This window comes from Algoriphagus aquimarinus (assembly GCF_900112005.1).
In the GTDB taxonomy this organism is placed as follows: Bacteria; Bacteroidota; Bacteroidia; order Cytophagales; family Cyclobacteriaceae; genus Algoriphagus; species Algoriphagus aquimarinus.
In genome coordinates, this window is sequence record NZ_FOKK01000013.1 from 57,672 (window position 1) to 115,342 (window position 57,671).

Below are 57,671 nucleotides of genomic sequence, written 5' to 3' on the forward strand. Positions count from 1 at the left end.
TCTCCGCTTGGGCCAAATCCATCGATCTGCTTATTTCCGCCATATCGGCTTCCCATTCCTGCTGCAAGTACTAGTAAGGTAGGTTTCTGGTTCATAGTAGGTTTATAAAACGATGGCAAAATTAAGTTTTTATGTCAGCAGGACAAGACAATACCTATGTTTCTAAAAAAGTCATTAGTTTATTTTTAAACCATTTTTCAAATTACAAACACAAAAAATATCTACTAATGGTTTTATAAATATCTATTTTACGATTTCAAATGTGTTATTTTATCATAAAGGATAAATTTTTAACCAGAATAGGAATTAATTTAATTTTCTGTTTAGTTTTATGCCATAATCTCAAAAAACCATTAGACCCATTGAAAAAATGAAAAAAATAGAAGCAATAATCAGGACTTCTCGCTTTGACCAGATTCACAAATGTGTATCTGGACTTGGGGTAAAGTTTCTCACATTCTACGAAGTGAAAGGAATGGGTTTGGAGCATGCCAGGCTTGAAATGTACCGCGGTGTCCCTTACGAACCAGCTTACATTCCAAGAACTAAGATTGAGATCGTTACAGTTGATGAATTGGTAGAATCGGTGGTTAACTGCATTCTAACTGAAGGGAATACTGGCCAAGTAGGTGACGGAAAAATTTTCATCTATGAAGTGCTGGACGCCTACCGTATCAGAAATAGCGATACCGGAGAGCAGGCACTTTAATCTTAAACACTTATTCACCGAACCTATTTTACCAAATGCAAGACTTATTTACTGTCAATAATTTATGGATGATGATCGCCACCTCCATGGTTTTCCTCATGCACTTGGGCTTTGCCAGCTTGGAAGCTGGACTTACTCGCTCAAAAAACACGATTAACATCTTGTTCAAAAACACAATCATCCCTGCGATTGGGCTTTTGACTTATGCCTTTGTTGGCTTCAACTTAATGTACCCTGGTGCAGAATATGCAGGTTCCATCTTCGGATTTGCTGGCTTTGGACTTACTCTACCAGAAGGTTGGGATACCAGCAATTACAATGAAGGGTATACCTTTTTTACAGATTTCATCTTCCAAGCAATGTTTGCTGCGACAGCAGCTACAATTGTATCTGGAGCAGTAGCTGAACGAGTGAAACTTGGACCATTTATCTTTTTCTCTATTCTATATGTAGGCATATGCTATCCTATCGTAGGAATGTGGAAATGGGGCGGAGGATTCTTACATACACTTGAAACACCGTTTTACGACTTCGCAGGATCCACGATTGTACACTCTGTTGGCGGTTGGGGCGCTTTGATTGGCGCTGCACTTTTAGGCCCTAGAATTGGGAAATACACCTCCCGAGGTATGACCGCAATTCCTGGTCACAGCATCCCCTTGGCTACCCTTGGTGTGTTCTTATTGTGGTTCGGTTGGTTTGGTTTCAATGGCGGATCAGTACTGAGCGCAGATCCCGGATTGGTTTCAAAAGTATTCGTAACGACATCTATGGCAGCTGCAGCTGGGGCTATCGGTGCTTTGATCGTGTCTTATGCGATGTTTAAGACTTATGATATCACCATGGTATTAAATGGTATTTTGGCAGGTTTAGTCGGTATCACTGCCGGAGCCGATCAGATGGGGGTCAATTCTTCGATCATTATTGGCCTGATAGGCGGTGGCTTAATCGTCCTTGCAGTCGTATTCTTTGACAAAATCAAAGTGGATGATCCCGTAGGAGCGATTTCAGTTCACCTTGTTGGTGGTATCTGGGGCACCTTGGCTGTTGGGATCTTTGGGGATCTGGCTAGTGTGAGTCAGTTTTTCTCTCAGTTGATTGGAGTGGCAGCAGTAGGTGTATTCTGTGTTATTTTTGCAGGAATGCTCTTCTTTGTCATGAAAAAGACGGTTGGAATACGAGTCGATGAAGCTGAAGAAACGGAAGGTCTGGATATCAATGAGCATAGAATGCGTGCATATCCTGATTTTGCGACAAAAGATTAATTACAGAAAACCAACTACCATATTTGAAAAAGCCCCGCTCCAAAAAACTGGTCGGGGCTTCTTTTTTGCTAAAAAGCTGGTTCAAAATATCTATTGAGAATTACATGATGGACCTTACCAAACATTTGATAGCACCAGTCTTTAAAGTCTTGAATCTCTGTGGGTGAAATTAACCTTAGTCCTTTTCTCAGCTCACGTTCAAACAAATACTTGGAAAAGCTGACCTTTTGTAAGATTGTCTTCACATAATCGATCATAGTCTAAAGAGTTTAAGGTTTTAACTGATTTTAAGTTTCAATACGGAGGCATTTCTATAGATGTTGCGTTATTTTAGAAATCAAAGAGTAGAATATTTCCTATTTTCGCAACCATGATTAAAACGCTTGCCCAATTCATTTTCGTATGTGGCCTCTTCCTAATTTCAGGATGGGCTATAGCTCAGGATGTCCAAATTGAGCTTGGACCTGCTGAGATCGGCCTGAATGAAACTTTCACTATCAAAGTAACGCTCAGCAACGAGAAAATCAAATCCTACGATCAGTTTCCAGAGATCCCCAGTTTTCAAAAACAAGGAATATCTCAATCCTCGTCGATGAACCTCATTAATGGGCAGATGAGTAGTTCCAATAGTATTATTCAATACTACAAGCCTAGCCGAAAAGGGGAATTTACTTTGCCTTCTTTTGAGCTTAATATTAATGGACAAGCTTATTCCTCCGTTGGAAAAAAAATCACTGTAGGAGATGCTGCAAGTGCAAACAGTGGAAACAATAATCTATCAGATCCCTTTGCAGATTTCTTTGGACGTTCCGCTGTCGAAGATCCAGAATATGTAGAAATGGATGATGATGCTTTTTTCTCTATTTCAGTGGATAAAGAAGAGGTTTATCAGGGAGAGGGGATTAATATCAGCTTGGCATTTTACATGTCTGAGTCCAATCAAGCTCAATTCAACTTTTACGAGCCTGGCAGACAGTTAGATGATATTCTGAAGAAAATAAAGCCTACAAATGCTTGGGAAGAAAATTTCAACATTAGCAATATTGATCCTGAACAAGTCACGATAAACGGCAAAAGGTGGACAAAATTCAAAGTATATGAAGCTACATTTTTCCCTTTTTCTGAGGGAGAATTAGTAATCCCTAGGATTCCTTGGGAGATGATCAAGTATAAAATCGCTAAAAACCCAACTTTCTTCGGGGCAAATAGACAAGAGGATTTTAAAACCTTCTACTCTAATTCAAAAACGATAAAAGTTAAACCACTACCTCCACATCCATTGAAAAATGAAGTCAGTGTAGGACAGTTTCAAATAAGAGAAAATATTAAAAACATTGAAGTAGAAACAGGTCAAGGTTTTGATTATAACTTCGGCATCAGTGGAGTGGGAAATATCAACGCGGTTTCGGCTCCCAAAAGACTTCCTATCGCCAATTTGAACACCTATGATCCAAATGTGCGTCAGCAGATTAACAGAGGCTATGGTAGAGTCTCCGGAATTAAGGAATTCAATTATTACATTACGATCAACGAGGCAGGAGAAGTAGATCTTGGGAAGAATTTTGAATGGGTTTATTTTGACCCAGAGCGCGCAGTCTATGATACGCTGCGACCTCAGGCCAAAATTACTGTGGTAGGAGAAAGTAAAGTCAATCAGGCGATTTCCAGCCAGCGATTAGGCGGGCTTTATGATCGAATTTCCACCGAAGACAACAGGTTTTTAAACGAGAAATATAAATACTATTTTACAGTCTCAATCAACGTGTTGTTGCTCCTAGCAGTGGCATTACTGGCTGTATTGATAATAAGAAAGAGATAATGGGCAATTCATTTGGGAAGCTATTCAAGATCACCACTTTTGGTGAATCACATGGGCTAGCTTTAGGGGTAATCATCGAAGGATGCCCAGCAGGACTGAAAATAGACGAGGCTAAACTAATCGCAGAGATGCAGCGAAGGAAGCCAGGTCAGTCCAAAATTACCACGCAGCGTAAGGAGGAAGATGAATTTGAGATCAAATCCGGAGTTTTTGAAGGAGTGACCACAGGTACTCCTATCGGAATTGTGATCAATAATTCTGATCAAAAGAGTAAAGATTACTCTCACATTTCAGACAAATTTCGCCCTTCCCATGCAGATTTCACCTACTTCGAAAAGTATGGGTTAAGAGATTATCGTGGAGGAGGAAGAAGCTCTGCAAGAGAAACAGCCGCTCGTGTTGTAGCTGGAGCTATTGCCAAACAGCTTTTGGAAACAAAAGGAATTAGCATCCAGGCATACGTTTCCCAGGTTGGTGATTTGAAATTGGAGAAATATCATGCTGACTTAGATCTGAGCCAGGCTGAAGAGAACATTGTGAGATGTCCTGACCCAGCAATGGCTGAGGAGATGATCGAATTAATCGATTCGGTTCGTAAAGATCGGGATACAATCGGCGGCGTAGTTAGTTGCGTGATCAAAAACACACCAGTAGGTATCGGTGAACCAGTATTCGATAGATTGCATGCGGAGCTTGGTAAAGCCATGCTTAGCATCAACGCTGTCAAAGGATTTGAATATGGAAGTGGCTTCGAAGGAGTAAAAATGCGTGGATCTTCCCATAATGACACCTTTGTTCAGGACGGAGATAAAGTGCGTACGTTGACCAATCATTCTGGCGGGATCCAAGGTGGCATATCCAACGGAGAAGATATTTATTTCAATGTGGCTTTTAAACCTGTCGCGACCATCATGACCGATCAAGAGTCAGTGAATGAAGCTGGTGAAGCTGTGGTAGTTTCAGGAAAAGGACGTCATGATCCTTGCGTAGTACCAAGAGCTGTACCGATTGTGGAAGCAATGGCCGCTTTGGTCATAGCTGATTATATTTTGTTGTCAAAAAGCAATAAACTGCAAGACTTCTAACCCAAATATGATGTTTAAAAAGATACCCTTACATACCCAAATTATCATCGGACTTGTTCTGGGGTTGATTTTTGGCTTAGTGGTCATCAAAACGGCCATACCGAATTCCTTTACGATTGATTACATCAAGCCGATTGGGACGATATTTATAAATTCTCTGAAAATGATCGCTGTGCCTTTAGTCTTGGCATCGTTGATTGTTGGGGTATCTAATCTTGGAGATGTCTCCAAATTGAGTCGCATCGGAGGAAAAACAATAGGAACCTATTTGATTACAACTGTAATAGCTGTGACAATAGGATTGATCCTTGTCAATGTCTTCCAACCAGGCAAAAGCTTGCCTCCAGAAACAAGGGAGAGTTTGATGAGTTTATACGAAGGTGACGCAGGATCGCGAGTAGGACAGGCAGCTGAATTGCAGAAGCAAAGCCCTTTGCAGCCTTTGGTCGATATTGTTCCAGATAACGTTTTCCAAGCGACTACTAATAATGCGGCGATGCTGCAGGTAGTATTCTTCGCTATTTTAGTAGGAATTGCTCTACTACAAGTACAAAAAAGTAAGGCTGACCCTGTGATTGCGTTTTTCGACGGGATGAATGAAGTCATTATTCAAATAGTGAATTACATCATGATGATCGCTCCTTATGGAGTATTCGCATTGATGGCTTCCTTGATTGTGGAGATTGCTGGAGACAATCCCGATTCCGCTGTTCAGCTATTGATGGCCTTATTGAAATATAGTTTGGTCGTTTTAGGCGGTCTATTCACTATGATATTGGTCGTTTATCCATTGATTTTGATGGCTTTCACCAAGGTGAAATACAAAGACTTTTTCAAAGCAATCAGACCAGCTCAATTACTGGCTTTCTCTACGAGCTCAAGCTCTGCAACTCTTCCAGTGACGATGAAGCAGGTAGAAGAAGAATTGGGTGTTTCTGAAGAGATATCTAGCTTCGTGCTACCATTAGGAGCAACTGTCAATATGGATGGGACTAGCCTCTACCAAGGTGTTGCAGCAGTATTCATCGCGCAAGCATTGGGAATGGAATTGAGTTTAACCCAGCAGTTGATGATTGTGCTAACGGCAACATTAGCTTCCATCGGTTCAGCCGGAGTTCCAGGCGCTGGGCTGATTATGTTGATTATCGTATTGGAGTCAATCGGTGTTCCTGCTGCAGGTATCGCATTGATTATTGCTCCAGATAGAATCTTGGATATGTTCCGAACAGTGGTGAACGTCACTGGTGACGCTACGGTCTGTACGATTGTAGCGAGTACAGAAGGGGAATTGCCCGATGGATTGATACGAAAGTCAAATCCTCTGACGCCAAATGACTAAGAATCGAATTTTGGTGCTTCATAAAAAATGGTTCCGTCATCTCTGACGGAACCATTTTTTATTTTAAATCGAAGTTAACTATTACTTCAAGCCTCCAGTCATTTCTTCAGGTTTTACCCACTCAGTGAATTGCTCAGAAGTAAGCAAGCCAAGTGCGATTGCCGCTTCTCTTAGGCTAGTACCTTCTTTATGTGCTTTCTTGGCAATTGCAGCAGCATTTTCATAACCGATATGTGGATTCAAAGCTGTCACCAGCATCAATGAATTCTCCAAATGTCTCTGGATCATCGCCGTGTTTGGCTCAATTCCTACTGCACAATGGTCATTGAATGACACACATGCATCACCGATCAAGCGAGCTGAAGTAAGAAAGTTAGCAGCTATCAAAGGCTTGAATACGTTCAATTCAAAATGACCATTTGATCCACCGATTGAAATAGCTACGTCATTTCCCATCACCTGAGCAGCGACCATAGTCAGTGCTTCCACTTGAGTTGGATTGACTTTACCTGGCATGATGGAAGATCCTGGCTCATTTTCAGGAATCAAAATCTCACCGATTCCAGACCTTGGGCCTGAGGAAAGCATTCTCACATCATTGGCGATTTTCATCAAGGAAACAGCCAATTGCTTCAACGCTCCGTGAGTTTCTACCATCGCATCGTGAGCAGCTAGTGCTTCAAATTTATTCTCAGCAGTGATAAATGGCTGTCCAGAAAGCTCAGCAATCTTCTTTGCAACAAGCTCAGAATATCCTTTTGGAGTATTCAGACCAGTTCCTACAGCAGTACCACCTAGCGCTAATTCTGAAAGATGCGACAAGGTGTTTTTCAAAGCCTTTAAGCCATGATTAAGCTGAGCTACATATCCACTAAACTCTTGACCCAGAGTAAGCGGAGTCGCATCCATAAAGTGAGTACGGCCGATTTTCACCACGTCCTTAAAAGCTTCCACTTTCTCAGCCAAAGTATCTCTGAGTTTTTCCACACCTGGAATAGTAGTCTCCATCACCATTTTGTATGCTGCTATGTGCATAGCCGTAGGATATGTGTCATTTGATGACTGAGACTTATTCACATCGTCATTTGGGTGGATTTTCTTTTTGGCATCTTCCAAAGAACCACCAAGAAGTACATGCGCACGGTAAGCAATTACCTCATTAGAATTCATATTAGATTGAGTACCAGAACCAGTTTGCCAGATAACCAGAGGAAACTGATCGTCATGCTGACCTGCCAAGATCTCATCACATACTTTACCAATGATATCAGCTTTATCCTGATCCAAAACACCCAGTTCAGCATTGGTCTGTGCTGCGGCTTTTTTCAAAATCGCGAATGCGTGCGTGATTTCAACCGGCATGCGGTTTTTCTCGCCACCTATTTTGAAATTGTTAATAGATCTTTGGGTCTGTGCGCCCCAGTATTTGTCAGCAGGCACCTCTACAGGTCCCATGGTGTCTTTTTCTATGCGGATGCTCATATGATATGTTTTATTGAATCTTTTTTACGGCGCTAAATTACGCCCAAAAGCCATTTTTCCCTAAAAAACGAAGCCTTAATCCTTCATTTGGAAATTGATCAACTGGTGAAAAACTTTACGTGAAGCTTTCACCTGCCTATTGAAGAAATACATGGCTACTACATAATTGGCTAGGCCTAATACAAAACAAATAGTGGCATAGCCGTAATTAGGGATCAGAAATGAATAGAAAGCTGTAAAAGCGAGCAAAATGATAGACCAAAATGCTATGAAAAAAAGTGCTCCGGGGAATAAGCGGTAATTGATGAATAAGATACATCCTCGATGAGTTGCTTCAATTTCCCCCAATATCAAAGGGAGGAATGTATCCGCTTTGTCTACCACTTTCGAAATCCTGAATCCTTTCTGCCCAACTAAACCATTGAAGACTATATCTCCTCTGACTTGTGTCCTTTGATCTAAGAAATTAACCTCTCTTGTCACACGATTCAAGTGACTTAGCACTTCTTCTTTGGAAAGAGCGCTAACTAAGGTTTCGCTATCGTAGGGCAAAAGGTTCAAAATTGATTATTTAACGGCGATGCAGGAGATTTCTACATTTACATTTTTAGGAAGCTTACTTACTTCTACTGTTTCTCTAGCGGGAGGGTTCGATTTGAAGTACTGACCATACGCCTCATTAATCGTAGCAAATTCATCCATGCTTTTGATGAAAATACTGCATTTGACGATATCGCTGAACGTGAAATCAGCTGCTCTAAGAACGGCCTCCAGGTTTTTCATGACCGCATGAGTTTCCTCGGTGATATTCTCATTTATCAATTCGCCGGTCTCAGCATCCAGTGCAATTTGACCCGAAACATAAAGCGTATTTCCTGCCAAAACAGCCTGAGAATATGGCCCAATTGGTGCTGGAGCTTCTTTTGTAAAGATGATTTTGTTCATTCGATTTTTATTTATCTTGCTTTCACGTCCTGATTTTACTTTTCACTTTTTACTTCTTACCACTTATAAATTTTACTTTGATTTCGCTTCATTCCAATACACATCCATTTCAGCCAAGGTCATATCGCTCAGGTTTTTTCCAGAGGTCCTCGCTGCTTCCTCCAAATACTGAAATCGCTTTATAAATTTCTTATTAGTTCGTTCCAAAGCTTCCTCAGGATTAATATCTATAAAGCGCGCATAATTAATTAGGGAAAACATTAAATCCCCAAATTCCCCACTGGCTTTTTCGGGATCGATTTCCTTTTCATCCGCTACGTTGAATTCTTCTTTGAATTCCTGCATTTCCTCTTCTACTTTCTCCCAGACTTGGGTTTTTTCTTCCCAATCAAAACCAACTCCACGAGCTTTTTCCTGAATCCGCATTGCTTTGATCAAGGCAGGTAGTGACTTTGGAACACCACCGAGCACAGATTTATTTCCTTTCTCGGTGAGTTTTATTTTTTCCCAATTTTGCTTCACCGCTTCTTCGTCCTCAGCGACCGTATCGCTATAGATATGTGGATGACGACGGATTAATTTTTCGCAGAGCGAATCGATCATCGTTTTCATATCAAAGTTGCCTTCTTCTGATCCGATTCGTGCGTAAAACACAATATGGAGAAGTATATCGCCTAATTCCTTTTTGATTTCTTCTGCATCACCTTCGAGAATTGCGTCCGAAAGCTCAAAAGTTTCCTCAATAGTCAAATGTCTGAGACTTTCTGTCGTTTGTTTTTTGTCCCAAGGACATTGCTCCCTGAGTTCATCCATTATTGTCAACAATCTATCAAAAGCTGCCAATTTCTCGGCTCGGGTACTCAAATTTGTCATGGGGGAGGAAACTATGCTAGGATTGTGAACGTTTTCAAAGTAAAGCCTTAAATTTGCGCAAATTTATCCGTTATGACAACCGTATTTCTTACACTTGGTTTTGTTGCTCTATTCTTCATTTTGATGTCGGTAAGGCTTCTATTCCTCAAAAACGGCGAATTCAAGGGCACTTGTGCTTCACAAAGTCCCTTCTTAAATAAAGAAGGCGCTACCTGTGGGTTTTGTGGAAAGACCATGGACGGCGAAGCCGAATGTGGAAACCCTGACAACGAAGTTGACAAAGTCCTCGCTAAATTCAAGTAATAGTATTCCTATCATTCGACTGGAATTATCTGTTTTTCACCTAATTATTAATTTTAAGTGTCGCTAATAAAATCAATCTCTGGAATCAGAGGTACCATCGGCGGTAAGGCCGGCGATGGATTAACTCCCATTGATATTGTCAAGTTTGCTTCGGCTTACGGAGCTTGGGTACTAGAGCAAACAAACAATCCTAAAGTAATCATTGGTAGAGATGCTCGTATCTCGGGTGAAATGGTCTCTGGATTGGTATCCGCTACGCTGCAAGGCATGGGAATCCATGTGATCGACCTAGGCTTGAGTACTACTCCTACTGTAGAATTTGCTGTTCCTTTGGAAAAAGCTGGAGGTGGAATTATCCTTACGGCAAGTCACAATCCAATTCAATGGAATGCTCTAAAACTCTTAAATGCAAAAGGTGAATTTATATCTGATGCTGAGGGAAAGGACATATTAGAGAAGGCTGAGAATGAGGACTTTTCTTTCGCAGAAGTCAAAAAGCTGGGCAGTTACACTCAAATAAATGACTACATCGAACGCCATATTCAGCATGTGTTGAATTTGGAATTGGTAGATGTTGAAGCGATTAAAGCCAGAAACTTCAAAGTTGTTGTGGATGGAGTAAATTCCACAGGCGGAATTGCAGTACCTATGCTTTTAAGAGCTTTAGGAGTAACTGAAATTGAAGAAATGTACTGTACTCCTGATGGTCATTTCCCTCACAATCCTGAGCCCCTTCCAGAAAATCTAAGAGATATTTCTCAGAAATTAGAGAAAGGAAATTACGATTTAGGAATCGTGGTAGATCCTGATGTGGATCGTTTGGCTTTCATCAATGAAGATGGATCCACTTTCGGCGAAGAATATACCTTGGTTGCTGTAGCAGATTATGTGCTTTCGAAGACTCCAGGAAATACTGTTTCAAACCTAAGCTCTACTCGTGCACTTCGCGATGTGACGGAAAAAAGAGCGGGAGTATATACCGCTTCAGCTGTGGGAGAGGTCAATGTAGTCAATCAGATGAAAGCTGTGGATGCAGTAATCGGTGGTGAGGGTAACGGCGGAATTATTTACCCAGCTTCTCATTACGGCCGTGATGCTTTGGTGGGAATAGGGTTGTTTTTGACACATCTAGCCAACTACGGTAAAAGCATCTCCAGATTAAGAGCGACTTATCCTAGCTACCATATTTCAAAAAATAAAATAGAACTCACTCCTGAGATTGACGTGGATAATATTTTGCTTGAAATCAAAAACAAGTATAAAAGTCACCCAATCAACGATATAGACGGTGTAAAAATCGAATTTGAAAAGGAATGGGTACATTTACGCAAGTCAAATACGGAGCCGATTATACGGATTTACTCCGAATCTGAGTCAGAAGCTACAGCTGAGCATCTAGCCAAAAAACTAATGCAAGACATCAAAGAAGTGGTAAACGCTTCGATGATTTAAGCCTTAGGCTGAAAGAATATACAACCCAATAAAGAGTGCCATGAAAGTTTATTTAGATAACGCCGCCACTACCGCCATGGACGATCGTGTGATCGATGCCATGATTCCATTTATGAGAAATCATTACGGCAACCCTTCGTCTGTCCACAGTTTCGGCAGGGAAGTACGAACGGCAATTGAGAGATCACGGAAGAAGGTGGCTGAGTTGATAAATGCTACCCCAGCAGAAATTTTCTTCACCTCAGGTGGAACCGAAGCAGATAACACTGCGATAGTTTGTGGAATCGAAAGTCATGGAATCACTCATGCGATCACTTCCCCACTAGAACATCATGCTGTGCTACACACGCTAGAAATGTGTGCAAAAAAAGGGCATATCAAACTTAGCATTCTCGATGTGAATGAAAAAGGTGAATTGGATATGAATCAGTTGGAGGAATTACTGAAAGCTAATCCAAAAAGCCTAGTGTCTCTGATGCATGCAAACAATGAGATCGGAAACTTGAATGATCTAAATCACATCGGAGCTCTTGCAAAAGAATACGGAGCATTTTTCCATTCTGATACTGTCCAAACCATGGGGCATTATATTCATGACATGAAATCCCTTCCTGTGGATGCCATAGTCGCTGGTGGACATAAATTTCACGGCCCGAAAGGTTCTGGGTTTCTATATGTGAAAAAGGATAAGAAAATCCACCCATTGATTCACGGCGGAGCGCAGGAAAGAAATATGCGTGGTGGTACAGAGAATGTTATAGGGATTATCGGCATTGCGAAAGCTTTGGAAATCGCCTATGAAGACATGGCTGAGCATCAAACTCATGTAGAAGCAATCAAAAAGCATTTTTTCCAAAGTCTTACTCAGGAGATCCCAGGTGTAGGATTTAATGGACTTTCTGCTGATATGGATAAAAGTCTTTACACTGTTTTGAGTGTGAGCTTACCTCCTTCTGAAGCAAATAGTGGCATGTTGCTTTTCAATCTTGACTTAGAAGGCGTATCAGCCTCTGGAGGATCAGCTTGCAGTTCTGGAGCTACAGTTGGTTCCCACGTGCTAAGAGCAATCAATCATACGCCAGAGCGAGACGCAGTAAGATTCTCATTTAGCCGATTTAATACAATAGAAGAAGTTGATTATACAGTCGGGAAATTGAAAGATTTATACGCTGTAGAAGCATAAGAAATAGGAAAGGAGCTCAAAAGGCTCCTTTTTTTTTGTTTTCAAGTTTTTCACTTTACCCTTCTTACTTTCCTTTATACCCAATCGCATAAGGAGTCCAAATCTCATAGATCGGATCGCCTTTGGAGCTTAGTCCAGTGTGATGCCATTCTCCATCGATCACCTCATACTTGAAATCTAGGCTAGCTCCTACTCGGCTATCATCACGAGAGAAGAAGGTGATGTTTTCGATGTATTTCCCATCTTTAGCAGTGTAAGTTCCTCCTCCAGTTCCAGAGAATTCTTTTGTCTCTGAGTTAAAAGCAATCCATTGAAATCTACCACCACTGAGGATTTTTACCGTTCTCCGAGCTCCGGGTGTCGATCTGGAAATTTCACCATCTCTTTTTCTACCAGTAATAACCCAGTTTCTAGTTAGGTCATCTTTCTCGTCAGATACTTTTTCCCAAATTTCCACGAGCATTTTCCCATTGATTTCTGAGGAAATTACCATTTTGTCGTTTACCCAGTCTAAGTTGTACTTGTTGGAAGTGCCTACTTGGAAAGGATCCAACGTAAAGAAATCTAAGGTTTCCATATATTTCCCATCATCATAAGAAAATGGGCCACCACCTGCACTTATAAAGTGGTTGTCAGCTACTTGCTTAGCTCCAAAAGCGAAATAATCATCTTGATATATTTTGATGTATTCGATGTCTTTCACTTCTTGTCCATCTTGGTGCGTCAGTTTCCACGCTCCGTCTAAGCTTTGAGCATCGACCAAACTGAAGAAGAATAGGGCTACAAAAAAAAGAAGTGTTGCTTTCATGGTGTTGAGGAGTTAATTCACCTATTAAATTGAGCAAGATTCGGCAGAAAACCAATGGTTTCTTTATGTTACGGCTTGATATCCTTTTAAATAGATAAGATTTTCTAAGATGAAAACATTTACACTAGGTAATTCGAACAGCCAAGTTTTGGAAATGATTTATGAGAAGGCAATCCATAAAATCAACTTAGATGACAAAACAATAGCTTTGGTACGCTCCGGTGAACTATTCCATGCCTTCCAAGCCAACTGTCCACATCGCGGCACATCCTTGTTTGAGGGATCACTTACTAAGGAAGGAGAAATCATTTGTCCACTGCATGAATACAGGTTTGATATGAAGACAGGTGAAGTGAAAATAGGTTCATGTGGGAATTTGGAAATTTATCGCACTGAGCTAACCGAAAATGGACTAAAAATCTACATTTCTGCTAAATAATTCCATCCTACCGATGATCAACTTTTAGACTTGAAAATTGAATTTCCACATCTACAATTGATTTTTCTCCATACTTTAAGACTTCATTCATCCAAATCCATCAAATGTTAAAGCGAGGGATCCGAAAATGGGATCTGGTTTTTCTGATTATTAACTCTGTGATTGGAGCAGGGATTTTTGGGCTTCCTGCTAAAGCTTTCGCCCTGTCAGGTCCCTATTCCTTACTTGCTTTTGGAGTTTGTGCAGTGGTAATGCTGGTTCTTATCTTGGTTTTTATGGAAGTAAGTTCACGCTTTGATAAAACTGGTGGGCCGTACCTCTATATAAAGGAAGCTTTTGGTGCCATTCCAGCCTTTGCTGTAGGATGGATTTTGATGCTCACAAGACTTTTTAGCTATGCTACGCTGATCAACCTGCTGGTGATTTACATGGCATTTTTCTCTCCAATCTTCCAGGAGGAATGGATGAGGATTTTGATGATTGTAGGGATCACAGGAGTTTTGACAGGCATCAACTTGCTTGGAATCAAAGACTCAACCAAAACCACAAACATTCTAACTATATCGAAATTGGTGCCTTTGACACTATTTATAGTGATAGGCCTTTTCTTTCTAAATCAGGAAGCATTTGACTTCAGTGCTCCGCCACCCATGCCTGAGTTTGCAAATACGGCTCTACTGTTGATTTTTGCTTTTGGTGGATTTGAAGCAGGTTTGGTGATTTCTGGCGAGGTGGAAAATCCTCGCAAAAACCTTCCTTTTGCCCTGATGACAGGAGCGCTTATAATTACGGTTTTCTATGTGCTGATTCAAGTGGTAGCCATCGGAACTCTCCCTGATTTGGCTACATCTGACAAGCCACTTGCTGACGCTGCAACTCGCGTGATGGGTTATGGAGGTGGATTATTCATTACAATAGGTGCAATTGTATCCATCCTAGGAACGCTGAATGTACAGATTCTAAGCGGGTCAAGGTTGCCTTTTGCACTCAGTGAATCACAGCAATTCCCAAAGATATTTTCCTTCATTCATCCTCGATTCCGCACGCCTACGGTGGCGGTTTTATTCTTCGCAGTATTAATTATTATCGTTGCCACGGTATGGGACTTTATGGGTTCCTTGGCAATCTCAGTCATCGCCCGGTTACTGATTTACCTATTGGTTTGTGGATCGCTGATTCGCTTGCGAAAAAGCCAGCCAAACGCCGATTATTATAAAGTAAAGTTCGGAATACCACTCGCCATCGCAGGAATTGCCGCAACCATCTGGCTACTCAGTAGCACACAACTAGAAGAAATCACCGACATGGCACTTTGGACTGCCCTGGGTTTTGTGATCTATGGTGCGCATAAAATTTTCTCCAGAAAATTAGAACAGTAGTAAATCAGAAACACGCTCGTTTATTCTTACGCTTTTATGTCTTCCTTATCATTTCAGTTTTTTAAAGAAGTGTTCTACTTCCTTACTTTCTATTAGAAATCCCACCATACGGGAACAATTCCCTATCTTTGCCCCCTGATAAAAAAATCAACCCATGCCCAAAAATCGATGATTCAAAGGCATAGACATAGAAATCCATGAGTAAAGAAGTTCGCGTAAGATTCGCTCCATCACCTACGGGGCCATTGCATATCGGCGGCGTAAGAACCGCACTATATAATTACCTTTTTGCCAAAAAAATGGGTGGCAAGTTCCTCCTCAGAATAGAGGATACTGATCAAACTCGTTTTGTACCAGGTGCTGAAGAGTACATTCAGGAGTCTTTGGCTTGGCTGGGAATATCTCCTGACGAAAGTCCATGGAATCCTGGTGACTGTGGTCCTTATCGCCAGTCTGAGCGAAAGCCTAGTTACATGCAATATGCACTTGACTTGGTTGAAGCTGGACATGCTTACTATGCTTTTGATACCTCAGAGGAGTTAGAAGCCATGCGTGAGCGATTGGAAGCTGCGCGAGTGGTTCAACCTCAATACAATAACATCACCCGAACGCAGATGAAGAATTCATTGACGCTTTCGGAGGATGAAGTAAAGGCAAAACTAGCTGCTGGAGAACCTTATGTGATTCGTGTGAAAATCCCTCGCAATGAGGAAGTTCGCCTAAATGATATGATCCGCGGCTGGGTGATGGTACATACCTCCACACTGGATGATAAAGTGTTGATGAAATCTGACGGGATGCCTACTTACCACTTGGCGAATATCGTGGATGATCATCTTATGAATATCACACATGTTATTCGTGGAGAAGAATGGCTTCCATCTGCTCCTTTGCACGTATTGCTATACAAGTATTTTGGCTGGGAAGATACCATGCCTGAATTTGCTCACTTACCGTTGCTTCTGAAGCCTGACGGAAATGGAAAACTTTCCAAGCGTGATGGTGATAAGCTAGGGTTCCCTGTTTTCCCTATCAACTGGGAAAATAAAGAGAATGGCGAAACTGCTGCAGGGTTCCGTGAGCAAGGATATTTGCCTGATGCATTCTTGAATTTCTTGTCATTCCTTGGCTGGAATCCGGGTGATGAGCGTGAGATTTTTTCTTTGGAAGAATTGATCAAAGCTTTCTCCGTGGAAAGAATCGGCAAGTCAGGTACCAAGTTCGACATTGCGAAAGCTAAATGGTATAACGAGCAATACCTACGAGCCAAGTCTAATCCAGAATTAGCTGAGTATGTAATCTCTGGTGCTTCCGCAGATGGAATCACTATCCTACCAGAAACCGCCGAAGCCATTGTTTCTCTTACAAAAGAGCGTGTGACTTTCCCAGCAGATCTATGGCAAGAATGTAAATTCGTAGTGACATCCCCTGCTGAATTCGATGAAGCTATCGCAAGTAAAAGATGGAATGCCGATGCTGTTACTGTTTTAACAGCTTATGCAGAGTTATTAGAAGGATATACTGGAGCATATGATGCTGAAAAGGCAAAAGCTATGCTGGGTGAAACCGCTGAAGCAAAAGAAATAAAATTAGGAAAAGTGATGCAGGCTGTGCGACTTGCCATTACTGGAGTAGGTGTTGGCCCTGATTTGATGGAGATTTTTGCTATTTTAGGGACTGAAGAAGTGGCCAAGCGTATCAGATTTGCGTTAGCTTCTCTAGAAGTAATCGGCTAAAAACGTAAGCTATGACTAAGAAGAAAAAGAAAAACGAAGACCCGAAGGTTCATGAAGACTTGAACGGCTTCAAAATGGACATTAATTCCTTTGGTGAGATTTCTTCTTCCTTTTCTATTGATAAAATCAACGAGTTTCTCAATAAGAATGTAGAGGATAAGAAGTTAAAAGATCGGGATGATTTGAAATCTGATGAAAAAGAGAAGAAATCCTAAATTCATTAGTTCTGAATAATTACTAGAAGAGCTCCCAAAGTGGAGCTCTTTTTCTTTGATTGCCTTTTAGTAGTATACATCTCTGACCAAAGTATACTAGCTTATAAATCATTACCTGTTGAATATGGAAACTAACATTCAATTCAAAATAAACTCCGACCAAATCTATAATTCTTTACTTTTGAGTATGAATAGAATTTTCCTTACGGGTATTTACATGTTAGCCTCCTTTGTAGCATTGGCTCAGACAAGCGTCGGAATCCGTGGGGGATATGCAACCTCTACCTATTCTTATCGAGCCACACCTTCCAACAGAGTAGCATCTGTAGCTGGAATCGGGGCGCCGACATTTGCCCTGGTATTTGAGCATTTTAATTCAAAAAATGCCGGAATAGAGATAAATCTTCAATTTTTAAGAATAGGATTCAGTCAAATTGAAGATGTGGATGTAGATCCTATCCTTACAAATGAGACTCAATTTGATTACTTAAAAGTCCCAATCCTCTCTAGTTTTTTCTTAGGAAGATCAGGAAGATTTCAAATTAAGGCAGGGCCACATCTGGGCTATATGCTCCAAGCGAAAGACATCAGACGAGAATTTTCAGACGCCACACCTTTAGAAATCCCTACCTATGGGGGCGCTAATGACAAACCTAGGAAAATCATGTATGGCCTCACCGCAGGAGCAGGGATTTCCAAACTTTTTGGCAAAAGCACCTTGACTGGAGAAGTTAGATTCGCTTACGACTTCACCAATCCTGAGGGACAAGAGCGTGTTTTCGATATGAGCTCTACCAATTTGGAGTTCACACTAGCGTACTTGTTTAGAATTAAAGATTCCAAAATTGGAAAAGTGAAAGATTGAAAGATTACTGCACGAAATTTTTCAATCTTATATTTTTAAAATTTTTCAATTCCCTATGTCATATATTGGAGTAGTTCCCCGACTAACCTATGTAAATGAATCGCAGCCAGCTTGATCATATCTTAAAAGCCCACCACAGGGATGCATACCTTTGGGCTAGGCAATGTTGCTCATTTGAGGATGAAATGGCCAAGGATGTACTTCAGCAGTCATACTTGAAGATATTAGAAGGACAAGCTAAGCTTAAGGATGCATCAAAAGCAAAAACTTGGCTTTTTTCTATCATCAGATATACCGCGATAGATGAGCTAAGAAAGGCTGGAAAAGTGGTTTCACTCATGGATTCGTACGATCCTATTGAAATCATAGAGGAAGTGGATGGGACTAACTACGAGGAAATTATCAAGCTACTTCCTGAGATGCAACGCGAAGTGATTTTGATGGTTTTTTATCATCAGATGACCATCGCTCAAAGTGCCGAGATTCTCCAAATCGGCCTAGGAACTGCGAGAACACATTACGATCGCGGGAAGAAGAAACTCAAAGAATTAATTACGAAAGTTCAAATCCAGGAAGAATATGGAAAATAACGAACAACTAGAACGGTTTTTTGACCAGATGAAAAAGCAGGATGAACAGTTAGAAATCCCAGCTTTTCCAGAAGTCAAGACAAGGAAATTCAGTTTTTGGATTCCAACTGGGATTGCCGCATCCATGGCATTTGCCTTTCTATTCATCCAAAAACCTGAGCCAATCGAACCTGTATCTCCTGAAGTAGTGATCATCACCCTACAGGAAGATGAGAATCAAAACCAACATTTCACAATAGAAGAGAGCACATTTCTGGACACCTGGGAATCGCCCACCGCTTCTTTATTGACTGAATATTAAACTCATTGAAAATGAAAAAAATAATCTTCCTATACCTTGTGCTGTCAGCGGGCTTCGCTAATGGGCAAGATATCTTTCAGAAAAATCTATACTCTGCAGACAAAGTGATGGATAGACGAAAGGAGCTTAAACTTACCGAAGCTCAAGTAAAAAAAATAGTTACTATACACAGCGAAAACGCAGGAAAATTCAGCATCATGAAGTGGGCTCTGGATGATGCTACAGAAAAGCTAAAATTTCTTTTGGATGAATCTAAAATAAATGAGACGATTATTCAAAAGCAGATGGATGAGGTACTGGCGCTGGAAAACTCATTGAAAAAGCAACAGCTTAGCACTATCGTATCTATCAAGAATGAACTTAGTCCAGAGCAACAAGAAATTTTGCAGACCCCAAGCGTACTCACAGTAAATGGCGTTAGCGTGACTGGTTATGGCATGAATTCACTAAACACCACAAAACCAGTATTAGGCTATCCATCAACAAAAGTTAGAGTGGGAATACCAAATAGGGTAGCTACTCAATCCATATCTTCTTCAAGCCCAAAAGTATCAGTGCAAGTGGCTGGCACGAGTGCATCAGCACAGCCTCTATATTACCTGGACACCAAAGATGGCATGAAACAAATAACGGATCTTAATGCGATAGACTCTGATAATATCGAAAGTATCAATGTCCTAAAAGATAAAGCCGCTGTGAATGCTTTCGGTGAAAATGCCAAAAATGGAGTGATCGTTATCAAGCTTAAGGATGGTACTAAAAAGTAATTTTGATTATTGGTTTATATAAAAAAGGAGTCCGGTTTTCGGACTCCTTTTTTTCGTTTTTTACCGACAAAAGCAAAAAGAAATTAATTTAGTTGAGCTGGATTGTATCTAGTCCAAAAACCTCCAACTCGTTTTGTGATCTTTCTTCAATGGTTGACCCGTGACTTTAGCGCGAAGGATTTCTATCGGCATTGCGTTTTGGCTCATAATCAGATCATGGTATTCTTTCTCTGTCATCTTACCTGAATCTACCATTTCCTCACGCATCGCATAGATTTCCAATGCGCCAATCATATAAGCAATCTGATACAATGGCCCGTAGCTTCCTTCAAAAGACCGGCGAACTTCCGCTTCAGCATTTGCACGCTCATGACCAACCTTGTCTACTAGCAAGTCTATGGATTCCTGTGGAGTCATATTTTCCAGATGATAGCTCAGTGAAAAAATGATCCGAGCACAGCGATGCATTCTCCAGAAAAGCATTCCTACCTTATCCTTAGCATCTCTTGGGAAGCCTTTGTCCCAAAGAACAAATTCCCAATATAACGCCCAGCCTTCAGTCCAAAACGGTGTTCCAAACATACGGCGATGAGTCATATTCCGCTGGTTCATAAACTGCTGCAAATGATGCCCTGGAATCAACTCATGCTGCACAGTAGCTCTGGAGAAATGCGGATTATTCCCACGCATACTCATCATTTTATCCTCATGGCTCATCTCAGAAGTAGGGTAAGCAATCTGAATTACTTCTCCTCCCAGAAAGAAAGGGCTAACTCGTTGGCGCTCGGCTGAGATCATGATCGTTCTCCAGGATTCCTTTGCCAAAGGCGGTACCGTAATCAAGTCATTGTCCTCCACGTAGGCAGTAGCCTCCTCAGCCAAACGGATTACTTCTGCAGGCCATTCTCCAGCTGGCAAATAAGTTTCCTTCACCATTTCCAGCGCAGCTTTCCAATCATCACCAAAACCTAATTCATTCGATGCTTTAAGCATTTCTCTCTCACACCAAGCAAATTGCTTTTCAGCTTCAGCAATCAATTCCTCAGGACTATAAGCAATCATCTCAAATGCCAGTTGCTTTTCTAAAGCAGCTCTTCCAATCGGCCTACCTATAATTCCACTTCCATCGTCTTTCACAGAATTGGTATAATGCTCACGAAGTCCTTTTGCATAGGATTTCATACTCGCATCGAGTTTCTTCCAGGGCTCTGGCATCCACCAAGTAAACATCGGGTCATAGTCAAAATAATAACTATAGGCTTCACCCGTCGTTCTACTCATAGCTTCTACTGCACTCGCCGCTAGATCCGCTTTCTGCCAGCTCGTATATTTTGGGGTTGAAGCAAGATTTTTCAATTGTAAGTCAACTTGCTTTGCTACCTCATTCCAAGTGGCAGCGAGTTGTTGAGGCTCTGGTTTCACAGCTCTGCGCCTTCCCTGATAAAACTCTTCAAGTGGCTTAGCAAAAACCAAAACTCCTGCGACCTCATCGAAAGAAGTTTTTTCTATCGCCAGCTCAGCCAATTCTTTCTCCAGATAATTTCGGAAAAGCACATAATCGATTTTCCCATCTTCAGACAAAGAGCCGTAATTCAACTTTCCGAGATTGGTCAGATATTCCTGATTGAAGTGTTGTATTCTGGAAAAATACTCCTTAGAAAATGCGTTGGAATACAGCCTCCTTAAGGTGCCATAATCGGCCTGATAGGTTTGGATAGTTTGTACCAATTCGGTTGAAAATCCCAAAGTGGAGAATAAGCACAAAATCAGAATTAAATAAACTTTTTTCATGTGTTTATATTTTCTTTTAAAGTCCACATGGAATCTCACATGGTTAATAATCATCCTAGTGTTTGACGTTTTCGGCATGTTCGATTTCATAAGACTAAGGAAAAGTGGAGCGTTAAATTAAATCTTTTGTGGCTAAATCCTCGAAATAGCCATCTCATAATTCTGAGTCAAAGTAATTCTTTGATCAGCGGTAAAATTGATTTTTGAGAAATTACCCAACCATTTTGTAATCAATTACTTATATTGAACCTGATCAAAACCTGTGCTTTTTCAGAATTGAACCAAACAGCAATTTCTGAAAATCTTAGGCTTATGATCTAAGATTTAATTTTTACTCGTTGCTCCTTCTGTGCACGGCGATTTTTTGGCCTGAGAAGGTGCGATTCCACCAAAACATCATCACTATGGAATTAAAGATTAGTAATCTATCAAAGACCTATCCGAACGGAGTTAGAGCTTTGAATGATGTGTCACTGAGTGTTCCTCAAGGAATGTTCGGCTTGCTCGGACCAAACGGAGCCGGCAAATCCACCCTTATGCGTACCATCGCAACACTACAAGATGTCGACAGCGGAAGTATTATGCTTGATGACATTAATGTCCTAGAAGACAAGCAAACTGTAAGAGAACGGCTTGGTTATTTGCCTCAGGATTTTGGTTTATATCCTCGAATCAACGCAGAAGTGATGCTGGATCACATTGCGCAGATGAAAGGAATAGGCAAGAAATCTGAGAGAAAGGTCTTAGTAGAGAGCTTGCTACACAAAGTAAATCTCTTCAAAGACCGTAAAAAAGGGCTTGGTACTTTTTCAGGAGGAATGCGCCAGCGTTTTGGAATTGCTCAGGCTCTAGTAGGCAGTCCTTCGCTTATCATTGTGGACGAACCTACTGCTGGACTTGACCCTTCTGAGAGAAACAGATTCTACAATTTGCTCTCGGAAATAGGAGAAAATACCATTGTGATTCTATCTACACATATCGTAGAAGATGTCAATACGCTCTGCTCCAACATGGCCATCATCTGCCAAGGCGAAGTACTGATGCAATGCAAACCAAAGGAGGGAATCGCTACGGTACAGGGAAAAATCTACAAAAAAGCCATCAACAAAGACGAACTCGAAAGTTATAGAAATGACTACCAAGTGATCTCTACCAAACTTATAGAAGGACGGCTGAGCTTGCGAATTCAAGCTGATACTGATCCTGCAAATGGTTTTGAGGCAGTTCCCGCAGATCTGGAAGATGTGTACTTCAGTAATATTTCGAAGAAAGTAGACCCTATTACGATCTAAGGTTTCTGATATGTTTTTAGACATCTTCATTTTTGAACTGAGATACCGGTTTAGTCGACCGGCTACTTATATCTACTTTGGACTATTGCTGGTCGTAGCTATGCTACTGATCGGGTTCGGAAATACTCCTGCTTCCGAAAAAGTTTTTCACAATGCCCCCATAGTCATCGCTAACCTACAGCTTTTGATTTCTCTGTTTGGGATCTTGATAGCCTCTGCGGTCATGGGAGTTCCCCTTTACCGAGACCTAGAGCACAAAACAGGGACATTTTTATTCAGTTATCCCATTTCCAAATTCGCCTATTTCATGGGTAGATTTTGGGGCTCCTTTGTCACCTTACTATTTATCTCTTTGGGGAGTTTGTTTGGGATCTTCCTGGGAAGTTTACTCGGCCCTACTTTCGGCACTGATGCTTTACGCTACGGACCCAATGAACTGATGAACTATCTTCAGCCTTGGCTGACATTGACGCTCCCGAACTTATGGTTTGCAGCAACACTATTCTTTGCGCTAATCGTTTTCACGAGAAATATCAAATCGATTTACTCGGGCGGAATTGTTGTATTCATTGCCTATTTACTGGCTAATTTCCTGGCAAGAGATATAGAAAACAAAGATCTCGTACAGCTCCTAGACCCTTTTGGGCTGAATACTTTCGATTACCAAACTCGTTATTTGACGCCATTTGAGCAGAATAATTTCATTCTGCCATTGGCTGGAAATCTGCTTCTCAACAGACTATTATGGTCAGGTATAGGTCTGGCCTTATTTCTTGCAGCTTATTTTAGATTCAGCTTTAGCTATTTCTTCAAAACTGTCCAGAAAAAATCTAAAAAAGAGGTAGAGAAGACCTTTGTACCAAACCTTTCTCAGGTAATTTCCAAAGCAAGTTTTGCAGGAAATTACCAGTGGAATAGCTTCCTCACGCTCACGAAGATTGAAGTGCAAAATATTATCAAAGACGTGTACTTCAGGTCTATTCTATTAGGCGGAATGGTCTTTTTGATACTGGATTTTTGGATCGGAAACACACTGTACAGTGTCCCGAACTTTCCTTCCACCGCCTTTCTGATGGAGTACAAGACCTTTGATTACAATCTCTTTGTCTTCATCATCATCGTGTTTTTCACAGGAGAAACACTCCACAGAGATAAGGCTTCGGGGTATTCAGTCATCAATGATACTTTCCCCGTGAAAGACGGAACTGTGATCGCCTCCAAGTTTTCAGGGATGGCGTTTGTTTGTCTACTCTTGACTACCCTTCCAATTATTGTTGGCATCATCATACAGACACTGAAAGGCTATTTTGACTATAATCTTGGGATTTATTTGGTAGATAGCTACCTCATTTCTCTTCCTGATTACCTACAAATGGTCATGCTGGTATTTGCCGTGCATCTTGTCGTAAACAACAAATTCGCAGGACATGCCGCAGCGATTGGAGTTTGGATGTTAATTATCATTCTGCGGGATTTTGCCAATTATGATTTCAATCTTTTCTTTTTCTCCTATAAGCCGGGATATCGATGGAGCGACATGAATGGATTGGGCCATTTCGGAGAGCCACTATTCTGGTTCAATCTGTATTGGACCGCTTTTGGAATCTTCCTGATCTTATTCTTCAGTATTTTCTTCAGCCGTGGCACGGAGAATTCAGTGAAAAGCAGATTCAGAACAGCAGGTAAAAAACTAGGCAAAAAGACCGCACTAGTTTCTTATGCATTTCTGCTGGTAGCAATTGTAACGGGAGCATATATCTACAATTCTACCGTATATGTCAATTCCTATCAGACTTCCAAGGAAGGAGAACTGAGACAGGTAGCCTATGAGAAGCAACTGAAACAGTATGAATTTTTGCCTCAGCCAAAAGTCACCAAAGTCAATCTCAAAGCTGATCTTTACCCACTGGAAAGAGATGCCTACTTCGAAGCCCAAGTAGAGTTGGTAAATAAGACTGATGTACCAATAGACTCCATTCACTTTAATAGCACGGGTTTGACATCCTTTGAAGTTTTGTATAGGGATTCAGAATTACCTTATCGATTCCCACTAGTATATGAGCCCGCCAAGTTTCAGATTTTTGGCAAAAAAGAAAATAGGGAATGGTACAAGATCACTGCACTTCCCAGAACGATGATGCCTGGTGATACGCTGGAGTTAGTCATCAAAAGCAAAATGATCAACGATGATTTCCCAAATTCAGGTTTCGGTAGGGAGTTGGTTTACAACGGCACATTCCTAGCTGGAGGCATGCCTGAAATAGGTTATTCATCAGGAAATGAAATGGATAGTGATGAAAAACGAAGAGAATATGAGCTCCCAGAAAAGCCGGAAGACCTGCCTCCACATGATGATCCTTATGGACGAAGAACCCTCTTATTCTCAGATGAAGCTGATTTTATCCAATTTGAAGCCACTGTAAGTACCATCCCAAGTCAAATTGCTGTGGCACCAGGATATCTTCAAAAAGAGTGGATTGAAGACGATCGACGGTATTTCCACTACGTACAGGATACTCCGATTCAGGCATTTTTCTCTGTGCTTTCTGCCGAATATGAAATCCTAAAGGACAAAGCCTCTTTGCCTAATGGGCAGGAAATTGATATAGAGATCTATTATCAAAAAGGCCATGAATACAACCTAGATCGCTTTGTACAATCCTATAAAGATGGACTCATATACTATTCAGAGACCTTTGGTCCTTTTCAGTACAAACAAATGAGAATCTTGGAATTTCCACGCTATGCAGGTTTTGCTCAGTCATTTCCGAATACCGTTCCCTTTAGCGAGGACTTTGGTTGGGTAGCTGATTTCTCCGATCCAAATAGCTTTGACTATGTGTATTATGTAACGGCTCACGAGCTTGCGCATCAGTGGTGGGGCCATCAGATTACACCAAATTATACGCGTGGATCCAATTTGATCTCAGAAGCTTTGGCGGAATATTCAGCCTTGGTTCTTACGGAAAGAAAATACGGTAAAGAGAATATGAAGCGCTTCCTGAAAGATGAACTTGACGGATATCTACGAGGAAGATCCAGTGAGAGTAAAAAAGAAAATCTCTTCATCAACACCAATCGCTCCTACCAATGGTACCAAAAGGGAAGCTTGATTTTATACGGGTTGAGGGATTTGATTGGAGCAGAAGCGATAGATAGCGCCCTGTATAATTTCAATGCTGAGTTTGGCTTGAAGCTTACGCCACCATTTCCTGGAAGTACTGACTTATATCGGCATTTGGATGCTCATACACCTGATAGTTTAAAATACTACTTGGATGATACGTGGAACAAAATCACACTTTATGACAATAAAGTAGAGGAAGCTACCGCCACCAAAATCTCTGAAGGCGAATATGATGTGACTCTCAAATTAAAGTCACAGAAGCTTTATGCCGATTCGGCTGGACAAGAATCTGATGCCAAATACGAAGGAGATTACATAGATATTGGAGTCTTCGCAGCAGATGATCAAGATGAAAATGGAAAAGATCGGGTGAACCCATTATATGTTCAGAAATACAAAATTTCGCCTGGCGAAACGACTCTGACCATACGGGTGAAAGGCGAGCCGTCCAAAGCAGGCATCGATCCTTACAATAAACTCATTGATCGAATTCCAGACGATAACACTACGAGCGTAGAGGTCAAGTAAAACAAAAAAGGTCGTTTCAAGTTGAAACGACCTTTTTTACTATTTCCTCTTTCGAAGTAGTGCTACAAGTATCAAAACAAATATAGCTCCACCTACTACCCAAGCCCATGGCTGTTGGTACCATTCTTCTTTACCGATATTGACATCGATGTCTAATCCGCCGTCTTGTGCAAATGCCGCGACCGAAAAGAACATAGTCATTAGAAATAAAAATAGACTCTGTGAATACTTTTTCAGTTGATTTTTCATGGTTATTTAGTGTTTATTTGAATCTAATATTATAAGTCGCCGCTACACCAATAGTCTGAATATCAGCAGCAGGATCTGAAGTAAATACTTGATTATAAAAAGCGAAAATATTCCAATCATAATTATGATAACCTACTTGCGGACGGATATAAAAACCACCGTCACTGATTACATCACCCGTTAAAAATGTGTAACCCACGTCTGTTCCCACAAAGAATCCTGAAGGCTCAGGATAATACCTAAGCATTAAACCTAAAGGTATCGCTCCGAAATTCTCTGCTCCAACTACATCATTTTTAGCAAAATACTGCGTATAACCAGATACTACACCAAGCCCAAAATTGTCGGTACGCATAAATTGTCCAGCTACATCCAGACCGAAAGCAAAAGATGAATAATTCCCAATATCTCCCACTGGAGCTCCTAAATTAATCCCCAGTTTAAGCCAGGAATTATCTTCATTGATATCTTCAATGTCTCGTGTTGTCTGGGCGTAAGTAGCAAATCCAACAACCATTAGCGTAAGTGATAAAATTAGTTTTTTCATGTTTGGTTTGTTTTTCTTCTCTTATAGCCAAACCGAGTGCCATGAGCTAAAAACACTGATCCTTATCACTTCAAAAAGTAGCTGAATGGCTTCTATAGAGCTATTTAACAGTTTTTCACAAACCTCCAAAAACTGAACAATACTAATATTACGACATATCCCATCGCCCTATTTCGGGTAATTATCTCCTCAATTATTGGGGAAAATGTGTGATAATAGGTTCAAACTGCCTCTTTCTTCGGAATCTTAGAACAATTGGTTAAACGAATCGACTTTCATCCTTATCATAAGCTAGAATGAAGTCTATTATGCAGATACAATAGAAAGTACCGATATCGGTGGCACCTCCTTTTTATCTTTCAGTCCCACTTTCCACATGGCATGTACATCTAGCGCAAAGGCACCAAATTCCTCTACGACTTTGCCACGCATTTTATAAAAACCCTTGCCTTGAAATGGGTAGCGTTTGAGAGAATTGGGGAAGTGAACGGTGTCCAGCCAGTCTCCCTTGGCATCTAGAAAAGTCCCAAAAGCCATATGTTCCCGCTTGATCGTACGTACATCTTTGGTAGTGACGAGCTGACCGAGCACTTCAATCTGCTTTCCAAGTAAGCTTGGAAATTGATCTGCCAGCGTCATTCCTTTGCCATCATGGGCGCAAAGTCGAAACATGTCTGTCAGTGCAAAACCGAGCACATTGATCTCATCAATCGCGTCTTCGAGTGGGTAGTCAGGAAAATCCGGTAGCGTAAAGTCTATCGCCGGCTCCTTGAAAAGCGCGGGAGAATCAGGAATAGCTGTCATGTGCTTTTGAGCGAAATTGGCTTTCCAAAGCAATTTCTTCTTTCCCAAACCCATAAAGCCAAAAGCTCCTACGCTGATTAGAATATTCAATTGCTCTGGGCCAGCTAGCGTACGCTCGATAAAGTCCTCCAAACTCATATATGCTCCATTGGCTTGCCTTTCCTCGAGAATTAAATCACAGAGCTTTTTTTCCAACTGCTGCACATGGATCAAGCCTACAAAAACCTCCTCTTGGATGATATTGGTGAGGTATTCACTACGGTTTACGCAAGGTGGATTTACCTTCGCTCCAGTGCGTTTAAGTTCGTGAAAATAGAATTCGGTGCTGTAAAAACCCCCAAAATTATTGATCACCGCCACCATAAATTCCATGGGGAAATAGGTCTTCAGGTAAAGACTCTGATAACTTTCCACAGCAAAAGAAGCCGAGTGAGCCTTGGAAAAAGAATAGCCGCCGAATGATTCCATCTGTCTCCAAACTTCCGCTGCGACGCTATCCTCACGCCCAAGTTTCTTGCAGTTTGCAAAGTAATTTTCCCTGATTTCATTGAAACGATTGTGTGATCTGTACTTGCCAGACATGGCACGACGAAGAATATCCGCTTCGCCCATATCCAGTCCGGCAAAGTGATGCGCGACCTTGATCACGTCTTCTTGATACACCATCACGCCATAGGTTTCCTCCAGCAGTTCCTTCATTTTGGGATGGAGATAGACGACTTTTTCCGGGTCATGAAATCGTTCGATGTATTGCTTCATCATGCCAGACTGTGCCACCCCTGGACGAATGATCGAGCTGGCGGCCACCAGCGTGAGGTAATCGTCACATTTCAGTTTGGTGAGAAGCTGCCGCATGGCCGGACTTTCTATGTAAAAGCAACCAATCGTATCCGCCTTTCGGATCTGGCTGGCGACTTTTGGGTCGCTCATAAATTCCTCTACTCGATGAATGTCGATGTCTATTCCCCTATTTTTCTTCACCAGTCCAATTGCTTCCTTAATATGTCCCAATCCACGCTGACTGAGAATGTCGAGTTTGAATAAGCCAATTTTCTCAGCTAAAAACATGTCTATTTGCGCCGTGCAAAAACCCTTCGGTGGCATTTCATTCACTGTGTATTGATAAATGGGTTTCTCCGAAATCAGCATCCCGCCAGGGTGGATAGAATGGTGATTAGGGAAATTCTCCAGTAGCTGCCCATACTTGAGAATGGTGCGCTGGATCTTGTCCTCATTCATTGGCTGATCCTTGCCTCGAACGAGCTGGTCGATTTCTTCTTTTGGTAGGCCAAAAACTTTTCCCAATTCACGGATCACCGCTCTTCGCTGAAAGGTGCTGTACATTCCAAGCAGCGAAACATGATCTTTACCGTAGCGCTTGAAAATGTAATCGATCACCTCATCCCGATCTTTCCAAGAGAAGTCCATATCAAAATCCGGAGGGGAAGTTCGGTGAGGATTCAGAAATCGCTCGAAATACAAATCGAGTTTAATTGGGTCCACATCCGTTATTTTCAGACAATAAGCTACGATCGAATTGGCACCACTACCACGACCTACGTAGTAAAAACCGCGGTTTTGGGCATAGCGGATCACGTCCCAAACGATAAGAAAGTAGGCGTTGAAATTCAGTTGGTCAATGATTTTCAGTTCTTTGATCACACGGGCTTTAGCCGCGGGATTGTTGCCGTAGCGATACTGAAGTCCCTCTATGGCAAGTTTTTCCAGCAAAATCCGGTCGTCTTCCTTACTCGCACTGTAATTCTTTTTATTCTTATCGGTGTGTAGTTCAGTCTTTATTTCACAGGAATCGATGAGTTGCAATGTGTTGCTGATCATACTGGGGAAATTCCGAAACGCACTCATCAATGCTGCTTCCGACACGAACATTTCATCCGGCGAAGCAAAATCCTTTTCTCCCAGTTTACTAATCAGGGTATTCTTGCCGATGGCTCGAAGCAGACGATGAATATTAAAGGCTGTTTTATCCTTGAAGGTGACGGGATGGCGGATTATATATTTCTTGGGGGAAGCCTCCACTTCCTGTCTTTTCAGGCGATTCAGTTCACTTGCTAATATGCCGATGAATTCATTTTCATGCAAATTTTGCGCAGCAAAGCTCCCAGCCGGATAGATAATCAATACCTCTGAAAAGCAATCTGGACGCTCAGGAAAAGCCAAGTCTAGCTGCAAATGATGAGAAAGAAAACGATTGATCTCAAGTAGTCCCGCGTCATTTTTTGCCAATAAAGTATAGCAGAAAACATCCTCGTTTCGGATCTCAGTCCCTACGATAGGTTTGATATTTTTGACCCTACAGAAATCCACAAAATCCCAAAGATCGGCCGTACTATTGATATTCGTGAGACCAAGAGAGGAAAGGCCCCGCTCCGCTGCAGTATCCACAAGCTTCTCGGTACTGAAGGTGCCGTAGCGGTAGCTGAACCAGGTTTTACAAGTGATAAACATCTTAAGCGCGGGTTAAGGTGATGGCTCGGGTCAGGCTTTTTTCGCCGTAGCGGTTTTTGATCCAGTCGATAGCTTGATATAGACTCACACCTTCTTCGGTGTCTTGAAAAAGGTCGATCTGCTGGCAACCTTGCACTAGATGGCTGACTTTCACGCCGACCAGACGCACAAGCATTCTCTTTTCATAGAGCTTCGCAAAGAGTTCCTTGGCTCTTTGCAAAAGCACTTCGTCCGAACTGGTGTAAGATATAATGCACTGACGGCTGACCGTATCGAAATTGGCATAGCGAAGCTTTACTGTGATACAGCCACAGAGTTTATTTTTTTGGCGAAGCTCAAAACCCACTTTCTCCGTCATTCGCACCAATTGGCTATTGAGAAAAGCCATGTCGATGGTGTCCGACTCAAAGGTATTTTCCGTGCCGATGCTTTTCTGCTCGGTGTAGGGAATCACGGGGGATTCGTCGATTCCATTGGCTTTTCTGGAAAGGTCGATCCCTGATTTTCCCAAGAGATTTTGCATCATCCGTGGAGGAATCTCGCTAAGCAGCTTGATACTTTCTACGCCCATTCGTTCCAGTAGTGTGGAGGTCTTTTCGCCCACTCCCGGCATTCTTCGGATAGGAAGTGGAGCGAGGTAAGGCTTTTCTTTTCCAAAAGCAATGGTCGTCTGCCCGTTAGGTTTTGCATCATGCGTAGCCACTTTGGACACCAGTTTATTCACTGCCAAAGCACAGGAAATGGGTAATCCTGATTCTCTAACGATCCTTTCCCGCAGTTCCTTGGTGAATTTTTCACAGCCAAAAAACCTATCCATTCCCGTCATATCGATGTAAAACTCATCAATCGAAGCTTTCTCCATCAACGGAACCTGCTCCTGAATTATCTCTGTGACTATGCGTGAATTCTGGCTGTAACTATCGTGGTCGCCTTTGATATAGAATGCCGAAGGACAAAGCCGTCGCGCCAGCTTCATCGGCATAGCGGAATGCACGCCAAATTTCCGTGCCTCGTAACTGCACGAAGCCACCACTCCCCGGTCGGAGCTACCGCCGATGATGACGGGCTTGTTCTTTAGCGCTTCGTTTTTCAACCGCTCCACAGACACAAAAAACGTGTCCAAATCCAAATGCACGATATGCCTTTCCATTTCTCAGATTACTTGCTATATTTGATAGTATTAGTATCATTTTATTGTCATTAATTGTATCGAATAAAAATGGGAAGTCAAAGCTTTTTCTGGGCGAGCAATCTGAAATTTCTTAGAAAGCGACGCAAATTGAGTCAAGACATGCTAGCCGAAAATCTTGGCATGACTAGGGCAAAACTCAATGCACATGAAAATGGCCATAGTAAGTCGCCGGCAATTGAGGATTTGCTGCTATGTGCGGATTATTTCAGGATGAGTGTGGACACGCTTCTTCGGGTGGATCTGTCCAAGCTCAGCGAACTGAAAATCCGTGATTTGGAAGCTGGGAATGATGTATTTCTGAGCGGTTCGAAAGTTCGGATTCTCGCCACCACGGTCAGCTCAAGTAATGAGGATAACATCGAACTGGTGCCGATCAAGGCGAAGGCGGGTTACTTAGGAGGCTTCGGCGATCCGGAGTATTTGAGCACGCTGCCAGTTTTCAATTTGCCCAATCTGCCAAAGGACAAGAAATATCGCATGTTCCAAACCGAAGGAGATAGCATGCTGCCTATCGCGGATGGGGCATACGTGATTGGCTCATATTTATCCGAATGGCGCCTTGCCAAAGAGACTCCCTGCGTAGTAGTGACGGCAAGTGAAGGAGTCAGTTTTAAGATGCTGAGTTTTCAGACAGAGGAAAGAAGCTTTTTGCTGCGTTCCCTCAATCCTGTCTACACGCCTTATCAAGTACCTGCGGAAGAGATTCGTGAGATCTGGAAATTTGAATACTATATGAGTGATGAGTTTCCGCAGGAGCCACTGACGCTACAGCAAGTCGGAATTGAGATTTCGGAGATCAACAGGAAGTTGGGGTTACTGCAGAAGGGGTAAGTGGTGTCTCCCGCGAAGGCGCAAGGGCGCTATTTTTTCGTAAACGCTTTCTCTTAAGAAGATGCAAGGGCACAGCGATTATATGGAAGAGTTTTCTAGATAGTAATGTATGAGCTAATTAGATATTATGTGTATCTGCTTTTCTGCCAGTAATGTAACAAATACATCATAGGATTTGGTAAACTCAAGCATTGAGGCCACATCGGTCACCCATTGCTTGTACTGAGCAAAGTCGAAGTATCGGTCTTCCAGCCTAGAAATCAAAGTAAGTCTACTGGCATCATTGCGGGTAATCATAGTAGAAATTTAGCTACTCCAATTTCCGCCAGTCTTTCGGAGTCATTTCGGTAAGGCTTTTGAAAGTTTTGTTGAAGTGAGATAAAGTTTGGAAACCTACTTGATAAGAGACCTGAGAGACACTCAAGTCTGTTTCTAAAAGCAATTTTTTGGCTTCAGTAACTCTTAGCTGCTGAACATATTGGGTGAAAGTCCTTCTCGTTCGTAATTTAAAGAACCTACAGAAGGCCTCCTTGCTCATAAATGCCTGTTCGGCTACTTCTTCTAAGCTAATCTGTCTAGTACTATTATCGAGAATAAATCTCATCACTTGGTCCATTCGTCTACCGTCTCGCTCATTCATAGTTCTAAGCACAGGTATCTGATTTAGTGAAACCAAATCATCAGAATTAAAATCTAAAAGCGATAGGATATGGATGCATTGTTGCAATCTAGTAAGACCTGAAAACTCAGAAAATCTAGAAACCAATTCTCCCACTTCATCTCTTGTATCACCGTTTATTTTAAAGCATCCTGTGATTTTTTCATTGAGATGAGTGAGCTCAAAAAAGTCTTCCACTTCTGAAAAAGCCCTACTCATCACTTTGAAATCAAAGAAAATAGTGTTTCCTGCAATCCTAAGATTGCTTTCCTCCTCAAAATAATCCGCATCACTCCGAAAAACATGTGGGATACTCTCGGGCAACAAGAACAAATCTCCCGGCCCGTATCTCCCCACATAGTCTCCGACTAGAAGTTGCCCCCTACCTTCCACAATGAGTGTTAATTGGGCTTGAGGATGCTGATGAAGGTTATTGTAAAAATACTTTCCGCGATCTTCTTGGTACTGAATAAACGTTTTTTCAGACTTAGGGATCTGAAAGGAGATTACCTTACTCATAAGTAAAAATAGGCTTGGGTTGTTATATAAATTCAATTATACTCATTTTTTGATCAATATAGAACCATAACTTACTAAATCACCCCTTTCAAAGACTTCTCTGATCCTCTAATTTTGAAAGAAAAAAAACGATATGAACTGGAAAGGTGTATTCCCCGCTGTGACAACTAAATTTCATGCTGACGGAAGTTTGGATATGGAGTTATTTTTCAAAAATATTGACTTCCAACTGGAATCCGGAGTTCATGGGATTATTCTTGGTGGTACATTGGGAGAAAGCTCTGTTCTTTCTCAGGAAGAAAAAATCACACTGACCCGCGAGACGGTAAAGTACCTTGACGGCAAAGTTCCAGTGATCCTGAATATCGCCGAAGGTGCGACTCAAGATGCACTTTTTTGGGCTGCAAAAGCCAAAGAACTCGGCGCTGCAGGTTTGATGATTTTGCCTCCAATGAGATATGCAGCTGATGCGAGAGAAGTCGTGGCTTATTTCAAAGCTGTCGCAAATAGCACTGATCTTCCAATCATGATCTATAACAATCCTGTGGATTACAAGACTTTGGTGACCTTGGACATGTTTGCGGAGTTGGTAGAATGCGAAAATATCGAGGCGATCAAAGAATCGACACGCGACATCTCTAACGTGACTCGTATGAGAAATAGATTTGGTGATCGTTTCAAAGTGCTTTGTGGCGTAGACACCTTAGCGATGGAAGAATTGGTAATGGGAGCAGATGGCTGGGTGGCTGGTTTGGTTTGTGCTTTTCCGAAGGAAACAGTCACGATCTTCAACTTAGTCAACGAAGGCAAAAACGAAGAAGCAAGAGAAATCTACCGTTGGTTCTTGCCTCTTTTAGAACTGGATATTCATCCAAAACTCGTTCAATACATCAAACTTGCCGAGCAACATTGCGGTATAGGATCTGAGCACGTGAGAGCTCCAAGATTGACTTTGATCGGGGAAGAGCGAACTCGTGTTGAGAAAATCATTACTGACGGAATTGCTAACAGACCAAAGCTATAAGCTCTAGGGTTAATGGCATTTGTCTTGCACCTTTTTCCTATCTTCAAATTATCAATCTTTTAAACTCACAAATCCTATGATCGATCAAATTTTCAACGCAGCAACCGAGGCTTTTCTCCAGTACAAAAATGTTCCTGCAAATCTCAAAGCAGACTTTTTAGATAAAATCGCAGAGATTTTGGAAGCAAATCGATCTATAATAGTGCCTGTGGCTGTAAAAGAATCCAATCTTCCAGAAGGTAGAATCAACGGTGAAATGGGCAGAACTACAGGCCAGATCAAACTTTTCGCCAATATGGTGAGAGAAGGAAGCTGGCTGGAAGCGACCATAGATCCAGGAGATCCACACCGCTCTCCAATGCCTAAAGCAGATATCAGAAAAATGCTTACTCCTATGGGCCCTGTGGTCGTATTTGGTGCAAGCAATTTCCCATTGGCATTCTCAACAGCCGGTGGAGATACTATTTCCGCTTTGGCTGCTGGTTGCCCAGTTATTTACAAAGGTCATCCTGCCCATCCAGAAACTTCAAGATTGGTCGCTGAATGCATTCATAAAGCTGTGATCAGTTCTAATTTGCCTGAAGGAGTATTTATCCATGTAGAAGGTGGAATCGAAATCGGACAGGCATTGGTGCAGCATCCTTTGGCCAAAGCTGTAGCATTTACTGGTTCTCATACCGGAGGAAAAGCACTTTTCGATCTGGCAAATAAGCGTGAGGAACCAATCCCTGTCTATGCAGAAATGGGCTCAGTGAACCCAGTGTTCACTTTTCCTAGCAAACTTCAAAACGAACTTGTCCCTCTAGCTCAAGCCTATGTAGGATCTCTCACCATGGGATCTGGACAATTTTGTACTAACCCAGGTTTGATCTTTGTTCCAAGTTCCCATGCTACAGCATTTGAAGCTGCAATGGCTCAGGAAATCAAAGACATCGCGGGCTCACCTATGCTTCATCCAGGCATTGCCAAGGCATATTATGAGTCCATAGAATACTACCAGACACGGGAAGAATTGAAGTGGATCAAAGTGGCTGACCCTAAGCACCTGATCAATGGTAGTCCTGCTTTGGCAGAAATAAAAGCGGCTGATTGGTTGGCAGACGATGTATTCCAAAAAGAAGTTTTCGGAGCATTTGCCCTGATGGTGGTATACGACTCGCCAAATGAATTGATGCAAGCTGCCAAAAAACTTCACGGTCAACTGACAATTACGATGTGGGGAGATGTTCCTGAGCTTAAGCAAAATGCAGCACTGATCAATATTTTAGAAGAAAAGTGCGGAAGATTGCTATTCCAAGGAGTTCCGACTGGAGTAGAAGTAGGTTATGCCATGCAGCATGGTGGACCATATCCTTCTACTACAGATTCCCGAAGCACCTCTGTCGGCGCCGGTGCGATCAAGAGATTTGCCCGCCCAATTGCCTTCCAAGACATGCATCCTGATTTATTGCCAGACGCTTTGAAGAATGAAAACCCAATGAAAATAGTAAGACAAGTAAACGGAAAATATACAGTAGAGAAAATCTAAGTGGGAAGTACGAATGGCGATTTACGAGGCTTTTATGCACTTCAATCCTAACTTATCAAGGAGGCGTTACAATTACCTTACAACTTCATTTTCCAATATTTTAATTTTCCAATCTTGAATTAGTTCATGTCAACACGACACACGTTCTCCTGTATTGATGCCCATACTTGTGGTAATCCAGTTCGAGTAGTTTCGGGCGGAGTTCCTTTTTTGAAAGGTGAAAACATGCTGGAAAAGCGCCAGTATTTCTTGGATAATCTAGATTGGATTAGGACAGGTCTGATGTTCGAACCTCGGGGTCACGACATGATGTCTGGCTCCATGCTTTTCCCTCCACATGATCCAGAGAATGATGTCGCTGTGCTCTTCATCGAGACTAGTGGCTGCCTCCCGATGTGTGGACATGGTACGATTGGAACAGTTACGATAGCTATCGAGGAAGGACTGATCTACCCAAAAAATCCCGGTAAGCTGAGACTAGAAACTCCCGCTGGACTTGTTCTAGTGGAGTACAAACAGGAAGGCAGAAAAGTCAAATCTGTCAAGCTGACGAATGTCAAAAGCTTTCTGGCAGCGGAAGGTTTGGAAATTGAATCTGACGAATTGGGCAAACTCCTTGTGGATGTTTCTTATGGTGGCAATTTCTATTGCATCGTAGATCCTCAGGAGAATTTCCCCGGCATAGAGCATTTCAAAGCCGAGCAATTGATCTCCATGGCTCGCTCACTTCGCCAGAAAATGAATGAGAAATACGAGTTTGTACATCCAGAGCAACCAGCTATCAAAGGACTTTCTCATGTGCTGTGGACAGGAAAAACGCTTGATCCTACCAGCACTGCTCGTAATGCAGTTTTCTACGGAGACAAAGCTATTGACCGTTCACCCTGTGGCACCGGAACTTCAGCTAGACTGGCTCAATGGTACGCCAAAGGACTTTTGAAACCAGGGGAAGACTTCATACACGAAAGCTTTATTGGTTCCAAATTCATCGGTAGAATCGAGGAAGAAACCGAAATCGCCGGAAAACCTGCTATCATCCCAAGCATAGAAGGCTGGGCGAAAGTGTATGGTTACAATACAATCATCCTGGACGACGACGACCCGTATGTGCATGGATTCCAAGTAATTTAGTCCTTTGAGGTGTCATTATGAGCGACAAAGGAGCGAATAATCTCCTCGAAGGTCTTTTCTGAAAAGTATTTATTAATTAAACCTTCGAGGTTAGAAAAACCTCAAAGGTTGTGCTATAAAAAATGAAACCAACCCTCATCATCGGCGGCGGAATAATCGGCCTGTTTACTGCATATTTTCTTCAAAAGGAAGGCATTGAAGTTCAGGTAATGGATCAAGGCGATATGCAAGTGAATTGCTCCACAGGCAACGCAGGCATGATCGTGCCGAGTCATATTATCCCTTTGGCTGCTCCAGGGATGATCAGCAAAGGGATTTCATGGATGTTTTCCTCCAAAAGTCCTTTCTACATTCACCCACGGCTGGACGCAAAACTTTTGAAATGGTGCTATCAATTCTACAAAGCTTCCAGTCCAGCACATGTAGAGCGATCTATTCCTGTTTTGAAAAATCTGAGTTTGCTCAGCAAAGCACTTTATCAGGAATTCAAGGATGAGCATCCAGACTCTCAGATAGCCTTGCAGGAAAAAGGCTTGATGATGATCTATCAAACGGAAGCGGTCGAGAAAGAAGAAATTGAGTTTGCTAATCTTGCGAATGCTAATGGTTTACATGCGGATATTTTGACTCCTGAGGACATTCGTGCTTTCGAGCCAAACTTAGAAGTGAAAGCCCGTGGAGCCGTTCGTTTTCCTGGCGATGCACATTTGGATCCGGGGAAATTATATAGATTTCTGAAGAGCTATTTGCAGGAAAAAGGAGTGAAATTCCTGACCAATACGCAAGTCACTGGCTTTGAAAAAAGTGGAAACACGGTCAAAGCTGTCATTACGGACAAAGGAAAAATAGATGCGGAAAAAGTAATTCTCTGTGGGGGTTCTTGGTCTGGTGAGTTGGCGGATTTACTAGGTTTTAACCTTCCGATGATGGGAGGAAAAGGTTATTCTTTCCTTCAGGAAAATAAACCTGAGATCATGCAGTCCTCGATTTTGACCGAAATGAAAGTTGCCGTAAGTCCTTACGGTGAGCAGATCCGATTTGGCGGAACGATGGAGATCGCAGGCACTAATCAAAAAGTAAATCTCAATCGCGTAAAGGGAATCTTCGAATCCATCAACCGCTTTTACCCAGAATTCGAAGCGAAATTCCCTGAAGAAAGTAAAATCTGGAAAGGCCTGAGACCTTGTTCACCAGACGGGCTTCCATACATTGGTTTTGCTCCTGGCTATTCCAACGTAATGGTAAACAGCGGACATTCCATGATGGGTGTTAGCCTGGCTCCTGCCTCAGGAAAAATCATCAGCGAACTGCATCAGCAAAAAGATACAACCTTGGGGTTGAATGGGTTTGAAGTGGGTAGATATTCAAAGTGATCTTGACCTTTGAGATCTTTTTTTGATCTCGAAGGTCTTTTCTCAATTAAGGATATTTTCCTACCATTTTCTTAAATTGCTTCTATGTAATCTGATGATAAAGACCTTGTAAAAGAGCCGTTTACAGAATACGGAGTGTATTCATATGCGGACTATCTGACTTGGGAGATCGATGAAATGGTCGAACTCATCAAGGGAAAAGTATTTCGTTCTGCTACGGCAGCGCCTAGAAGAAAGCATCAAGAAATAGCTGGGTTATTGTATTCTCGATTTTTGGTATTTCTGGAAGGGAAAAATTGCAAGGTATTTATCGCTCCATTTGAGGTCAGATTACCAAACAAATCCAGAAAGAATGAAGACATTTTTACGGTTGTTCAGCCAGATGTCTGCGTAGTTTGTGATCGGACTAAATTGGATGATGCTGGATGTATTGGCGCGCCAGATTTGATAGTGGAAGTGCTTTCTCCGGGAAACAATAAGAAAGAATTACGGAACAAGTACGAAGTTTATGAGGAGTCAGGTGTTAAGGAATACTGGGTAATTCAGCCAGACCAGGAGACTTTACTCATTAATACACTTACTGATGGGAAATACGTACCATCTCGACTTTTTACCCATAGTGATATTGTCAAATCTGAATGTATCGCTGGGTTTGAAGTTGATCTGGAAGAGTTTTTTGAGAAGATAGATTAGAAAAACATAAAAAAATCCTGCCCCAGAGGAAGCAGGATTACTAATTAATAGCTATAAATCAATCGATTAAGTCGTATAAACCGAATTGAACATCACGTAATCCGTGGTCAAATCTGATCCCCATCCTACGCCTTCTTCCTCTCCCGTGTTCAGCTCTAGCAATACTTTGATATGGGATTCTCGAAGCAACTTTTTCATGTAAGACTTCTCAAATTCAAGCGGATTCCCTTTATCCAACACTTGTACCAAGTGATTTTGATCGCCTATGAATAAGTTTACTTTTCTATAGTTGAAAGGCACACCGGCATTTCCTGCAGCTGCGATAATCCTTCCCCAGTTCGGATCACGTCCAAACATGGCCGTTTTCACTAAAGTAGAATCTGAAATCGCACGGACCAATGTTCTGGCAATTGCTTCAGTTCTCGCTTTAGTTACTTTGTATTCTATAAACTTAGAAGCTCCTTCTCCGTCTGATACAATCAGTTTTGCTAAGTGAGTTAGGATTCCCAAGAGTTTTTCCAAAAACACCTCATAACCTGGATCTTCCTTGCTGGTCACTTTTCTATTACCCGCCAATCCATTTGCCATTACAGCTACCATGTCATTGGTAGAGGTATCTCCATCCACAGTAATCATGTTGAACGATCGATCCACGCAATAGCTTACCGCCTCTTGAAGCAATTTCTCATCGATATGGAAATCCGTCACTACGAACGCTAGCATTGTCGCCATATTTGGATGGATCATTCCAGATCCTTTGGCCACGCCACCCATGTTGATCATTACTCCATCGTATTCAAAGTCGACAAATCCTTCCTTTGCAAAAGTATCCGTAGTCAAAATAGCATTGGCCACAAAGGATCCAGCTTTCAACTCATCACTCAGCTTTGGGATATTGACCTTAAGACCTTCTACCACATCTTCAGTAGGAAATTCAACACCGATAATGCCTGTAGAAGCTACGATCACATCCTCTTCAGAGATTCCCAACATCTGCGCAGTCATTCTCACCATCGCTTCAGCTCCTTCTTTGCCCTGATCGCCAGTACATGCATTTGCATTTCCTGCATTGCAGATGATTACCTGCGCCCTATTATTTGCGAGGTTTTTTTCTGTGATTTTGATAGGCTCAGCACGTACTTTATTTTGGGTCAAAGTCCCTGCAGCTGCAGCCGGAACTTCTGAGTAAATAATCGCGAGATCCCTTTTCATGGACTTCACCCCAGTATGCGCACCCCAGCATTTAATGCCGCGTACGTTAGTAATATTTTTAATCATCGCTTTCTAAATTAATATTTTATAAATCCTCTTTTGTCTGTAGACTAACTAATTATAGAATCAGTCAATTATAGGATTTAAGCTACTTCGGTCACCCGTCATCGATCTTCCGTCTCTTTAAGGTTTTAATGGCACTTGGTTCAAACCTTCTGCCTCTGACAAACCAAACATTAAATTCATATTGTGAACTGCCTGACTAGCGGCGCCTTTTAGCAAGTTATCAATTGCTGAGATAACAATCACACGCTCAGTCCTAGCATCCCATACTGGAAACACATCGCAAAAATGACTTCCACGCACATCTTTGATTCCTGGAGATTGATTTCTCAATCTTACAAATGGCTTATCTTGATAAAACTCCCGATAGATCTCAGTCAATTTTTCCTGATTCATTTCACCTTTGATTTTGGCGTAAGCCGTCACCAATATACCTCTATCTACAGGAAGTAGATGCGGAGTAAATTGAACCGTAGTCTGATCGCCTGCCAAAGCTCCTAGTTGCTCCTCGATCTCGATGGTATGTCTGTGACCAGCGATACCATAGGCTTTGAAATTCTCATTTACATTAGAGAAATGAGTAGTCGCACTCGCTTTAATTCCTGCTCCTGTAAGACCTGACTTAGCGTCGATGATCAGAGATTTCTCCTCTACTAGCTGCTTCGCAAAAAGCGGAGCCATGCTCAAAATAGATGCGGTAGGAAAGCAGCCTGGATTTGCTACGAGAGTTGCTGACTTTATTTTATCTGCGAAAAGCTCTGGCAAACCATACACAGCCGTAGCAAATCCTTCAGGATAGCTATGCTTTTTGTTGTACCATTCTTCGTAAACTTCCTTAGTGGAAAGTCTAAAATCTCCAGAAAGGTCTATAATCTTCGCTCCTGAATCCTTCCATTTTGCCACAAAATCCATGGAAACACCGTGAGGTAAAGCAAGGAAAATCACATCTAGCTTTTGCTTACTGACTTCTTCAGCACTGACCAAAGGAATATCCAATCTCGTAAAAAACTGTGGATGCAAGTCAGAAAAAGGCTTACCCACATGTGACTCAGATGTGATCATTTCTATAGATACTCCTTCGTGATTGAGAAGTAATCTCGCCAACTCAGAACCTGTAAATCCAGACGCTCCGACTATGGCTACTTTTAATTTTTGATTGCTCATATTAGGCAGTTACGGTGGTTTCAGTTAAGATTTTATCGAGTTTTTCTAGGAAAATATTCAGCTCGTCTCTACTGATATTAAGTGCAGGAACTAAGCGTAAAATATTCACTGCAGTTGCATTTGCTACAATTCCTTCTTCAAGTAATCGCTTCACAAGTGGCGCTCCTGGAGATTTCATCTTCACGCCGAGCATCAAACCTAATCCTCTGACAGATTCCAGTTCATCATGCTTTTCTATCAACTCAGCCAATTTACCTCGTAGCCATTCGCTGGTTTCGGTTGCTCTTTTGCAAAGCTCCTCATCATTGATCACTCCGATGGTCGCTATCGCCGAAGCTGCTACTAGAGGATTTCCTCCGAAAGTCGTTCCGTGATCGCCAAATTCGATAGCGCTTGCTACTTTCTCGTTACAAAGAACTGCTCCGATTGGCGCTCCACCACCTAGGCCTTTGGCCAAAGTCATGATGTCTGGCTGCACTCCGAAATGATCCTTTGCGAACCATTTTCCTGTTCGGCCGATTCCACATTGGATTTCGTCAAAAATCAATAAAACACCTTTCTCGTCACATAATTTTCTTAATCCTTCCAGATACGCTTTTTCCGCAGGAACAACTCCTCCTTCTCCCTGAATTGGTTCAACTATTACAGCTGCAGTTTCGGAATCAATGGCGGCCGCCACAGCCGCAAGATCATTAAAAGGAACTTGAGCAAATCCTGTTGGGATAGGTCCAAATCCTTGCTGATATTTCTCCTGACCTGTAGCGATAGTCGCTAAAGTTCTTCCATGAAATGAATTCTGCATGGAGATGACTTTCCCGCCTTTACCATTTTTATGTCCATATCTTCTGGCAATTTTAATCGCTCCCTCCACAGATTCAGCACCACTATTGGTAAGAAATACCCGATCTAAGCCTGAGATCTTCACTAGCAATTCACTAAGCGCAACTTGCTGTGGACTCACGAAAAAGTTAGAAATGTGCATCAATTGAGCTGCTTGCTCCTGAATCGCTTTCACGACTTTCGGATGGCAATGCCCGACGTTGTTCACGGCTATACCTGCCAATAAATCAATGTATTCCTTCCCATCTGCATCCCAGAGCCTCGATCCTTTTCCTTTGATAAAAGCTAAAGGAAAGCGATTGAATGTGGGTAAGTAATTCTCTTTGTCTTTGGTATATAAATCTTGATTTGTCATAGTCTATTGTAGTGTCAAAGTAGTTCCAATTTTCTCATTGCCAATCACATACTTTGCGATCTGCTCCGGCTTGGTGCCATTTAGAATAATTGCTTTCTTCACGCCTTCTTTCAAAGCCAGCATGCAGGATTGAATTTTCGGGATCATTCCGCCTTGAATGGTCGTCCCCATATGTTCATTTACTGCAGTTTCATTTAGTTCGCGAATGATCGATGCAGGATCTGGATAGTTGAGGAAAAGTCCATCCACGTCCGTTAGGACAATAAGCTGATCAGCGTTCACCGCTGCTGCAAGTTTCCCCGCAAAAGTATCCGCGTTGATATTATAGGAAGTACCATCCACCCCATCTGCTACACATGCGACCACGGGCACATAGCCTGCTTCGCAAAGTAAATTGATCAGGCTATCGTCGATATGCGTGATCTCACCGACCAATCCCAAATCGATGATGCTGCCATCAGCTGATTTGTGCTGATACTTGATTGCTTGCACCATTCCTGCATCTTTACCAGAAAGGCCGATGGCTTTTAATTTGTTTTGATTGAGCGTGGAGATCAAGTCAGCATTGACTTCTCCGATCAGAGCTTTTTGGATTTCTGCGAAAGCAATGGCTTCCGTCACCCTGAGGCCATCCACGAATTGTGATTTGATGGCTGCTTTTTCTAGTGCTTTATTGATAAATGGCCCACCTCCGTGTACCATGATGACTTCAAATCCCGCTTCTTGAAGTTTAAAAATCTGTGCCGCAATTTCTTGCTGCAACTGGGGATTGATCATCGCATTCCCACCATATTTGATGAGAATTCTTGGCTTAGACATTTCTACTTTTTTTATATTAAATTGATTTTTTCCAAACCTAGCTCTCCCTTATGGAGGGGAAGAAATGGAAACAAATCAGAATTGAATTACAGCTTTTAAATGTTGATAACTTGATAAATACAGGTTTAACTTATTTAACCTTCTACTATTTAAACAACCATCGTACCGAAAGAGGATCTTTTGCAGATTGGCGCAATGTTGTTGGAATAGTGAAACATAAAACTCTTAAAAGACAAACGTTAATTAATTATTTGGTACTAAAGGGTGACAAGCTGGCAGATCAAGAAAGAGTATTACCAGTTGATAGAATTCTCAAATCACTTTTTTCATAGGATTTTTGTGATTCAAATCACAAAAATCACGGATAGTATTTAGTTTGAAAATAATCTAAAATCAGTACAAACGCTCTTAATTTGACTCCAACACCTTCACCATCTTATCAAATCCCTTTTTGATTTCAGTGAATTGCCGATCTCTGGAAGCTTCCAGATTTTCTTTAGTGGCATTAGTAGCAACTAAGAATTGCTCGTAAATCTCCGAAAACTCAATGGAGCGCTGATTGCCTTTCAATCCCCATGTTGCCAAGTAAGCGCCTAGCTTTTCTACCTTCAAGCCTACATGCGGTACAGCGTAACTCAAAGCTGTAATCGCTCCGTGCAAACTCGTCCCGACGTAGCATTTAGAATTTGCGATGAGATACATGATATCCCAGATATTATCCGCATCAAAATAGGTATATGGACTCTTCAAGAGTGATCCAATCTCCTGCAAAGCTTCATGATCGTCATGGTCCAAAGCCTTACCGATAGGACAAAGACAGATTTCAGTTTCACCTTTCTGGTAAATCTCATCCAGTCCGCTGGCAATTACTTGCTCGTGACCACGTGTAGTTTTCTTATTTATTTGGGCAAAAACATACTTCCCAGAGTGCTCGGCAACATATCCAGCAACCTCATGTGTCACCATTTTGTGAAGATAATTCAGCGGATAGAACTCTGACATCAAGATGGCTGAGTCTGGGCAAAGATCAGCAGTCAGACCGCTTTTCATCAAATTATCGACGGTCAGCTGATCACGAACAGCAAAGTAATCTGCGTTCCCAAGCTTCTCTTTCAAGAAATCATACTTCGCAAAAGTGGCCGGACTTAGGCCAGAACCACCCAAGGAATTCAAAGTCACAGACTGGACTCCAGCAAAGTCAGATTTATCAAATACAAAAGGAAGCGTCGTTTTACCCTTCAGGATTTTCTTAGTCCATCCATTTAGATCCAACACTTTGTTAACTCTAACATGTCTTTTATTGATTCTCTGGAAAAGTGGATTCAATGCTGCATAAAGCGAATTCCATGTAACGCCTAATGCCTCGCCACCTGCTATAATCACATGAACAGGATTTGTAGGATCGCCGCATTGCTTATAGAATTCTTTAAGCCCTTTAGTCGGTAATCCTCCTACACTCGAAAGATCACTTTCCACCAGACCAAAATATTCAAATTCGAAATCCTTCCCATATGAACTCAACTGACGCTCGATCACCAATGGGAAAAGTAAATCCCCGTAATTGTATCGGTCGAAAGCACCTATAATTAAGACTTTTGTCATGTGTTTAACTAGTATAATTAAGATCAATCGAACTTACCCGAATAACAAATTCTTTAAACGTTATTAGGCTGGAAGACCGTTGACCGAGGACCGAAGTGGCCGTGACCATTCATCCTTGCAAAAAAGATACTTGATTTTAAATCCAGAGAAATTAAGCTGAGGAACTATTTTTGGTAAGTAGGACGTAAATTCAGTACAAAATCATCAAAAGACAATTTTGAGCACCAAGCCCGTTGCCGTCCATCGTATTTTTTCAGGTTCAGTCTGGGGGATTTTAGCCAAAATTCTCGATGCTGCTGCCAAGTTCGTCACCATCCCATTATTGGTTGGGTATTATGGCAAAGCTGACTACGGATTGATCGCCTTGGCTTTCTCGCTAAATGCCTATTTGAGACTCATGGATCTAGGGATGAACGTGGGTTCTGTACGCTTTTTCTCCATGTGGGAAGCCAAAGCTGATTGGGAAAATATAGGGAAAGCATCTCGCTCCAGTATTATTTTCTACGGTACCATCGGACTGGTGAATGCACTTATTTTCATGTTTATGGCTAATTATGGCCAGCTTTTCTTTAATCTCAATCCAGACCAGATCCCGACTTATAGGGTCATGATGTACATACTGTCGGCAAGTACAGTGTTGAACTGGCTGTCGAATGTGATCATCCAGTTACTCAGTGCCAAAGACGAACTAGGCTATGTGAACCGAGTTACGGTCGTGAGTAGTATGCTCAATTTTATAGTGGCGATCACCGCCATACATTTCGAGTGGTCTCTGCCTCAATACTTTCTTTTCTACACGATTTCTACGCTTGTTCCGATTCCACTTAATATTCTACGTTTACGTGTTTTCCCAGTTCCTTTAGGGCAATTGCTTACACCAAAATGGGATGGAAAGATTTTCAGAGAAATCATCGGCTACAGTTCTGCGATATTTCTGATGGGTCTTTTCCAACTCACTGCAAATGAATTGCGACCGATTTTGCTGGCAAAATTTGCTTCGGGTATTGACGTATTGACAGATTATCGTGTGATTCAGACGATTGCGATGCTGATTATATCGTTCGGGACGATATTTCTTCAGGTGCTTTTGCCCTCAGCTTCTAAAGTCTACCAGGAAGGGAATCACTCCAAAATGGAGAAGATGGTTTTCACCGCAACTCGGTACATATCTATTTTCTTAAGTTTTATAGTTTTTCTGCTGGTGCTGAATTCGGAATCTATTCTATTACTCTATATGGGGAAAGATTACCTCCATTTGGCCGTATGGCTGAACATCTGGCTACTCACTGTGTTACTCAATATGCACAATACTCCAGTTGCTAGTTTGGTGCTTTCTTCAGGCAAAACCCGCTTCCTGATTTATTCCTCGGCGACGGCTTGTATACTTTCACTTCCTATCACGGTGATCCTCGCACCTACACTGAATGTAGGCGCGGCGGTAATTGGTTACTTAGCTTATATGTTGATTCAGATTGGTTTCTTTTATATTTATTATATCCCTAAAGTGCTGAAACTAGATAGCAAGAAGATTTTCTTCGGCGCTTTTTCACCTTCCGTTTTGGGTGCTGTGATTGCGTTTGCAGTTGCTTTTGGTCTAGGGAAATTGATAGAAATACCAGAAGGTTTCCTTGGAATCGTAATCAATTCGGTGATTTTTACTACGGTTTTTGCCGCATTCCACTTTCTGTTTATCATCAAAGCCGCGGATATTGACTTTCTGCGCACCAAACTTTTGAAAAGAAAACCAACTAATGAGCAAGAATAAATTTTCGATTTGTATTCCTGCCTACAAGAGCAAATACCTGCAAGAATGCATTGATAGCATCCTTTCACAGACGATTGAAGACTTTGAATTGATCATTTTGAATGATTTCTCTCCAGAGCCAATTGAAGAGATCGTCTTGAAAAATCAGGATCCTAGAATCCGATATTTCAAGAACGAAAAGAATGTAGGGGCTTATGATTTGGTGGACAACTGGAATAAATGTCTGGAACTCTCCACTGGGGAATATATCGTCATAATGGGTGATGATGACCGTTTAGCCCCAGATTATTTGGCTGAGTTTGAAAATTTGATTCTAAACTACCCAAGCCTAAATGTCTACCACTGCCGCAGCAAAATCATCGATGACGATGGAAATGACGTAATGCTCACACCTTCATTACCTGCTTTTGAATACGTCTATGACTCGATCTGGCATCGCCTGCGTCAACTGCGCTCAAATTATATTTCCGATTACGTCTATAATACTTCCGCGCTGAAAGCTCAAGGTGGTTTCTACAAACTCCCACTCGCATGGGGTTCGGATGACATCACGGCCTTTATAGCTTCTGCGAAAAAGGGTATTGCTCACTCGAACAAGCCCGTCTTCGAGTACAGAAGCAATCGCCTTTCTATCACTTCCACAGGAAATGATCTGCACAAAATGATGGCGGACGTTAGTTATTCTGATTGGTTGGGAGATTTCCTAAAAAACAATCCTCCACATCCTTCGGAAAAAGTGATTTTCGAACATCTTCTAAAAGAAAAGGATAAGTACATGCATGATAAGAAGCTGTATACAATGATGCTTTCCATGCGAAGTAGTCCATTTGAGAAAGCCAAAAACTGGATGAATACAAGAGATAAATTCGGTTTGTCGATCAAGGATATCGGAGTTGCTCTTGCAAAAAGCATGAATTCAAACCGCTCTTGATGTCGATGGATTCACCTACCAAAATCATCTTCAATCCCTGCGAAAACAAGGAAAATCAATACATCGCTATTCTGGTCAATGGACTGGAAAAGTACGGGTATGATGTAAGCAGATTGGATGATTTTCTTTCCTCAAAAAAGCATTACCAATCTATCAAGCTACTTCATCTGAACTGGTTTGAAAATTTGGACGAAAGCAGCTCCTCAAGTATGTGGAAAAGCTATTTCAGGAAATTGGTTGTGCTTGCGGCTATTAAGTTTGGGAAGAAAAAGCTGGTCTGGACTATGCACAACAGACTTTCCCATGAGAAAAAGTCTGGGAAACTGAGTCGTGCTTTAACCCAGAAAATCGTCTCACAAGCAGATGCTATTCTGATTCATTCTGAAGCTTCCAGAGATATTTTGCGCAGCCAATACCGGAACCTACGAGCTAAAATTGTCCACATTCCACATCCTGACTTTGTAGATGTGTATGGGGCTATGCTTCCTGAAGGTTCAGAGGAAAGGAAATCTCAACTCAAGCTTCTTTTTCTAGGTGCGATCAAGCCTTATAAAAACATAGAATTGCTGATCGAAGTAGCGAGGAAATTTCCTGAGTCAGTTCACTTGACTATAGCAGGCAATCCAAATTCTGAAGCTTACCGAGATGAGTTGCAGAAATTGGCGCAGAATATTCCCAATATTTCGCTGGAATTGAAATTCATCCCTGATGCGGAATTGCCAAGCTATATTCATCAATCAGATTTACTCATTCTTCCTTATTCGCTGGAAAGCAGTCTAAATTCAGGAACAGTTATTCTGGGATTTTCCTATGGGAGATCAGTCATCTGCCCACGAATTGGCACTATTGATGACTTAGATGGAGGCGAAGATGTATTTGACTATACCTATGAAAGCGATTCTGAACATCTAGCAGCACTGGAAAAACAGATTCAAAAAGCCATAACACTTCATCAAAACAACCCACATGCTCTGATCGAAAAAGGTTACAGAATGCGGGAATTGACATTAAAGAAAAACAACAAACAAGACGTAACCGATAGATTAAGTGAGCTATATGAAAGCTTACTATGAGAATTCATTCGCAGGCAGTACTATTTCGGGTGGTTTTGTATTTAGAAAATCCCCCTTGCCCCCTTTTTAAAGGGGGAATTGCCAAACTTGAACCTCTACTGTCGACCCAATCGATCAAACTACACTAAAATAGAAAAACATACGCTAGTTAAACTGACATCCCTTTTTCAGCTAAAACCTATACATGAAAATCCTATACATCAACTCTCTTTATAGCCCACTGATCGAAGGTGGCGCAGAGATTTCCCTGAAACTGATCGTAGAAGGAATGAAATCTTTGGGTCATGAAGTCGTGGTGTTGAGTTTGATGCCTGAGAAAGGGATGAAAAAAGAGTTGGTGGATGGAGTTACTGTCTATAGAGCAGGATTGCAAAATGGGTACTGGCCTTATTCCAAAGCCAAGAAAAATAAGCTTTCTAGATTGGCCTGGCACTATAAAGACCAGTCAAATAATGCCATGGCTCAAGTCGTGGAAGAAATCTTGCTCACTGAAAAGCCAGACATTGTCTCTTGCCACAACCTTGCTGGTTGGTCAGCTGCTGTGTGGAATCCTATACATCAGGCGGGAATTCCTATAGTGCAGGTGCTGCATGATTTGTATTTGCTTTGCCCAAATAGCAACATGTTTAAGAATGAGCAAACTTGCCAAACTCAGTGTTTGAGTTGTAAGCTTTTGCGAAGCAATCATGCAGATAAGTCATCTCAAGTAAGCGCTGTGGTAGGCATCAGCAATAGCATTTTGCAGCGATTTATTGAGTTTGGATACTTTGCAAGCGCTTCTAAAAATATCATTTACAACACTAGAACTATTTCAAACCCTGCACCCAAATCCGCTAGAAGAGCTGGACAATCAATGCGCTTTGGCTATCTGGGCACACTTTCAAAAGTCAAAGGATTGGAATGGCTGATCGAGCAATTCAAAAAACTGGATTTCGAGGCTAGTTTAAGTATAGCAGGAAAAGGAGATAAAGTATACGAAAATCAATTGAAGGAACTGGCTGAAGGCTCCAACATTGAATTTGTAGGATATGTGAATTCCACAGAATTTCTAGCTGAAATGGATGTGTTGATCGTCCCATCGCTTTGGGAAGAACCACTGGGAATGGTGGCGATCGAAGCATTGGCAAACCATGTTCCGGTGATCGCAAATAAAAGAGGCGGACTTCAGGAAACGGTAAAAGATGAAATCAACGGTCTGTATTGCTACGATAGTGAGCCGGATTCTTTGAGTGCTGCAATGCGCCAACTCTACGAGAATCCTGAGCAGTACAATCAATTTAGCCAAGCAGCGAGAGAATCCGTGGCTTCTATTTTGGATGCTGATCGAATGATCGGAGAATATGAAGCAGTTTTGAAAGAGGCTCTAACCAAGCCCAAACCTGAAATTTCGAAATGAGCGCTCCTCCAATCACACTCACCAACCAAGCGGCTGCTCTCGAAGGAAACGAATGGAAAGCCATATCAATTGCAGAATCACTGTTTTTGATTTCGCTCATTTCCATGTTCCTACCAGTGAAGGTTTATCCGGTGATTTTTGTGATCAGTTCGTACTTTTTCTACAGAGAAACTCCGAAGCTGAACTTCTGCAAATGGTCAATAGCTCTAGCAGTTTTCAGCACGTACGCGGTGCTGAGTTACTTGATCAATTATCCTGGAGAACCGCTCGCTTTGACCAATATCATTAAACTAGTCATCAATTTCCTCTTTCTATTTTTCGCAATCAATTGGCTTGGTTGCAGGGATAATGAATCACTGATTAGCATGCTTGATTCGGTACTTTTAGCCGTTCTGGCACTGTCATTAGTTCAGCTTCTGATTTATCATCAAGCATATGATTTCAAGCTGATCACTGGAAGTGACTCCTCTGGCCAGGCAAGTTCGCTTTACCGAAACTCACTTTATTACTGGGGTTTGGACGATAAAAATATGTTTGGCGCACGCATAGCTCTGATCGGTTTTTCGTTCATCTGCATTCCAATAGTCTTGAAAAATAGGCTGTCGATCTGGAGAATTCTCTTCGTATTTTTGATCGGATTTCTCAGCTTATCCCGAACTCCAATCGTCGCATTACTACTTGGCGTCTTTTTCTTAATCTGGATTTCTGTGGAGAAAAAATGGAAAATCGGGCTGCTTGTTTTGGTAGCCTTAGCACTTCCACTTATCCTCCAAAAAGTAATTCGGGTAGATTCTCTGACTTCGTCCAATGATGGAATGGGAATTAGATTGGTTTATTGGAAAGCATTTTTCCAGCATTTCAACGCTATTTCTCCCTTGGGAAATGGCTTTCTCAGCGCTCCTGAATTTCTAGGAAGTTATGCCGATTTCTACCGTGGAGAGCCCCATATTCATAACACCTTTCTCTCCACTTACCTTGAATTAGGTATTGTAGGCTTCTTCTCATTCTTGGCATTTCTGGTTTGGTTTATCCAAGATTGTTGGCAAAAAACAGTCAATTCAAAACTTTGGATAGCACTTCTTATCCCGATCCTCTCCATCATGATGATCCTGTATTCTGGCTATGACAACGACGTAGTCATTTATTTATGTCTGATTTATCTCATCGGTTCACTACGAGAAATCAGCTTTCAAAACATAAAACTCAGTCTATGAAATCTCGAAAAAATGTATTGATCGATAGTCGCTGGGCTGGAAATACTGGAATAGGAAGATTGTATCAGGAGGTAATGAATTATGCTCCATTCGATGCTACATGTGAATACGTGGAAAGCAAAATGGGCTTGGGGAATTTGCTGACGCCTTTAATGCTGGGTGAGGAAATAAAGAAGTCAAATGCGGATGTATTCTACAGCCCGTCATTTATGCCACCTGCATTTTCGAAGACTCCTTTCATATTTACCGTGCACGATCTCATGCACTTATTTTACTATTCGAAGCTCCATAAGATTTATTATGAGCAGGTGATTGCGAGGCTGGCGCCAAAAGCGAAGAAGATCATCACAGTCTCTCATTTCAGCAAAAAACAACTGGTGGATTTATTGGGTATACCAGAAGAGCTAATTAAGGTGATTTATAATGGAGTAGATGGTCATTTCTTGGAAAACGAAGAAGAATATGAGAGCATTCGTCCCTATTTTCTCTATGTAGGAAATAGAAGAAAAAACAAGAATGTACCGGCTATGCTCACTGCCTTTGCTAAAGCGAGAATCCCAAATGACTTTATGTTTTACCTCTCTGGCAATGCTGATGCGGAGCTTGAGGCACTGATTGGAAGTCTTGGCATACAGAAAAGGGTTCGGTTTTTGGGTTTTATAGAGGAAGCGGATTTACCCAAACTATACAAGGGCGCACATGCTACCTTATTCGCCTCACTGATGGAAGGATTTGGGTTACCGGTCATTGAATCTATGGCCTCAGGCACTCCAGTTTTGACTTCGAATACAAGTTCACTTCCTGAAATCGCTGGAGGAGCAGCACTTTGTGTAGATCCGACTGAAATTTCTGCCATTCAAGCGGGCATAGAAAAACTTGTAGATGACGAAGATTTCTATGTGGAATGTACCATAAAAGGTCTTGAGCGCGCAAGGGAGTTTAGCTGGAAAAAGACGGCTGCAGAAACATGGGAAACCATTCTTTCTTGAAACAACCATGAAAAATTACTTTCACTCATTCATTTTCTTTACGCTGCTTTTTGCACTTCCCCTAGTTGGCATATGCCAATCTGGCAAGAGAATCAATGTGCTTGAACATGGGGTATTGGCTACTTCTGAGAATGATCAAACAGAAGCCATTCAACAGGTGATTGACCAAGCTAAGGAAGGTGATACCGTATTTTTCCCCGAAGGAAAATACCTAGTTCGCACAATCCTTTTGAAGTCTGGAGTAAACCTTCTTTCAGAGGGAATAATCAAGCATCATACCTCTGCAAAAACCGGAGAATATTCCATCGAAAAGCAAAACTCACCCAACCCCTTGATATTTGGCCAAGAGGTCTTAAATGTGAGTATTTCGCTGAAAGGGGATTCAAGTAATGAGGGTATTTACCTTTTGAAGAGTCAACAAATACGTATTTATAATACGGAACTAACCGGTGATTCTACGAAACTGAGAGCCTATCCTGGCATCATGACTTTTCAGTGCAGTGGAGTTGAAATTTCGAATACGAGAATTCATCATTTCGGAATGCCGCGGACAGAAACTGACAAGTATCAACCTGGAACGGGTATTCGGATCATGTCCAGCAACACTATTTCCATTCATGATTCTGAGATTTATAAGAATGGTGAAAATGGGGTTTTTATCCATGGAAGCAGGAAGGTAGAGGTCATCAATAATGTGATTCGACACAATGGAATGTCGGCGATTCAGGTTGCCTTTGGAGATACTGGAAAGGAAAGTGACTACAATTTCTCCTACAATATTCTCGAGGAAAATGCTTCAGATGCAATAGACATAAACAATAGATCAAAAGAAAAAGCAAAAAATATCGAGTGCATAATCACGGAAAATATCACCTGCGGAAATGGTTTTGTAAAGGGTGAATCCACACCTGACGGTTCGGGAATTGCGACATTGATCAACGTGTCCAATGTCATTCTCTATAAAAATGAAGCTTATAGAAATAATCGCCCAGCTATTTATGTAGAAAGCTGTGGAGTGATTTTGGCAAAAGAAAACTGGGCAGATAATCAGGTGGAGATCACACTCGATTTGGAAGAATTACTTCTGGACAAAAACAGATTCAGCAGCATCAATTTGATCGCAAACACTAAGGCTCAGAAAATCCATCTTCGAAATAATACGCTAGGCTCACTTTCCTTGCCAAATGGAATTCAAGTGAATGAATTTGACGTGGAAAACAACCGCTTCTCGAATGCAACCTTCAACTTCAACATGGAAGGAACCATGCATCTAACAGGAAATAAAATGGAGAACCATTCCGAAAACCCGGCAATTTTGATTGTGAAAGCAGATAATGCATTATTGGAAAATAATGAGATTTTAAGCCGAAACTCATCTGCGATAGTCATTAAAAACACGGCTAAAAATATCCAAATCATCGGAAATGAGATAGAATCATTCAACACAGCTATTTTTGATGACAGCTCAAGAGACCTAGTAGTAAAGAATAACAGGATCAAATCAATCGCTGGTGGAGAAGAAAATCAGGCATTCCGAAGTCATTTTCCAAATAACCTGACGTTGACTGGAAATGAATATCACGGTATTCAAAACACTATAACAGTCCTCCTAGTAGGAAAAGGAAAAGCGACAATTGGCAAGGAAAAACTCATTTCAGGAACAGCCAATTATGGGGAAGTAGAAATCACAGACTATTAATTTTTAAGCTATGCAAGTCAACCTTTTTATCCCTACGCTGAATGCAGGAAAAATCTGGAAGGAAGTTTTGGATGGCGTTGCTATGCAAAATTACCCTATCTCTCGATTGATCGTAATTGACTCGGGCTCGACGGATGGTACTTTGGATTTGCTCAATGAAGAAACATGCGATCTGATCCAGATCGACAAGAAGGATTTTGACCATGGCGGAACGAGGCAGATGGCTGTGGAGACATTTCCAGATGCTGATATATTTATTTTTCTTACCCAAGATGCAATCCTTGCTGAGCCTGATGCGATAGCAGTGATGGTTAAAGCTTTGGAAGAAAACCCTGGCCTTGGAATGGCTTATGGTCGTCAGCTTCCCCATAAAAATGCGAAGCTATTAGAAACCCATGCAAGACTGTTTAATTATCCAGCAGAGTCAAAGGTAAAGGGCATGGAAGACGCTGATCGATACGGAATTAGAACAATTTCCTGCTCCAACTCTTTCGCAGGCTATAGAAAAACAGCATTTTTCAGGGTCAACGGCTTTCCAACTGGCTCTATATTAGGAGAAGATGTACTAATTGCTGGCAAAATGTTATTGGATGGATGGAAGTTGGCATACCTTTCGCATTCTAAAATATACCATTCACATAATTATTCAGCCACTGAAGAATTCAAGCGATATTTTGACATCGGAGTGTTCCACGTCAATAATCAATGGATCTTCGAAAAATTTGGCAGAGCAGAAAGTGAAGGATTCAAATATCTTAAATCTGAACTCACCTATACACTAAAGAACAACCCATTTTTACTTCCAAAGTCGATGATCGCAACTTTGAGTAAATGGCTTGGCTATAAATTGGGACTTCATTATCAATCACTCCCAGCTGGACTTCGTAAGTCATTTTCTATGACAAAAGCATACTGGAGTCGATTCTGATCAATTAACCCATTAGGTAATTACCCTCTCAATGTGTGGATAGCTTCCACATAATTAATGTTAACAACTTATTAGGAACCGCCCTATCTAACCAAATAGGCGTGTTTTTGCTTGGCATCCGTATTGGATATAACCTAGCACCACAATGTTTGACTTAAAATACTAAACCAATGATACGTAATTCATCCCATCAACAAGAGATTGTTTTTAAAGGCTACCAGTCGGGTCGTATTATTCCTGACCTGTTTTCACTAACCAATATTTCACGAAGCTCTGTTTCACAGACTGTGAATGAAGGTATAGAGATCACAACCAGATTCGTTAAAAGATCATTTGATATACTATTCTCATCCTTTGCGATCCTTTCTGGTTTACCAGTGTTTCTGACTTTAATGTTGATCACAAAGCTCACATCTAAAGGACCAATATTTTACAAGCAAGAAAGAATTGGTAGAAACGGACAGCCGTTCTACATACTGAAATATAGAAGTATGATCGTAGATTCTGAGGTGAACGGCCCACAATTGACGAAGGATAATGATCCTAGGGTAACTAAATGGGGTAATTTCATGAGAAAAACTCACCTAGACGAGATTCCACAGTTTTTCAATGTGCTTATGGGTGACATGTCAGTAGTAGGTCCTAGACCAGAACGAGCTCATTTTATCCAACAGATTGTAGCTAGACAACCACAGTATGTTCAGTTGCTAGCACTACGTCCAGGAATTACTTCTATTGGACAGGTTGATTATGGCTATGCAGAGACGGTTGAGGAAATGTGTCAGAGAGTAATTTTGGATTTGAAATACTTAACTCAGGTTAATCTATTAACTGATCTGAATATTATAGCTCAAACTGTACTAACTATGATTTACAAAAAAGGAAAATAAGTCATCCCTTGACTTGAAAATATCATTGATAGGAAACGTCAGGCATTTAGTCTGACGTTTTTTTTGTTATAAAACTATTTTGCAGGTCATGTAAAAATGAAGCATCTTATGGAAAGAGGATTATATTTTAGAATTATATGTATCCTAGAAGAAACCGAAAAACCATGAAAAAGGCATTGTTAGAAGATCTTGCTTTACTGATTTTAAGAGCAGGCTCAGGTGCGATGATATTAACCCACGGCTACCCGAAACTAATGAGACTGATTGGTGATGAGCCAATTAAGTTCATGGATTTATTAGGAATAGGATCTACAGCCTCATTAGCTCTTGCCACTTTCGCAGAGTTCTTCTGTGGCACCCTGCTTATCCTTGGCTTCAAAACTAGACTAGCAACCATCCCCTTGATGATAACTATGCTGACAGCTGCTTTTGTAGCTCATGGGGCAGATCCATTTGGGCGGAAAGAGCTTCCATTGCTTTATTTCATTGTCTTCTTATTTATTATGATTTTCGGAGCAGGCAAATTCTCTTTGGATGCATTAGGGAAAAAGAGCCTACTTTAGCCAGCATCTCCTAAAAGTAATCAATCAGGAAGCGCAAAAGCCACATACGCATCTCCGCTTTTTGTTCCTTTGCCACCACCACAGGCAATCACAAGAAATTGCTTACCACCTATTTCATAGACAGCTGGAGTGGCATGACCCGAAGCTGGAAGTTTGGCTTCCCAGAGAATCACGCCAGTTTCCTTGTCGAAAGCACGGATCTTCGAATCCTTAGTTGCTGCAATAAATAAAACTCCACCAGCTGTTACGACTGGGCCACCGTAGTTTTCTGTTCCTGTTGGTGCAAAACCCTGCGCACTGAGCGAATCGATCTCTCCCAAGGTCACTTGCCACTTTTTCTTTCCCGTGTTCATATCAATGGCGGTAAGCAGTCCCCAAGGCGGATTAGATCCATACAAACCTTCTTTGGTCACCAATTTCTTATACCCATCCATGTAGTAGCGTGGGAAAAGCTGTGAAGCAGTTCCTTCCATCTCTTGCTTATCTCCTACAGCAGGTGCTTTGTCTAGCAAATAGTCCAAAATGACTTTTCGGTTTTCATTTGAAATATGATCAAAAGCAGGCATGGCACCTCTTCCTTTGCGAAGCAAAAGATCCAGTGAATCATAGGTGAACTTCTCTTTTATATCCAATAAACTCGGAATTGTAGGCTGATTACCTTTTCGATCCAAGCCATGACAATTGCCACAGTAATTCGTGTAAGCTGACTTGCCTACATTTTCAAAATCAGCATTTGGAGTCATCCCTATTATCCAAGGGATTTGGTTGGCATTCACATAGAACGTCTGGGTTTCCGGGTCAAAAGAAGCTCCGCCCCATTCTCCTCCGCCGTCCATTCCAGGGAAAAGAACGATAGG

At 41.6% G+C, this 57,671-nt stretch carries 54 protein-coding genes (2 of these 54 cut by a window edge); 35 read left to right on the top strand and 19 right to left on the bottom strand.

Translation table 11 applies throughout. The annotated features are described in order from the left end of the window. Positions 1–95, bottom strand: partial view of a nucleotidyltransferase family protein gene (locus BM291_RS15855; RefSeq protein WP_092899188.1) — the 5' portion only. 811 nt of this gene lie to the left of the window's left edge; the window shows 95 of its 906 coding nt (coding positions 1–95); its start codon is at positions 93–95; the stop codon falls past the left edge of the window. 275 nt (positions 96–370) lie between these two features. Here BM291_RS15855 and BM291_RS15860 point away from each other — a divergent pair, with 275 nt between their 5' ends. The 5 genes from BM291_RS15860 (at position 371) to BM291_RS15885 (ending at position 6,217) form a co-directional block, all read left to right on the top strand. Then, the gene (locus BM291_RS15860; RefSeq protein WP_092899190.1) at positions 371–709 is read left to right on the top strand and encodes a P-II family nitrogen regulator; all 339 of its coding nucleotides are present in this window, start codon (positions 371–373) and stop codon (positions 707–709) included. Positions 710–744: 35 nt separating this feature from the next. Then, the gene (locus BM291_RS15865) at positions 745–1,974 is read left to right on the top strand and encodes an ammonium transporter (RefSeq protein WP_092899192.1); all 1,230 of its coding nucleotides are present in this window, start codon (positions 745–747) and stop codon (positions 1,972–1,974) included. A gap of 370 nt (positions 1,975–2,344) precedes the next feature. Beyond that, positions 2,345–3,793 (top strand): BatD family protein, encoded by a 1,449-nt coding sequence (locus BM291_RS15875; RefSeq protein WP_092899196.1) that lies wholly within the window; start codon positions 2,345–2,347, stop codon positions 3,791–3,793. Continuing rightward, a complete protein-coding gene (aroC, locus tag BM291_RS15880; protein WP_092899198.1) occupies positions 3,793–4,878 on the top strand; it encodes a chorismate synthase in 1,086 nt (361 codons plus the stop codon). The genes BM291_RS15875 and aroC overlap by 1 nt, the downstream gene beginning before the upstream one ends. A gap of 10 nt (positions 4,879–4,888) precedes the next feature. Beyond that, entirely contained in the window at positions 4,889–6,217 is a 1,329-nt protein-coding gene (locus tag BM291_RS15885; protein ID WP_092899200.1) for a dicarboxylate/amino acid:cation symporter, read from the top strand. 81 nt (positions 6,218–6,298) lie between these two features. Here the strand turns inward: BM291_RS15885 and fumC are convergent, their stop codons facing one another. From fumC to mazG, 4 genes are all read right to left on the bottom strand, one after another. After that, complete coding sequence (fumC, locus tag BM291_RS15890; RefSeq protein ID WP_092899202.1) at positions 6,299–7,699, bottom strand: class II fumarate hydratase; 1,401 nt, start codon at positions 7,697–7,699, stop codon at positions 6,299–6,301. Positions 7,700–7,774: 75 nt separating this feature from the next. Beyond that, positions 7,775–8,251 (bottom strand): hypothetical protein, encoded by a 477-nt coding sequence (locus BM291_RS15895; protein WP_092899204.1) that lies wholly within the window; start codon positions 8,249–8,251, stop codon positions 7,775–7,777. A 15-nt stretch (positions 8,252–8,266) separates the two neighbouring features. Beyond that, on the bottom strand, positions 8,267–8,644 hold the full coding sequence (locus BM291_RS15900; protein WP_092899206.1) for a RidA family protein: 378 nt from the start codon (positions 8,642–8,644) through the stop codon (positions 8,267–8,269). A 72-nt stretch (positions 8,645–8,716) separates the two neighbouring features. Beyond that, positions 8,717–9,517, bottom strand: coding sequence for a nucleoside triphosphate pyrophosphohydrolase (mazG, locus tag BM291_RS15905; RefSeq protein ID WP_092899208.1), 801 nt, complete (start codon positions 9,515–9,517; stop codon positions 8,717–8,719). Between the two features lie 72 nt (positions 9,518–9,589). On the opposite strand from mazG, the gene BM291_RS15910 reads away from it, so the two are divergent. The 3 genes from BM291_RS15910 to BM291_RS15920 are packed head-to-tail and all read left to right on the top strand — an operon-like array spanning position 9,590 to position 12,455. After that, a complete protein-coding gene (locus BM291_RS15910; protein WP_092899210.1) occupies positions 9,590–9,820 on the top strand; it encodes a hypothetical protein in 231 nt (76 codons plus the stop codon). A 57-nt stretch (positions 9,821–9,877) separates the two neighbouring features. Then, on the top strand, positions 9,878–11,272 hold the full coding sequence (gene glmM / locus BM291_RS15915) for a phosphoglucosamine mutase (protein WP_092899212.1): 1,395 nt from the start codon (positions 9,878–9,880) through the stop codon (positions 11,270–11,272). A 40-nt stretch (positions 11,273–11,312) separates the two neighbouring features. After that, on the top strand, positions 11,313–12,455 hold the full coding sequence (locus BM291_RS15920) for a cysteine desulfurase family protein (RefSeq protein ID WP_092899214.1): 1,143 nt from the start codon (positions 11,313–11,315) through the stop codon (positions 12,453–12,455). A gap of 64 nt (positions 12,456–12,519) precedes the next feature. On the opposite strand, the gene BM291_RS15925 is transcribed toward BM291_RS15920, so the two are convergent. Continuing rightward, positions 12,520–13,263 (bottom strand): hypothetical protein, encoded by a 744-nt coding sequence (locus BM291_RS15925; protein WP_092899216.1) that lies wholly within the window; start codon positions 13,261–13,263, stop codon positions 12,520–12,522. Positions 13,264–13,372: 109 nt separating this feature from the next. Between BM291_RS15925 and BM291_RS15930 the strand changes: the two genes are divergently transcribed. The 8 genes from BM291_RS15930 (at position 13,373) to BM291_RS15965 (ending at position 19,555) form a co-directional block, all read left to right on the top strand. Further along, positions 13,373–13,702: a Rieske (2Fe-2S) protein gene (locus BM291_RS15930; protein ID WP_092899218.1), complete on the top strand. Its 330-nt coding sequence runs from the start codon at positions 13,373–13,375 to the stop codon at positions 13,700–13,702. A gap of 104 nt (positions 13,703–13,806) precedes the next feature. After that, a complete protein-coding gene (locus tag BM291_RS15935) occupies positions 13,807–15,081 on the top strand; it encodes an APC family permease (protein ID WP_092899220.1) in 1,275 nt (424 codons plus the stop codon). 197 nt (positions 15,082–15,278) lie between these two features. After that, the gene (gltX, locus tag BM291_RS15940; protein WP_092899222.1) at positions 15,279–16,817 is read left to right on the top strand and encodes a glutamate--tRNA ligase; all 1,539 of its coding nucleotides are present in this window, start codon (positions 15,279–15,281) and stop codon (positions 16,815–16,817) included. An 11-nt stretch (positions 16,818–16,828) separates the two neighbouring features. Continuing rightward, positions 16,829–17,032 carry a hypothetical protein gene (locus BM291_RS15945; RefSeq protein ID WP_092899224.1) on the top strand — a complete coding sequence of 68 codons (204 nt, stop codon included), beginning with the start codon at positions 16,829–16,831 and terminating at the stop codon, positions 17,030–17,032. A 187-nt stretch (positions 17,033–17,219) separates the two neighbouring features. Further along, positions 17,220–17,897 (top strand): outer membrane beta-barrel protein, encoded by a 678-nt coding sequence (locus tag BM291_RS15950; protein ID WP_092899317.1) that lies wholly within the window; start codon positions 17,220–17,222, stop codon positions 17,895–17,897. A gap of 95 nt (positions 17,898–17,992) precedes the next feature. Further along, positions 17,993–18,487, top strand: coding sequence for an RNA polymerase sigma factor (locus BM291_RS15955; protein ID WP_092899226.1), 495 nt, complete (start codon positions 17,993–17,995; stop codon positions 18,485–18,487). Then, positions 18,477–18,788, top strand: coding sequence for a hypothetical protein (locus BM291_RS15960; protein WP_092899228.1), 312 nt, complete (start codon positions 18,477–18,479; stop codon positions 18,786–18,788). Before BM291_RS15955 ends, BM291_RS15960 begins: the two co-directional genes overlap by 11 nt. Before the next feature lie 11 nt (positions 18,789–18,799). Continuing rightward, the gene (locus BM291_RS15965) at positions 18,800–19,555 is read left to right on the top strand and encodes a TonB-dependent receptor plug domain-containing protein (RefSeq protein WP_092899229.1); all 756 of its coding nucleotides are present in this window, start codon (positions 18,800–18,802) and stop codon (positions 19,553–19,555) included. Between the two features lie 108 nt (positions 19,556–19,663). Here the strand turns inward: BM291_RS15965 and BM291_RS15970 are convergent, their stop codons facing one another. Beyond that, on the bottom strand, positions 19,664–21,346 hold the full coding sequence (locus BM291_RS15970; protein ID WP_092899231.1) for a DUF885 family protein: 1,683 nt from the start codon (positions 21,344–21,346) through the stop codon (positions 19,664–19,666). Positions 21,347–21,750: 404 nt separating this feature from the next. Between BM291_RS15970 and BM291_RS15975 the strand changes: the two genes are divergently transcribed. Both BM291_RS15975 and BM291_RS15980 read left to right on the top strand, forming a co-directional pair. Further along, a complete protein-coding gene (locus BM291_RS15975) occupies positions 21,751–22,638 on the top strand; it encodes an ABC transporter ATP-binding protein (RefSeq protein WP_092899233.1) in 888 nt (295 codons plus the stop codon). A 10-nt stretch (positions 22,639–22,648) separates the two neighbouring features. Continuing rightward, positions 22,649–26,293, top strand: a complete 3,645-nt coding sequence (locus tag BM291_RS15980; RefSeq protein ID WP_092899235.1) for an ABC transporter permease/M1 family aminopeptidase — start codon at positions 22,649–22,651, stop codon at positions 26,291–26,293. 39 nt (positions 26,294–26,332) lie between these two features. Here BM291_RS15980 and BM291_RS15985 read toward each other — a convergent pair whose 3' ends face one another. The 4 genes from BM291_RS15985 to dinB form a co-directional block, all read right to left on the bottom strand. Next, entirely contained in the window at positions 26,333–26,542 is a 210-nt protein-coding gene (locus tag BM291_RS15985) for a hypothetical protein (RefSeq protein ID WP_092899237.1), read from the bottom strand. 13 nt (positions 26,543–26,555) lie between these two features. Continuing rightward, positions 26,556–27,089 carry a hypothetical protein gene (locus tag BM291_RS15990; protein ID WP_092899239.1) on the bottom strand — a complete coding sequence of 178 codons (534 nt, stop codon included), beginning with the start codon at positions 27,087–27,089 and terminating at the stop codon, positions 26,556–26,558. Between the two features lie 306 nt (positions 27,090–27,395). Then, the gene (locus tag BM291_RS15995; protein ID WP_092899241.1) at positions 27,396–30,362 is read right to left on the bottom strand and encodes a DNA polymerase III subunit alpha; all 2,967 of its coding nucleotides are present in this window, start codon (positions 30,360–30,362) and stop codon (positions 27,396–27,398) included. A gap of 1 nt (position 30,363) precedes the next feature. Then, positions 30,364–31,512, bottom strand: a complete 1,149-nt coding sequence (gene dinB, locus BM291_RS16000; protein WP_092899243.1) for a DNA polymerase IV — start codon at positions 31,510–31,512, stop codon at positions 30,364–30,366. A gap of 69 nt (positions 31,513–31,581) precedes the next feature. Here dinB and BM291_RS16005 point away from each other — a divergent pair, with 69 nt between their 5' ends. Beyond that, a complete protein-coding gene (locus BM291_RS16005; RefSeq protein WP_092899245.1) occupies positions 31,582–32,385 on the top strand; it encodes an XRE family transcriptional regulator in 804 nt (267 codons plus the stop codon). Between the two features lie 114 nt (positions 32,386–32,499). Here BM291_RS16005 and BM291_RS16010 read toward each other — a convergent pair whose 3' ends face one another. After that, the gene (locus BM291_RS16010; protein WP_092899247.1) at positions 32,500–32,682 is read right to left on the bottom strand and encodes a hypothetical protein; all 183 of its coding nucleotides are present in this window, start codon (positions 32,680–32,682) and stop codon (positions 32,500–32,502) included. 13 nt (positions 32,683–32,695) lie between these two features. Beyond that, on the bottom strand, positions 32,696–33,562 hold the full coding sequence (locus BM291_RS16015) for an AraC family transcriptional regulator (RefSeq protein WP_092899249.1): 867 nt from the start codon (positions 33,560–33,562) through the stop codon (positions 32,696–32,698). A gap of 133 nt (positions 33,563–33,695) precedes the next feature. On the opposite strand from BM291_RS16015, the gene BM291_RS16020 reads away from it, so the two are divergent. The 5 genes from BM291_RS16020 (at position 33,696) to BM291_RS16040 (ending at position 39,311) form a co-directional block, all read left to right on the top strand. Then, positions 33,696–34,586 (top strand): dihydrodipicolinate synthase family protein, encoded by an 891-nt coding sequence (locus BM291_RS16020; RefSeq protein ID WP_092899251.1) that lies wholly within the window; start codon positions 33,696–33,698, stop codon positions 34,584–34,586. 76 nt (positions 34,587–34,662) lie between these two features. Then, a complete protein-coding gene (locus BM291_RS16025) occupies positions 34,663–36,114 on the top strand; it encodes an aldehyde dehydrogenase (NADP(+)) (protein ID WP_092899253.1) in 1,452 nt (483 codons plus the stop codon). Between the two features lie 126 nt (positions 36,115–36,240). Continuing rightward, entirely contained in the window at positions 36,241–37,245 is a 1,005-nt protein-coding gene (locus tag BM291_RS16030) for a 4-hydroxyproline epimerase (protein WP_092899255.1), read from the top strand. A 122-nt stretch (positions 37,246–37,367) separates the two neighbouring features. After that, a complete protein-coding gene (locus BM291_RS16035) occupies positions 37,368–38,618 on the top strand; it encodes an NAD(P)/FAD-dependent oxidoreductase (protein ID WP_092899257.1) in 1,251 nt (416 codons plus the stop codon). 135 nt (positions 38,619–38,753) lie between these two features. Further along, positions 38,754–39,311 (top strand): Uma2 family endonuclease, encoded by a 558-nt coding sequence (locus BM291_RS16040; protein ID WP_245786899.1) that lies wholly within the window; start codon positions 38,754–38,756, stop codon positions 39,309–39,311. A gap of 66 nt (positions 39,312–39,377) precedes the next feature. Here the strand turns inward: BM291_RS16040 and argJ are convergent, their stop codons facing one another. From argJ to argB, 4 genes are all read right to left on the bottom strand, one after another. Beyond that, entirely contained in the window at positions 39,378–40,589 is a 1,212-nt protein-coding gene (gene argJ / locus BM291_RS16045; protein WP_092899259.1) for a bifunctional glutamate N-acetyltransferase/amino-acid acetyltransferase ArgJ, read from the bottom strand. A gap of 117 nt (positions 40,590–40,706) precedes the next feature. Then, complete coding sequence (gene argC / locus BM291_RS16050) at positions 40,707–41,750, bottom strand: N-acetyl-gamma-glutamyl-phosphate reductase (protein ID WP_092899261.1); 1,044 nt, start codon at positions 41,748–41,750, stop codon at positions 40,707–40,709. A gap of 1 nt (position 41,751) precedes the next feature. Then, positions 41,752–42,945, bottom strand: coding sequence for an aspartate aminotransferase family protein (locus BM291_RS16055; protein WP_092899263.1), 1,194 nt, complete (start codon positions 42,943–42,945; stop codon positions 41,752–41,754). 3 nt (positions 42,946–42,948) lie between these two features. Then, positions 42,949–43,764, bottom strand: coding sequence for an acetylglutamate kinase (gene argB / locus BM291_RS16060; protein ID WP_092899265.1), 816 nt, complete (start codon positions 43,762–43,764; stop codon positions 42,949–42,951). Positions 43,765–43,814: 50 nt separating this feature from the next. Here argB and BM291_RS16065 point away from each other — a divergent pair, with 50 nt between their 5' ends. Next, on the top strand, positions 43,815–44,096 hold the full coding sequence (locus BM291_RS16065; RefSeq protein ID WP_092899267.1) for a hypothetical protein: 282 nt from the start codon (positions 43,815–43,817) through the stop codon (positions 44,094–44,096). Positions 44,097–44,172: 76 nt separating this feature from the next. On the opposite strand, the gene BM291_RS16070 is transcribed toward BM291_RS16065, so the two are convergent. Next, positions 44,173–45,366 (bottom strand): polysaccharide pyruvyl transferase family protein, encoded by a 1,194-nt coding sequence (locus BM291_RS16070; RefSeq protein ID WP_092899269.1) that lies wholly within the window; start codon positions 45,364–45,366, stop codon positions 44,173–44,175. A 217-nt stretch (positions 45,367–45,583) separates the two neighbouring features. Here BM291_RS16070 and BM291_RS16075 point away from each other — a divergent pair, with 217 nt between their 5' ends. From BM291_RS16075 to BM291_RS16120, 10 genes are all read left to right on the top strand, one after another. After that, on the top strand, positions 45,584–47,131 hold the full coding sequence (locus BM291_RS16075; protein WP_092899271.1) for a lipopolysaccharide biosynthesis protein: 1,548 nt from the start codon (positions 45,584–45,586) through the stop codon (positions 47,129–47,131). Beyond that, positions 47,118–48,062, top strand: a complete 945-nt coding sequence (locus BM291_RS16080) for a glycosyltransferase family 2 protein (RefSeq protein WP_092899273.1) — start codon at positions 47,118–47,120, stop codon at positions 48,060–48,062. The genes BM291_RS16075 and BM291_RS16080 overlap by 14 nt, the downstream gene beginning before the upstream one ends. Before the next feature lie 5 nt (positions 48,063–48,067). Next, positions 48,068–49,135, top strand: a complete 1,068-nt coding sequence (locus BM291_RS16085; RefSeq protein WP_175499728.1) for a glycosyltransferase family 4 protein — start codon at positions 48,068–48,070, stop codon at positions 49,133–49,135. A 184-nt stretch (positions 49,136–49,319) separates the two neighbouring features. Further along, the gene (locus BM291_RS16090) at positions 49,320–50,531 is read left to right on the top strand and encodes a glycosyltransferase family 4 protein (protein ID WP_092899277.1); all 1,212 of its coding nucleotides are present in this window, start codon (positions 49,320–49,322) and stop codon (positions 50,529–50,531) included. Beyond that, entirely contained in the window at positions 50,528–51,745 is a 1,218-nt protein-coding gene (locus BM291_RS16095) for an O-antigen ligase family protein (RefSeq protein WP_092899279.1), read from the top strand. The genes BM291_RS16090 and BM291_RS16095 overlap by 4 nt, the downstream gene beginning before the upstream one ends. Then, a complete protein-coding gene (locus BM291_RS16100; RefSeq protein WP_092899281.1) occupies positions 51,742–52,734 on the top strand; it encodes a glycosyltransferase family 4 protein in 993 nt (330 codons plus the stop codon). Before BM291_RS16095 ends, BM291_RS16100 begins: the two co-directional genes overlap by 4 nt. Positions 52,735–52,741: 7 nt before the next feature. Further along, a complete protein-coding gene (locus tag BM291_RS16105) occupies positions 52,742–54,433 on the top strand; it encodes a right-handed parallel beta-helix repeat-containing protein (RefSeq protein WP_092899283.1) in 1,692 nt (563 codons plus the stop codon). Positions 54,434–54,443: 10 nt separating this feature from the next. After that, positions 54,444–55,361, top strand: a complete 918-nt coding sequence (locus tag BM291_RS16110) for a glycosyltransferase family 2 protein (RefSeq protein WP_092899285.1) — start codon at positions 54,444–54,446, stop codon at positions 55,359–55,361. A 170-nt stretch (positions 55,362–55,531) separates the two neighbouring features. Beyond that, positions 55,532–56,251 carry a sugar transferase gene (locus BM291_RS16115; protein WP_092899287.1) on the top strand — a complete coding sequence of 240 codons (720 nt, stop codon included), beginning with the start codon at positions 55,532–55,534 and terminating at the stop codon, positions 56,249–56,251. A gap of 164 nt (positions 56,252–56,415) precedes the next feature. Then, entirely contained in the window at positions 56,416–56,814 is a 399-nt protein-coding gene (locus tag BM291_RS16120) for a DoxX family protein (RefSeq protein ID WP_092899321.1), read from the top strand. 20 nt (positions 56,815–56,834) lie between these two features. On the opposite strand, the gene BM291_RS16125 is transcribed toward BM291_RS16120, so the two are convergent. Continuing rightward, on the bottom strand, positions 56,835–57,671 hold the final stretch of the coding sequence (locus BM291_RS16125) for an outer membrane protein assembly factor BamB family protein (RefSeq protein WP_092899289.1). The gene runs 1,281 nt beyond the window's last position; the window shows 837 of its 2,118 coding nt (coding positions 1,282–2,118); its start codon lies beyond the right edge, outside the window — the gene reads right to left on this strand; the stop codon is at positions 56,835–56,837.

Bases quoted from the DNA above. Each gene is read 5' to 3' on its own strand.
- BM291_RS15950 (WP_092899317.1), top strand. From the start codon at position 17,220: ATGAATAGAATTTTCCTTACGGGTATTTACATGTTAGCCTCCTTTGTA.
- BM291_RS16090 (WP_092899277.1), top strand. From the start codon at position 49,320: ATGAAAATCCTATACATCAACTCTCTTTATAGCCCACTGATCGAAGGT.
- BM291_RS15960 (WP_092899228.1), top strand. From the start codon at position 18,477: ATGGAAAATAACGAACAACTAGAACGGTTTTTTGACCAGATGAAAAAG.
- BM291_RS16100 (WP_092899281.1), top strand. From the start codon at position 51,742: ATGAAATCTCGAAAAAATGTATTGATCGATAGTCGCTGGGCTGGAAAT.
- BM291_RS16035 (WP_092899257.1), top strand. From the start codon at position 37,368: ATGAAACCAACCCTCATCATCGGCGGCGGAATAATCGGCCTGTTTACT.
- mazG (WP_092899208.1), bottom strand. From the start codon at position 9,517: ATGACAAATTTGAGTACCCGAGCCGAGAAATTGGCAGCTTTTGATAGA.
- BM291_RS15885 (WP_092899200.1), top strand. From the start codon at position 4,889: ATGTTTAAAAAGATACCCTTACATACCCAAATTATCATCGGACTTGTT.
- fumC (WP_092899202.1), bottom strand. From the start codon at position 7,699: ATGAGCATCCGCATAGAAAAAGACACCATGGGACCTGTAGAGGTGCCT.
- BM291_RS15925 (WP_092899216.1), bottom strand. From the start codon at position 13,263: ATGAAAGCAACACTTCTTTTTTTTGTAGCCCTATTCTTCTTCAGTTTG.
- BM291_RS16070 (WP_092899269.1), bottom strand. From the start codon at position 45,366: ATGACAAAAGTCTTAATTATAGGTGCTTTCGACCGATACAATTACGGG.
- BM291_RS16055 (WP_092899263.1), bottom strand. From the start codon at position 42,945: ATGACAAATCAAGATTTATATACCAAAGACAAAGAGAATTACTTACCC.
- BM291_RS16005 (WP_092899245.1), top strand. From the start codon at position 31,582: ATGGGAAGTCAAAGCTTTTTCTGGGCGAGCAATCTGAAATTTCTTAGA.
- BM291_RS15910 (WP_092899210.1), top strand. From the start codon at position 9,590: ATGACAACCGTATTTCTTACACTTGGTTTTGTTGCTCTATTCTTCATT.
- gltX (WP_092899222.1), top strand. From the start codon at position 15,279: ATGAGTAAAGAAGTTCGCGTAAGATTCGCTCCATCACCTACGGGGCCA.
- BM291_RS15975 (WP_092899233.1), top strand. From the start codon at position 21,751: ATGGAATTAAAGATTAGTAATCTATCAAAGACCTATCCGAACGGAGTT.
- BM291_RS16110 (WP_092899285.1), top strand. From the start codon at position 54,444: ATGCAAGTCAACCTTTTTATCCCTACGCTGAATGCAGGAAAAATCTGG.
- BM291_RS15965 (WP_092899229.1), top strand. From the start codon at position 18,800: ATGAAAAAAATAATCTTCCTATACCTTGTGCTGTCAGCGGGCTTCGCT.
- BM291_RS15955 (WP_092899226.1), top strand. From the start codon at position 17,993: ATGAATCGCAGCCAGCTTGATCATATCTTAAAAGCCCACCACAGGGAT.
- BM291_RS15875 (WP_092899196.1), top strand. From the start codon at position 2,345: ATGATTAAAACGCTTGCCCAATTCATTTTCGTATGTGGCCTCTTCCTA.
- BM291_RS15865 (WP_092899192.1), top strand. From the start codon at position 745: ATGCAAGACTTATTTACTGTCAATAATTTATGGATGATGATCGCCACC.
- BM291_RS16030 (WP_092899255.1), top strand. From the start codon at position 36,241: ATGTCAACACGACACACGTTCTCCTGTATTGATGCCCATACTTGTGGT.
- BM291_RS15995 (WP_092899241.1), bottom strand. From the start codon at position 30,362: ATGTTTATCACTTGTAAAACCTGGTTCAGCTACCGCTACGGCACCTTC.
- BM291_RS15980 (WP_092899235.1), top strand. From the start codon at position 22,649: ATGTTTTTAGACATCTTCATTTTTGAACTGAGATACCGGTTTAGTCGA.
- BM291_RS16080 (WP_092899273.1), top strand. From the start codon at position 47,118: ATGAGCAAGAATAAATTTTCGATTTGTATTCCTGCCTACAAGAGCAAA.
- BM291_RS16010 (WP_092899247.1), bottom strand. From the start codon at position 32,682: ATGATTACCCGCAATGATGCCAGTAGACTTACTTTGATTTCTAGGCTG.
- BM291_RS15970 (WP_092899231.1), bottom strand. From the start codon at position 21,346: ATGAAAAAAGTTTATTTAATTCTGATTTTGTGCTTATTCTCCACTTTG.
- BM291_RS16095 (WP_092899279.1), top strand. From the start codon at position 50,528: ATGAGCGCTCCTCCAATCACACTCACCAACCAAGCGGCTGCTCTCGAA.
- BM291_RS16025 (WP_092899253.1), top strand. From the start codon at position 34,663: ATGATCGATCAAATTTTCAACGCAGCAACCGAGGCTTTTCTCCAGTAC.
- BM291_RS15920 (WP_092899214.1), top strand. From the start codon at position 11,313: ATGAAAGTTTATTTAGATAACGCCGCCACTACCGCCATGGACGATCGT.
- BM291_RS16115 (WP_092899287.1), top strand. From the start codon at position 55,532: ATGATACGTAATTCATCCCATCAACAAGAGATTGTTTTTAAAGGCTAC.
- BM291_RS15990 (WP_092899239.1), bottom strand. From the start codon at position 27,089: ATGAAAAAACTAATTTTATCACTTACGCTAATGGTTGTTGGATTTGCT.
- argB (WP_092899265.1), bottom strand. From the start codon at position 43,764: ATGTCTAAGCCAAGAATTCTCATCAAATATGGTGGGAATGCGATGATC.
- BM291_RS15985 (WP_092899237.1), bottom strand. From the start codon at position 26,542: ATGAAAAATCAACTGAAAAAGTATTCACAGAGTCTATTTTTATTTCTA.
- BM291_RS16015 (WP_092899249.1), bottom strand. From the start codon at position 33,562: ATGAGTAAGGTAATCTCCTTTCAGATCCCTAAGTCTGAAAAAACGTTT.
- BM291_RS16105 (WP_092899283.1), top strand. From the start codon at position 52,742: ATGAAAAATTACTTTCACTCATTCATTTTCTTTACGCTGCTTTTTGCA.
- BM291_RS15860 (WP_092899190.1), top strand. From the start codon at position 371: ATGAAAAAAATAGAAGCAATAATCAGGACTTCTCGCTTTGACCAGATT.
- BM291_RS16120 (WP_092899321.1), top strand. From the start codon at position 56,416: ATGAAAAAGGCATTGTTAGAAGATCTTGCTTTACTGATTTTAAGAGCA.
- BM291_RS15900 (WP_092899206.1), bottom strand. From the start codon at position 8,644: ATGAACAAAATCATCTTTACAAAAGAAGCTCCAGCACCAATTGGGCCA.
- dinB (WP_092899243.1), bottom strand. From the start codon at position 31,512: ATGGAAAGGCATATCGTGCATTTGGATTTGGACACGTTTTTTGTGTCT.
- argJ (WP_092899259.1), bottom strand. From the start codon at position 40,589: ATGATTAAAAATATTACTAACGTACGCGGCATTAAATGCTGGGGTGCG.
- BM291_RS16065 (WP_092899267.1), top strand. From the start codon at position 43,815: ATGGAGGGGAAGAAATGGAAACAAATCAGAATTGAATTACAGCTTTTA.
- BM291_RS15935 (WP_092899220.1), top strand. From the start codon at position 13,807: ATGTTAAAGCGAGGGATCCGAAAATGGGATCTGGTTTTTCTGATTATT.
- BM291_RS16085 (WP_175499728.1), top strand. From the start codon at position 48,068: ATGGATTCACCTACCAAAATCATCTTCAATCCCTGCGAAAACAAGGAA.
- argC (WP_092899261.1), bottom strand. From the start codon at position 41,750: ATGAGCAATCAAAAATTAAAAGTAGCCATAGTCGGAGCGTCTGGATTT.
- BM291_RS16020 (WP_092899251.1), top strand. From the start codon at position 33,696: ATGAACTGGAAAGGTGTATTCCCCGCTGTGACAACTAAATTTCATGCT.
- BM291_RS15945 (WP_092899224.1), top strand. From the start codon at position 16,829: ATGACTAAGAAGAAAAAGAAAAACGAAGACCCGAAGGTTCATGAAGAC.
- BM291_RS15930 (WP_092899218.1), top strand. From the start codon at position 13,373: ATGAAAACATTTACACTAGGTAATTCGAACAGCCAAGTTTTGGAAATG.
- aroC (WP_092899198.1), top strand. From the start codon at position 3,793: ATGGGCAATTCATTTGGGAAGCTATTCAAGATCACCACTTTTGGTGAA.